Genomic DNA, 56,609 nt, shown 5'->3' on the forward strand with positions numbered 1-56,609 from the left:
CGAACTCGACCTACAAGATTTTTCTCTCCTTGTTTGGTTTGGAGGCCGGTGTGATTTCGAGAGAAGATTCCCTGTTAAAATGGGATGGAATCCACTATCCTTATGAGCAGTGGAACCGGGATCAAGATCTATTTACAGCGATGCGAAACTCCACAAATTGGTATTTTAAAGAGATGGATAAGAGCATCTCTCCGGATATGACGCAAGCTTTTCTGGAACAATTGAACTACGGGAATTCCAATACATCTGGTGGAATCGGCGAATATTGGATAGAATCTTCCTTGAAGATTTCTCCGGTGGAGCAGGTACAATTATTAAAAGCGTTCTATACCAACCAGTTTGGCTTTCAAGAAGACAATATCCTGACGGTGAAAGACTCCATCCGTTTATCGGAAAAGGCGGGTTCGATTCTTTCCGGGAAAACAGGTACGGGCACCGTCAATCAAAAAGATGTGAACGGTTGGTTTGTCGGATATGTAGAGAACGAGGAAGGCACCTACTTCTTTGCTACAAATATACAAAGCGAAGACGACGCGAATGGACCTGCAGCAGCAGAAATCACCTTGTCTATTTTGAAAGCGAAAGGTCTTTACTAGCCTTTGTTCTTTCAGTCATGATTATCGAAAGGGGGAGACTTCATGTCTACATCCATGCCAAGTATTTCAGAAGCGGAATGGCGAGTGATGAATGTGCTATGGGAAAAGTCACCGCTAACGGCCAACGAAATTATATCCTCCTTGGAAGGTCAAACGGATTGGAACCCAAAAACAGTACGTACTCTTTTGAATCGTTTGGTTCAAAAAAATGCCGTTGGAGTCAATCAAAACCAAAGAGTCTATACGTTTTATCCGTTGTACTCACAAAATGAATGCCAGCACGCCGAGGCACAGTCCTTTCTGGAGCGGATTTACAGCGGAGCTCTAAAATCGATGCTGGTTCAGTTCATCCAGAAGGAATCCTTATCGGACGAGGAAATTCAGGAGCTGCGTTCCATATTGGATGCGAAACAAGCATCGACTGATCATCCTAAAAAATAAAGCACGCCCTTTCAAGCTGAGTTGGAGAACCCATTTACGGTTATCCAGTTTTCTTGAAAGGGCGTCTTTTTTTCAAGAAAGGACGGATGTAGCTCTTTTCCTTGCATAAAAGGAGATTGACACAAGTGGATTACGCGTGTAATATTATCGTGAAATCAGTTGATTACAAATGTAATATGATATTACGGATGTGATCTATAGCTGTTATCTTCCCAGAAAGAGGTTCGTCATCTATGAAAGCTCACTATTCTAAACGAATCGGATTCACAGTGAAAACGATTTTACTCACGCTTTTCACGCTCACTGGTTGCTCTTCTCCAGAAGCACCTGTCCAAAAAACGGAAACACAAGCATCTGCCATGGATCTAAAGTTCGCTGCGCTGGAAAAGAAGTTTAATGCGAGGCTGGGCGTATATGCGATCGACACCGAAACAGATTTGGCAGTTGCTTATCGCGAAGATGAACGATTCGCTTTTGCCTCTACGTACAAGGCTTTAGCCGCAGGTGCAGTCTTGCATCAGAAACCTTTGGAAGAGCTAGACAAAGTCATCACCTACAGCAAGGACGATCTCGTTACTTATTCACCCATCACAGAAAAACACGTAGCGACCGGAATGACTTTACGTGAGGTTGCAGATGCCGCAGTTCGCTTTAGTGACAACACGGCGGGAAATCTGTTGTTCAAAGAATTGGGTGGACCTAAAGGCTTTGAATCAGCTCTGAGACAGATTGGGGATAGTGTGACGACATCCGAGCGCTATGAGACGGAATTGAATGAGGCTAAACCAGAAGATATTCGCGATACAAGCACACCGAAAGCACTTGCAACGAGCCTAAGAGCCTATACGGTAGGGGATGTGCTGTCGTCAGACAAGCAGACGATTCTTATCGAGTGGCTGCAAGGCAACACGACGGGAGACAAGCTGATTCGGGCGGACGTCCCCAAAGACTGGAAGGTCGGAGATAAGACGGGAGCCGCAAGCTACGGAACGCGAAACGATATAGGTGTCATCTGGCCACCGAATAAAAAGCCCATTGTCATTGCAGTGCTGTCTAGCAGAGATAAGCAGGACGCTACTTATGATGATGCGCTCATTGCTGAAGCGACCAAGGTTGCTGTTGACGCACTGACGGCTGCAAAATCGTAATTGATCAACAAGTGAGGTGATCACCGGATGATAGACAACGGTGCGTACTTACTCGTAAAAAAAGGGGACCCCAACCAATTTTCCACACGCAAATATCTCACCAAGGATCGCTGTACAATCGGGCGGAGGGGGACTAGTTTTCAACTGGACATCACATTTTCCAGTCCGTACATTTCGAGAATGCATGCAGCCTTTCAAAGGATCGGGAACGATTACAAGATTATCGATCTGGAAAGCAAGCATGGCACAGAGGTAAACGGGACGCCTCTTCATTATTCCTCTCACATTCTTCGTCACGGGGATCAAATAAGCTTGTCAAAAGGGGTGGCAGAGCTCGTCTTTTTACGAGAGGTCAATAGACTGGATGATACGGTGGAGCTCCCTTTCACGCAGCCAAAGAACACGTCGGTTTTGCCAGGTTTGGAGATTCATTTGGAGAGAAGAGAAGTTCGTCTCGACGGGAGTAGACTGCATATGACCGGAAAAGATATGGATTTGCTGAAGCTTCTCTACCAAAAGGCGAACAGGGCCGTTAGTTTTGAAGAAATTATGCTGACAGTCTGGCCAGAGCGAATGCTGCACGAGGACCATGTCCCAGATGTTGGACGAGTGGAAGTCAATGCGCTCGTCTACCGATTAAGAAAAAAGCTTCGGCGCTACGGGCAGCAAATCACGACGATTCCGCGATATGGATATCGCTTAGATGTTTGAAACAGGAAAAAGCATTGTGTTAACAAAAGTAAATGACAAAGTATGGTTACATACATCCTATCATGAATGGAATGGCATAACCTATGACCACAATGGCTTAATCGTTTCTACGTCTAAAGGAGTCGTCCTGATTGATACAGCATGGGGAGACACCCAAAAAACGGAAGAGCTATTGCAGATGATCAAGAAGCATTGGAAGAAAGACGGTGTTCTGGCGCTGATTACACATGCACATGATGACAGCAATTCAGGTATCCGTGCGTTACTCCATCAAAAAATAGATGTACGCAGTACACATTTGACGGCAAAATTAGCGAAAGAATATGGATATCCTTCGCCAAATCCGACACTCGATGAAAAGCCCGTAATCAAGGTAGGCGACACCATCTTAGAAGCCTATTATCCTGGGGAAGGGCATTCGACAGATAACATTACTGTTTGGCTTCCCCAATCCAAAATATTATTCGGTGGATGCTTCGTCAAAGCATTGGGTGCTCAGGACCTCGGAAATCTTGCAGATGCCAATGTAGAACAATGGGATGACTCCGTTCAGAAGGTAATCGAAAAATATCCACAGGTCGAAACCGTTGTACCTGGACATGGAAATACGGGCGGCAAAAACCTGCTTGATCACACCATGGAACTAATCAAACAACATTCCCAGGAGCAAGAAGCTGCTCTGAAATGAAACTCCTTTAAAACAAACTCCTTCTCAAGACCAAACTGAGAAGGAGTTTGTTTATGTAAGGTGTTTTCTTTTTTCTTCCAATCGTCTAAACTTTTGATATAGGCCAGAAGTCATTGCTCTATTACCACAATCATTCAGTCATAGGAGTCCTTATTATGAAAAAAATCGTAGGTATTGCCTTGATGGTCGCATTACTAGGCTTCAACGCCTATTTATGGCCAACACTGATTCACGCGGTAAAAACAGACGGACGAACGGATACGAAAACGGCATCTCTCTCGCAAAAAGCAGGTACTGCAAAGCCCGCTATGGATTTGGCCAATCAAGGTCCACGCGCCGCAAACGTTTCCGCCTATCCGGTTGAAAAGTCTGTGGCTGTGTCAGCACCCGTACCAGCACCAGCGCAGAAACAAAGCGAAGGAAAGCCAAAAACAAAAGCGGTAGCAACTGCTACAACGAACACACCGAAGAAGAAAACACAAAAGACGAAAACCGCGACAAAACCAGTCAAGAAACAGACGGCACGTCCTCCGGTAAATAACGTACCGACGTATCCGGCCTGGGATGATAACGGCCTCTATGTTGTAGACGATGGAGGACCAGGAAGTAGTTGGGTGAGGCTGTCAGATGGTTCTTTGCTGCGTAAGAGCGACGGGACACGGACATTTAACATGCCCTATGATAAGAATCCATTCACCGGAGAGATTAAGCCGACAGTGGAGCCGATGTCAGAAGCGGCGTATAAGATGTGGAAGGGCAATCAAGCCCAGCAGCCATCGCCATTCAGCCCGTCACCGTTCGGACGATAATCGATTGCGAAAAATTGCTCCGCGAAATGGAGCAGTTTTTTTCGATAAGTAGTCAAATTTGAATATAATAACGTATAGTACTTTGATTTGACCACTCAGGAGGGTGAAGCAATGATTGCAAGAGAAAGTAAAGTGAATATGGTGGTAGCGGGGCTACTGCTTGGTCTCCTGATGGCTTCCATGGACAATACCATTGTTGCAACGGCGATGGCTACGATTGTCGGTGAGATGGGCGGCATGGATAAGTTCGTTTGGGTGACATCAGCGTACATGGTCGCTACGATGGCGGGGATGCCGATCTTCGGTAAACTCTCCGATATGTATGGCCGAAAACGTTTTTACGTATTTGGTCTCATTGTATTTTTGTTAGGGTCCATTTTATGCGGGACGGCAAACAGCATCGTTGAGTTGAGCATTTATCGGGCGATTCAAGGGATTGGCGGCGGAGCACTGATGCCGATAGCCTTCACCATTATTTTTGACGTATTCCCGCCGGAGAAGCGTGGAAAGATGACGGGACTTTTCGGGGCTGTATTCGGTACGTCCAGCGTATTTGGACCTTTGCTGGGTGCGTATATTACCGAATATGTCAGCTGGCATTGGATCTTTTACATCAATGTACCGATTGGTGCTGTGTCCCTCTGGTTGATCTCGATGTATTACAAGGAGTCTCTGGAATACCGCAAGCAGAGCATTGACTGGTGGGGAGCGATTACGCTGGTCGGTGCTGTAGTGAGTCTGATGTTTGCACTGGAGCTGGGCGGCAATCAATACGCATGGGATTCGATGCAGATTATTGGATTGTTCTCTTCCTTTTTCTTGTTGTTTGTGATTTTTCTATTTGTCGAGAAGCGGGCATCTGATCCGATTATTTCGTTCTCCATGTTCAAGAAGCGGTTATTTGCCGCGACAAATGCGATTGCACTGCTGTATGGAGCTGCTTTCATTATCGCTACGGTGTACCTGCCGATTTTTATCCAAGGGGTATATGGCGGGTCAGCGACGAATGCAGGGTTGCTGTTGACACCGATGATGCTTGGCTCGGTTGCTGGTAGCCAGCTAGGCGGATTTTTGACGACGAAGACCAGCTTCCGCAATATTATGCTTCTATCCGCAGTCTTTTTCATACCAGGTATTTTCCTTTTGAGTACGCTGACGCCTGATATTCCACGTTCGATCGTTACGCTTTATATGGTGATTGCAGGGTTTGGTGTGGGTTTCTCTTTCTCCACCTTGGGAATTTCAGCGATTCATGGCTTTGATATGCGTCAAAGAGGATCGGCCAGTTCGACGAACTCTTTTTCTCGTTCATTGGGGATGACATTGGGAATTACCGTGTTTGGTATCTTGCAACGTAATTCGTTTGAAAACGGCATGTTCTCAGCCTTCGGGGGTCAAGGGATGACGAATGCCATTACAGACCCGCGAGCGATTTTGACACCAGAAGCTCGCGAATCCATTCCGGCACCTGTCTTGGATCAAATGATCGATATTCTCGCTTCTTCCATTGCGAATACGTTTATGTGGGCGCTCGTTCCTGCTGTTCTTGCTCTCGTGTGCATTTTGCTGATGGGAAATGATCGGGCGCTGGGGAAATCGCCTTCCGCACCGAAACCGGAACGCGGGTAGAGGAGAATCGTCATGAGTCTAAAATTGCTTGTTCTGGGATTGCTGATGGAAGGGGAGAAGCATCCCTACGAGGTTCAGCAGCAGGTGAAGGCTAGAGGAATGGATTGTTACATGAAATACGCCAAAGGCTCCCTCTACTATGCTTTCGACCAACTGGAAAAGAGCGGGATGATTGAGGTCAAAGAAGTCATTCGTGAGACTAGCCGCCCAGATAAGACGTTGTATGGGATCACGCAAAAAGGCGAAGAGCAATTTCAACAGCTTCTCTTGGAAGAAATGCAAAAACCGATGCAGCTCACCAATCCGATCTACGCGGCTCTTACTTTTGCTTCGTACGGTGATCCACAGAAAATGGGTGAGGCCTTGGAAGGTAACATCCAGGAGGTAAGACGATTAGCTGGAGTATTGGAATCGATCCAGGAGGAAAAAAGAGAGAGGCTTAGCTGGGGAGCACGAACGATTCTGATCGGTGCCATTGAGCATTTGCACGCAGAGATGCGCTGGATGGAACGCATTCGAGAAGAAGCCTGGGGCCGTTGATTTTGAATATATTATGAACATTGGACTATTTTCATCATTATGATAGTTTTTCGTTTATAATAGTGGTAATTTCAATGGCAAGGATGGTACCCGCACATGATGAATTCTGCCCTCGGACGCTTTCGTCTCATCGGCCTGATCGAAGGTATCTCGTATTTGGTACTTCTCGGGATTGCTATGCCGCTTAAGTATTTTTGGGATTATCCAGCTGCAGTAAAAATTGCCGGATCGCTTCATGGATTGTTTTTTGTCCTGTATATTTTGGCGTTGGCACATGTTACAATGACCAATAAGTGGTCCTTCTTGAAAGTAATCGGGGCATTTATCGCTTCATTACTGCCATTCGGCAACTTTGTTCTGGACGCACGCCTGAAAAAAGAGCAGTAAGTATACACATTACAAATTACGTAAGGCACTAGAAGGCGGGTCATTGTACCCGTCTTTCGTACATATTCAAAAGAGAAAAAAATGGAGGGGATCTGTGTGGAGACCAGAATTTTAGCAGGAATTCTTTTGTGGGACGAAGAGGAACAATACGTTCTTGAAACCGTGATGGAGGACCGTTACAAGCTGGTTCTGCCGCAGATTATCACGCTTGCGAGCACAGAAGAAAAGGTAGCGACAGATGAATTGAACGAGCAATATGTCGGTCAAAATGTGATTGCCAGATGCTTTGTCTAATGTGAACAGATAATTCGGAAAAAAGGTGTGGATAGGTGTGGAACTGCGTGACCGCTATGTGGGAAGTTTGCTAGGGTTGGCCATTGGAGATGCACTCGGCACTACTATAGAATTTCGCAAACCAGGTACCTTCGAGCCGCTTACAGAAATGGTCGGGGGAGGACCATTCGATTTAAAGCCGGGGGAATGGACGGATGATACGTCGATGGCGCTGTGTCTGGCTGAGAGCTTGATTACGAAAAATGGCTTCGATCCAGTTGATCAGATGAACCGATACGTAGCCTGGTTTCGAGAGGGTTATATGAGCTGCAAGGATCACTGCTTCGATATCGGGAATATTACCAAAGAAGCGCTGTGGCGTTTTGAGCAGACAAAAAATCCGTTCAGCGGATCTGACCATCCGATGTCGGCAGGGAATGGCTCCATTATGAGGCTAGCACCTGTCGCGCTCTATTATGCCAATCAACCGGAACTCGCTATTGATTACTGCGCGCAAAGTTCTCGTACTACACACGCGACGGCAAAGGCAGTAGACGGCTGTCGTTTTTTCGGGGCATTGCTCCTAGGGGCTCTACAGGGTATTTCCAAAGAGGAGTTGCTTGTTGATTCGTTCTCTCCTGTAGCCGATCTATGGGAAAAGCAACCGCTTGATCCTGATATCGCCCGTGTCGCGAATGGCTCCTACAAAGAGAAAACAAGAAAAGAGATCAAAGGATCAGGGTATGTCGTCGATTCGCTTGAAGCGGCGCTTTGGGCTTTTTATTCCAGTAGTTCTTTTGAAGAAGGCTTGTTCCTAGCGGTAAACCTCGGAGATGATGCGGATACGACGGGAGCTGTCTACGGTCAATTGGCAGGTGCTTATTACGGAGTAGAGGGTTTGCCCAAACGGATGCTTGCGCTGTTGGCCAAGCGAGAATTGATGGAGGAGTTCGCGCGGAAATTGTACGAGCAAGCTACCCGCTAACCGACAAAAAGGAACGTCTTATAAAAAACGACAAGCACTACCCATCAGGCAGTGCTTATCCTCAAGTTTAGGCATGGACAAGTTCTGGCGCTTGCATATGAAGGGGCGGCGGAACTAACCAGCCTTTTTCTTTTAAAATGCGCAGCAATCTGAGGCCAAATTGAGCTTTTGCAACATGGTACTGACCAAACAGCATCCCGATGTCTTCCCGGATGGATTGAGCCATAATTTGACTGCAAGTAAGCAGACCGGCTGCAATGTCCCTTGACATACCGGTAGCAATTTCAGGGTCGCTGATACGAGCACCGGCAGGAATGCTCTCCAAATTAGCTACAGGGCGATCCGGTGGTGTAGGAGGTAATCCAATGCCGTTGGCTTTGAGTAATTCCTCAAGCTGTTCCACTTCTTGTTTCATGCCTCGCGTAATGTCTTCGAGGAAGCTTTTCAGGTCATGATCACCAGTATGGTTGAGCGCTGTTTGATAACTAGCAAGCAAGCCCTTTGTCGTTGCCAGATACATCCATACTCCAAATACTTCGCCATAATGCATGGGTTCATTTTGTGGATTGCCTGATAAAATCCCCATTAGTGTCCTCCCGGTACTTAGTAAAGTTTTTAGATCCATTTGGGTTCTCCTAACTTTGTGATGTAACCCAAAGATAAGGTTAGCAAAGGGGGATGGATATATCCCTTTTCGGAAGATACACATAAAGGGTAATCAGGTGCTATTTTCCAGGTTCCTTGTTAATGCGATTGTTGTCGTAAATCCCCAAAAAGCGATGGTACACAAGTTCTGCTACACCTAAAAGGGCTACCGTAATCATTAACTCTCCAAAGCTTAGTGGCCAATCCATCCATCTGGCAACTATCCATAAATAAAAACCAGCGATTACGGCATCTGCAATTGTAGCCGTAATATTATTGGTAGCGCGCAATATCAATTGATCTCCAATCAGGTAAGCGATGACGCTCAAGCCCAGCGCCGTTAAAATAGCGGAAGTCCAAGATGTATTTGCAAACCACCATAAACAAGCGACAACAATAATGCCGTTAACAGCAGCTTTGATTAAAAATCGAGTCATTTTTTATTCTCCTTTAGAAATACTCAGTATGTAAGAGTTCCTATGTGAAACAAGCTTACTTTTTTACAAAATAAAAAGGATTATACACGCAAGGCCCAAACAAATCAGTCATCGCATGAAAGAGCATTGAACTGGTTTGTTTATTTTTTCCTGTAGACCCGAATTTTACCGCTGTTATAAAAATACCTTCAATAATATGATTATCACGATTACAAAATCATCATGGTACCCGGTCTGGGTGGGGGTAGGAGAGCAATGGGCTTGGCGTTTGTTTTGATCATCATCGGGATCAACATTTTGTACGTTTCATTTTTTACGCTGCGACTACTGATGGTGATCAAGGGCTATCGGGTGTTGGCATCCCTAGTGGCGATGGTGGAAGTATTCGTGTACTTAAAAGGGTTGGAGATTGTACTGGACAACCTGGACAATCCGATCAATCTCGCAGCCTATTGTATCGGTTGGGGAATGGGTGTATTCATCGGGAGCAAGATCGAGGAGTATTTGGCCTTGGGCTATGTCACACTGCAAGTCGTTGTGGATTCCGTTGACTTGGAGGTTCCTGCGAAGCTGCGTGAACACGGCTTTGGCGTTACTTCCTGGGTAGCAGAGGGACGCGACGGACATCGACTCATGATGCAAGTGTTGACGAAGCGCAGCAACGAGAAAAAGCTGTGGAACCTCATTCATGAGATCGCACCAAAAGCATTCGTGATCTCTTTTGAGCCGAAACATTTGAAGGGCGGCTTCTGGGTGAACCGCTTGCGGGGATAATCTCTTCTGACGACAACAAAAAAGCAGCCAGTCCTCTTTTGCGAAGACAAAGCAAGAGAGGGCTGGCTTTTCGTATTGTTATTGCTGGCTTGCTTGTGCAGCCTGGAGCAGCATTTCTTTAGAAACGGTTGGCGAATCGGTAGCTACCCGATACATAATCGGTTGCTCTCCATCTTGATCCAACCAAGACAGCTCTTGATACTGACCGGATTCGCTAAACAAGAACTGGTCGTTTTTCGTGTAATGCGCTTTTTTTCCGCTGACAGTTACTGCGTCGTATTTCGTTGTTTCTGGCGTGCTCAATTGTACATCTAGCTGTTCTTTCGGGAATTTCTCTACCGTGACAAAGATACGTTCTTTTTGCTCGTTCTCATACAGGCTCGTATACGCCTCGATAGGAGAAGTTGCTTGTGGAACGACTTTCCATACGACTTTTTTACCTGTTTCCTTGCTTTCTTCTTGAAGCTCATGCAGCCACTGCTGTCCTTCTTGGCCCATCATGACACCGTAGGGGGTACCTTGTTTACCCTCAAGGAATAAAAAGCTGTCAGGAAGCTCGTGTGGCAAGGCATGTGAGAGAGAAGCTTCTTCACTGAGGACGGTGGTCCATGCTTTCCAATCTTTCACGACATCCGGCTTTTCTATGCCGATCATGGGGTTTTGTTGAAAGAGAGGGTGTTTCTCTTTTTCCAGCGCTGCGAAATAGACGAAGGCGGTCTCGCCTGTTGCCAGTTTGTTCTCTACGTTTGCCAATTCCAGTCGTATTTCTTTAGGCGTGATTTGCGTCAATGTAAAATCCTTCCCTGCTTGAACCTCCATACGGACAGAGCCTTCATCAATTTTGTACAACAAGCTGTGTGTGGCATAGCCAAAACCAGTCGTGAGGGCGAATGCTGCTGCAACATGTACCAGCTTTGGACGAAAGCGCATGCCTTTATGCAAACGCCATTTGCCAGCCAACTCACTTTTGGCAATTCGTTCGATTTTGCTGTCCAGTGAAGGATTAATGTGTAGCCACCCTGCTGCCTGTTCATACTCTTGTCTCAACTTTTTCTCAATGAACATGAAAAGATGCCTCCTCACGATTGATTCGTTGCTCAAAATGCTCTCTCAACTTTTTCATCGCCAAGTGATGTCTCGATTTCACCGTTCCAAGCGGGATTTGAAGAATTGCGGCAATTTCCTCCAAGGAACAGTTTTGATAGTAACGCAGTACAACGATTTCCTTGAGCTTGAAGGATAATTTCTCTACGGCGGGAATGACCTCCAGCTCATCACTGATAGCCCCCAGCTTATCCTCCATCCCTGCGACAGGTGCTTCGTAGCCTTTTTCCTTTACCCGCTCCAGCAGGCGGAATCTTCGCCAGATGCTTCGATTCCAGTTGCGAACCTGCCGCACAATCAATCCGTTGAACCATGGGATAAAGGGCTGCTCCATAGCGTACCTGTCGATGCTTCGAATCAACTCTACGTACACTTCACTCATCATGTCGTCTACATCCTGTTTGTGCGGCGCCAGAAAATAGATCAGGTTGTAGGCGTACGTACGAGTTGCTCGATAAACTTCTTGAAAAGCTTCTTCCTCTCCTTGGCGCATCCGGATGAGCCAAGGCTTTACATGTTCCTCTTTCATAGGCCGGCCTCCATTCAGGTCTTACATGATATATTGGCTCTCATTTGCCTGGTAGGTTCACTTCGTTTTTTTATTGTGTTTTATTAGAAAATTGTAAACAGAAAAACTTTTCTTTGTCTTTTTCAGTAGTTTTGAGTAGTTCGACATTAGTATACAAAATAAGACATAGAGCAAGGGGGAATCTGGTTGATCAGTTTTCATCAAGTAAATAAACATTACGGAAGTTTTCATGTCCTCAAGAACGTCAACCTGCATATCAACCAGGGAGAAGTCGTCGTGGTCATTGGCCCGTCAGGATCGGGTAAAAGCACGATGGTTCGCTGCATCAACAGATTGGAAACGGTTACAAGTGGAGAACTAGTGGTAGACGGGGTGAAAGTGAACGATAAAAACACCGATATCAACAAGCTGCGTCGGGACATCGGCATGGTGTTCCAGCACTTCAATCTATACCCGCACAAGACCGTATTGCAAAACATTACGCTGGCACCAACCAAGGTACTCGGTGTATCGCAGAAGGAAGCTGAAGAAACCGCTCTCTACTATTTGGAAAAGGTAGGGATTCCGGAAAAGGCAGAAATGTTCCCAACGCAACTATCTGGCGGTCAACAGCAACGCGTAGCGATCGCACGTGGACTGGCCATGCGACCAAAAATCATGTTGTTTGACGAACCGACCTCTGCACTTGACCCCGAAACGATCGGCGAAGTGCTCGACGTCATGAAGAAGCTGGCGAAGGAAGGTATGACGATGGTGGTCGTGACGCACGAAATGGGCTTTGCCCGGGAAGTGGCAGATCGCATCGTGTTTATGGATCAGGGAACGATTCTTGAAGATTCTACACCAGAGGAGTTTTTCGCAAGTCCGCGTGAAGAACGTGCGCGTTTGTTCTTGAGTCGGATTTTGAATCACTAAAAAAGAAAACGATAGAGAAAAGGGGAATTCAGATGAAAGCAAACAAGCTTTGGAAAAAAGTAGCAGGTATGGGTCTCGTTCTTATGCTGAGCGCAACGGCGTTGGCAGGCTGTGGTGGGGGTACTACAGCAGAAGGCGGCGCAAAAGGTACACCAGCAGCAGGTACAGGTACATTGGCAAAAATTAAAGAAAGAGACAAATTCGTAGTCGGAGTTAAGTACGACCTGAACTTGTTCGGCTTGAAAGACCCGGCAACTGGAAATGTAGAAGGCTTCGATATCGATATTGCGAAGGCAATTGCGAAGAAAGTACTCGGGGACGAAAATAAAATCGAGTTGAAGGAAGTAACCTCCAAAACGCGTATCCCGATGCTGAAAAACGGAGAAATTGACGCGATCATCGCAACGATGACCATTACAGAAGACCGTAAAAAAGAAGTAGACTTCTCTGACGTGTACTTCCTGGCAGGTCAATCTCTCTTGGTGAAAAAGGATAGCTCAATCAACGGTCTGAAAGACATGCAAAAAGGCATGAAAATCGTGACCGCAAAAGGTTCTACTTCTGCGAAAAACATCAGAGCGAGTGCTCCTGATGTAGAAGTACTGGAATTCGAAAACTACGCGGAAGCCTTCACAGCACTCAAAGCTGGTCAAGGTGACGCGCTGACAACTGATAACGCTCTCCTGTACGGTATGGCGAAGCAAGATCCGAACTACCGTGTAACAGAAGAGACCTTCACCGAAGAACCATACGGTATTGCAATCAGCAAGGGTGACGCTGAATTCGTGAAAACCGTGAACGATCTGCTAAAAGAAATGAAAGAAAACGGTGAATACGACAAGATTTATGAAAAATGGATCGGAACAAAACCTAAAAAATAATGCGGTTCGACTCCATAAAGAATGAGCGGTTCACTCTGCCGCTCATTCCCTTATATTCCTAACAGAATTTTGCACACAAGGGGGATCGCATAAGAGATGATCGATTTTTCTATCTTGTTTGATCACATGGATATGTATCTCGAAGGCTTTTGGAACACCTTGCAGGCGAGCCTGCTTGCTCTCGTCGGGAGCTTTGCACTGGGGACGCTCTTTGCGATCTTTCGGATTTCTCCGATTCGACCACTCAAGTGGATCGCTACGGCTTACGTTGAGTTTGTGCGTAATATCCCGCTGATTCTCGTTGTTTTCCTCTTTTTTGTGGGCTTACCGGCAATGGGTATCGTGCTGGAGCCTTTCATTGCAGGTACGCTCGGCTTGACAGTGTATACGGCAGCATTTATCGCGGAGACAATCCGCGCAGGTATTCTGGCGATTCCAAAAGGACAGACAGAAGCTGCTCGTTCCTCAGGATTGACGTACGGACAAACGATGCGCTATATCATTTTGCCGCAAGCGATCAAGGTCGTTATCCCGCCAATGGGCAACCAGTTTATCAATCTCGTAAAAAACTCCTCGGTATTAGGTGTGATTGCAGGTCTTGACCTAATGTACTTTGGAGACCTGATCGCCGCTGATACGTTTGTTACCTTTGATGTGTACATTTTTGTAGCTGTTTTCTATCTGATTCTGACCCTTCCGTTGAGCGCGTTCGTCAGTTATTTGGAGCGACGCTTGGCTGGAAGCCGCTAAGAAGGAGGGGACATCATGGACTTTATCGGAGCTTATGCGCCCAGTCATTTGACCTTCCTGCTCGAAGGCTTTTGGGTCACTTTGCAGGTCGCTTTCTTGTCAATTGTCCTCAGCTTTTCCATTGCGATTATCGTAGGTGTTTTACGTTACGCAAAAATTCCTGGAGTTTCACAAGTCCTCGGGACAATCGTAGAACTGGTTCGCAATTTGCCGCTCTTGTTGATTATTTTCTTTACGTATTTTGCTCTCCCGGAAGTGGGAATCAAGCTGGACAAGTTTTGGGCTGCTGTTCTGGCATTGGTTATTTTTGAAGCAGCAATGTTGTCGGAAATCGTGCGAAGCGGTTTAAATTCGGTCGAAAAAGGACAGATTGAAGCTGCACGTTCTTCTGGTCTGAATTATGTCCAGACCCTGTGGCATGTTGTCCTTCCACAAGCTCTCAGAAGAATGGTTCCGCCGATTGTGAGCCAATTCATTTCGCTCTTGAAGGATACGTCGCTGGCCGTCGTAATCGCTTTGCCAGAGCTGATGAACCATGCGCAAATCATCAATGGACGCAATGTTAACTACGTCATCCCGACCTTCCTGATGGTGGCAGTGATGTACTTTGTCGTCAACTACGCGTTGTCAGTCGTCTCCAAGCGATTGGAAAACAAGCACGCTTAAGCGTTCTATCTTTGCAGATCTCCGATTCTTAGTAAAATAAGAATAGGAGATCTTTTTCCGTACGAAAGGAGCAGCTATGCGAGAACGCCTTTTGATCCTGTTTATTATCATGCTGGCAACTGCTTTTTTTGGAGAAATGAAGGTAAACCCCGTAGGAGGGTCTTTTCGTTTTTCCTTGGGCATCGCTGCTTTCTTTTTCGGGTTGTTGTGGTTTTCGTCCGTACCTGTTTTGTTGACAGGATTTTTTACAGGGACGTTTATCTTTGGATTTCGCGTCGGAATGGATGTCTTTTTTGCGTACCGTCCGTACATGGAGAGTGTGGCTGCACATCTTCCCTCCGCCTTTTATTATTTCAGCTTTACCGTCCTGTTTTATTTGCTTCGTGCGCGTAGCTTTCGGGAATTTCCTTTGTGGCTGGGGCTGATAGGTGCATCCATTGATTTCGTCTCCAATGTGGTAGAGATCCAGGTACGACAGTATTTCACTGATTTTCCGCCGATCACCTGGCAAAGCTTTTTGATGCTTCTCTTCTTTGGGGTCCTGCGCAGCTTTTTTGCTGTCGGCTTGTACAACAGCTTTTCAATCAGGCAGTTGCGGGCAGTAGGTGAGGTGCGTCAGCAGGAGTTGGAGCGTCTGCGGATGATTAATACGGAGTTGTATGAAGAAGCTTTTTACTTGCGCAAATCGATGACGCATCTGGAGGAAATCACGCGCGAGAGCTACCAGCTCTACAGGCGTCTTCTCACCTCGGATCATGCGGAATCCCCGACGGCCTTGTCGATAGCCGAGAATGTGCATGAGGTGAAAAAAGATTCGCAGAGGATGCTGGCGGGCATTTCCAAGCTGATTAATCAGGAGGGACTAGCACCTCAGCTTCCAATCAAAGAGCTGTGTGAGTTGGTTGCACGCGCGAATCAGAAATACGCAGAGATGTTGGGAAAAGATATACGAATAGAGTGGAGCTGTAACATCAACCTGTCGACCAGCCAAATCTATGCGCTGCTCTCTGTGCTAAACAACCTGGTAGCCAATGCGGTAGAGGCGATTCCTACGTCGGGACGGATTGAGCTGAATGTGAAGCTGATTCATCGTCATCTGGTGTTCAGTGTACTTGATAGCGGTCCGGGAATCCCGTTAGAAGAGCAGGAATGGGTGTTTCAACCCGGGTATACGACCAAATACGATGAACAGGGAAATGCATCTACTGGAATTGGGCTGACGCATGCACGTGGAATTGTCCAAAGTTTGCAAGGAAGCTTGCGTATTTTACCTGATCAGAAGCAAATGACGCACTTAGAAGTACAAATTCCGACCGACCAATTGCTCGGAAAGGAGGGAGTGTAAGCAATGATACGTTTCTTTTTAATTGAAGACGATGCTGTCGTGCGCCGCATGCTCGAACGGATTATTCAAGACAGCGGGTTGGGCGAAATTGTAGGGCAAGCTAGCGACGGCAGTCACGTATCGATTGATCAACTATATGGGGTCGATGTCATTTTGATCGACTTGCTAATGCCCGGCCTAGATGGCATCCAAACGATCAAAAAGTTGCAGGCAGATGGCTTCGCGGGCCGCTTCATCATGGTGTCACAGGTGGAAAACAAGGAAATGATCGGGGAGGCATATTTGCAGGGGATTGATACCTTTATTCAGAAACCGATTAACCGCTTGGAAGTCATGGCTGTACTGAAGCGAGTATCGGATTACTTGTCGCTGGAAGCATCTCTGCAAACCATCCGCAAGTCATTGCAAATCCTGGATGTCAAAGCAAAAGAACCGCATACCAGCGGCTTGAAAAGTCAGTCTCCCGATCAGGACAACCTGGCACAAAAAGCGAGAAAACTGTTGTTACAGTTAGGGATCGCGAGTGAAGCCGGGGCTCCCGATCTGCTAATGATCATAGAATGGCTCGTACAGGATGAGCGACAAGGAGACAAGCTGCACGAATGGCAGCTCAAGGAACTGTATACACAAATTCTGCTGAAGGTGCATGCCAGCCTGGATGAGCATGGAATTACCAAAGAGGTGCGTGCCATGGAACAACGGATTCGCCGGATGGTCCTGCAAGCCTTTACGCATCTTTCCTCCTTGGGATTGACCGACTATGCCAACCCTACCTTTGAACACTTTGCACCACGACTGTTTGACTTTCAAGAAATTCGCCAACGGATGCAAGAGCTGGAGGCGGGCGAAAAAACGACGAAGTGCCGGATTAGCGTGAAAAAGTTTTTATCTGTCTTTTATATGGAAGCAAAGGCGTTGTAACTGAATAGCGAACATTACATGCGAGCTGGTTCCTGTCGGAAAAGGATCAGCTCCTTTTTTTATCGTACAATCAGGTATGGAGGTGTCCGATGAAATACATATCTTTCATTCAATATCCTGACAAAAAAATTCGTCGATTCCCTGTTGGAAATGAATTGGAATATTTCTTCGATATTAGTTCAAGTGAATTGAGCAAGATCAAAGAAGTAAGAGTAGGAGTGAGAGGGTACATATCGCTTACAGATGATAAAGATAATGAGCTATTAGGACATCGTTTATTTGGGTGGATCGACAGTTTGTGGTTGGAGCTGGTAGAGAGCGTAGAGAAACTGATGCACGATGGGTTCGGAGCAACTATTGTTCAGAATTGTGGTTTAATCCTGGAAACATATTCAAAGACGTTGGTAAAGTTTTACATAACCTCCGAAGAAGGAGCTTACAAGAAGCCGTGTAGAATCCTGTCGCAGAAGGATTTTATTGATACGATTCTTGATGGAGCAAAACAATTTTTTTGCCGGCTCAAGGAACATCTCAAGACAAATCAGTACGATGAGGACTTATTGAAGATAGACGAATTGCTGAGAAAAGCCGAGAATTTTCAACCTATTGATCCGTATTTCCATTATCCAAATGAAACGACAAGAGTGAATACATTCCTTTTTCAACATAATGAAGACTGGAGAGAAATGTTTGAAAAAGAGCGCGCGTATCTAATGAAGTTAATTACCGAGACCGACTATGAGATTCAGCATGTAGGGAGCACCGCTATCAATACCCTATCAGCCCGTCCAGTCATTGATATACTGATTGGCACAAAATCAAAGTGGTCAACTGAAATGATTGTTAACGACATACACCGTGACTATTTTTACCAGGAGACTTCTTTCCCAGTCAATGCATTTAAAAAAGGCACACCACCAGACTGTCAGTACAACATTTATGTAACCGAAAAGAACAGTCCGTTTTGGAACAGTGTGATAACGTTTCGAGACAAGCTGTTAACGGATGAGGACTTGGCAAAGGAATATGACGAGTTGAAGAGGAAAGCCTCTGCATGTGGTGACCTTCAAGATTACGAAAACCAAAAAAGCGCATTTATTGAAAGAAATGATCCGTTGAAATTGGCGTAGGATAAACATGAAAAAGCCTTGTTACCGAAATAAAATGGTAACAGGGCTTTTGCCATGCCAAACAAATCTTCATTTATTACGCCTTTGCCTGGTGAACAAGCTCGGAAAAGGCACCGTACAAACCAATTGCCCCGTACTGCTGTTGGTACTCCTTTATCATCCCATCACGAACGATTTTCCCATTCATCAAGAAAATCGCCCGATCCGCTACCGCATCTGCCACCTGCAACTGGTGTGTCGTAAAGAGAACGGATTGACCCGCGAGCTTTACTTCGCGCACCAGATCGACAAAGGCATCCATCCAATACGGATCGAGTCCGTTGGTCGGTTCATCGAGGACGACGAGTGCAGGCTTGGCCAATATCGCTTGGGCAAACAAGAGGCGCTGCTGCATACCTTTGGAGAACTGAGACACCCGTTTGTTTCTCACTTCATGCAGTCCCACCATTTTCAGCAGTCGATCTGCCTCTTCTGGGGTGCGATTGCGCAGGGAAGCATAAAATTCGAGCGTTTCTTTGGCAGTAAGTCCGGCAGAAAACGTAAAGTGATCCGGCATATAACCGATTTCTTGAAGATACTCTACGCGATTATCGTTCCAGTTTAACCCGTTTAGCTGAATGGTTCCCGAAGAAGGTGGGAGAATACCGACGAGCATCCGCAGGATCGTACTTTTCCCTGCACCGTTTCCGCCGCATAGGGCGACGACCTGACCGGGTGCAATGTTCATACTGAATGGATGGACGATTGTTTTTCCATTGATTTCCTTGGTGACCTGATCGATGGTAAGTCCTAACGTCTTCATCGCATTACCTTCTTTCCCATACCCGGATGGCTATGAACAAGGTCGCACTGATCCAGAGCAGACTGAGTGCGACAAAAATAAGATCACCAAGCGGAGAATCAGCCCAGTACACCCATTTGTAGTATTCAGGTCCAAAGATCGAGCCTCCGCCTAATCTGGCAACGGAAAAGATTCGTACAAACTCCGCTGGGTTGAGAAATGTTGCGAGCTGAAGCAGAGGCTTGATCCATGTATAAGGGACGAAGCTGAGCACAGAGATGAGCAAAGTAGGCCATGCCAGAATATAGAAGAACCAGACGCTGACCCCCATTGTCAAAGCTTGCCAACGGTTTTTACTGATAGCGCCAATCAGCATGGCAATGCCTAAAAATAACAGAATGAGACAGATGGAAAAAGCAAGCAAAAACAAGAGAGTCGAAAAGGCAAAGCTTTTTCCTAACAGCATGCCAGCTACACCAGACAACCCATACCCAAAGCTAACAATCGCGACTAACACGAGTGCTTGTCCCAAGTATTTCCCCAACAAGAACGAAAAGGTCGTCATGGAGTAGGTAGAGAGGAGCTGCCAGCTTCCCTCTTCTTTTTCGGCCGTCAAGGAAAAAGAGGAGAGAAGCATCGTCATCAGTGGCAGCAAGTATAAAATCAGATTCAGCATGGTACCTGTCGTATACGTATAACCCTTCATGTAGGACTGCGATTGGATGATCAAGAGTCCCAAGCTAAACAGGGAGAACAGAGCCATAAACGAGTAGGACCATGGATTGCGAAAGCCTACCTTCACTTCTCGTTTGGCAATCAGATTGATGTGCAAAGACTCCACTCCCTCTGTTAGTTATGTGTGGTTGGGGTAGTACTGTTGCTTCCATGATCGGCTGGCTTGCTTTCGTGACCGCCATTATGTTGACCTTCGGAAGACTGTCCGTCTTTGTTCATATGCTTGCTCATGCCATTTTCCCAGCTATGATTTTTCAACTGTTCCGCACTCATGACAATGCCTTTCTTTTGTTCCTGAACGAAGCTGTCAGCAGCAGACTTTTCCTTAAAGGAATAGATGCCATATGTCATTGGTGTTTTGAAGTCTTTGTCATAAGCGTAGGTAGCTTGCTCTGCTTTTGTCCATTCTGCTGTGTAGTAATCGCGGACGAATTGGACAGCCACGTTATCGGTTCCATTCTCTTTCATCCAGTTGTTCATGCAGCCGAGATCATCGAACTTCAGTGCTTTTCCATCTTTTAAGACGATTTCAGTAGCATTGTGATCGTTAGGGACATGCATTTTGCACAGGTCGCACTTGTCTACGCCTTCCGCGATATCTACTGGTTTCGGCTCTTCGCTTCCGCAGCCGACCATAAGCAGGCTAATGCCGATAATTGCTCCAATTGATGTGCACCATTTTTTCATTTTGTTCATGATTTTCTCACTCCTATATAAATGATCGAACAGCTTCCTATTAACAAGATAAGTCCAAGAATGCCTGCACCCCAACCGCTCGTTTGCCCGGATTCAAGTAGCACGGTGTCCGAGGGTTGCATTAAAGGAGATGCGTCCTTGATTGCTGAGCCGGCCCCACTTGTAAACAAGCCTTCCAGAAACACGAATCCCGGGGCTTGGAAAAACAACTGGTAGGCTGGAACCGCATCGGTTAAACCCAGGTAAAACGGATTCATCTCGTACGGCAAATCACTGCGGGAATCCCCGTTCACATCGAGTCCTTGCAAATTGTCCCAGTAGTTTTTGTTTAAGTTGTTGTTTTGACTATCCTGGGCTTGCGCTTGGATGACGTTGGAGACAAATTGGTTATCGGACAATACGTTGTCAGAAGAGGACAAAAACTGCATGCCGATAAAGTTGAGACTGAGTAAATTGTTTTTGACCGTAATGCCGGATGATTGCTCTAAATACAGTCCAACGCGGTTCCCCTCAATCGTGTTGTTTGCAATCAGCGTATCCTGAACGGTAATGAGAAGAATTCCTTGCGAACCAGGATTTTTTTGCTGTTTCAGAAATTGATTCCCGGTAACCGTCAGATTGCGCGACTCCATAAGCTGGGAGCCCGTCACATTTTCCATTCCAATGTTGTTGATGACCGTCGTATCAGAGGTGCCCATGAAGTGATAGCCGTAGCGCGATTTCGTCACCAGATTTTGTTCCAGATGGTTTCGATCGCTATTTTCGACGTAAAAGCCATCTTCGACATTCGTCACCTGATTTTTAATGAAACGGTTATGATGCGATTCACGCAGGTCGATTCCGTTTCCTCGTTTCGCCTTTTCCGTTTGCTTTGGCTTTACTTCGGGCTGTGCCCCGTGATTATGTCCAGAACTGGTCGTTGGACTGCCATCGCCTTTGATTTTTCCGATGACTTGAACGTTGTGCAGCGTGTTGTAGTCTGCTTGCCGTAATTGAATACCGATCCCTTTCGTTTCAACGATGACATTCTCCAGAAAGTTTTGATCGCCACGGATGACAAGAGCGGCAACATCACTGTTGATTCGTTTGTCCACGATATGGATTCCTTGCACACTCACATTGTCGCTTTCAATCGTGAGTGTTGCCTCTTCCTCGGTCGGATTGATGATCTTCACTGGATCATTGGCTACCAATTGAATCGGCTTGGTAATACGGATAGGGCCTCTGTACAAGCCATATGGGATGGTAACGGTATCGTTTGGGCGTGCTTGATCAATCATCGCCTGCAAGGAGTCAGAATCCGCAGGTGTCGCCTTGGCTGTGATACGCAACTGTAGAGCAACGATACAAATGACGGAGACGAAAAGTAGCGGGAGAGATAATTTTCGATTGTTCCATCTTAATGACAGGGTGCATCCTCCCCTATTCCACTAGAGAGCTCTCTTGTTTATTGCCGGATAATCGGCTGCTAGCTACATTTAGGATAACAGCCTCTTTTCATTTTCGTATGACTCAACCGGGCTATAAAACGTGTCAAAAAACGCAACGATTTTAAAAAAATGGAAGGATGCGGAGGCTTAATGTCTGAGGTGGCATTGTGCAATCAAAGCGGTCATACTAAATGGGGGCGAAGGTCGAGACGAAAAGGAGAGACAATAAATGGATACAAACATAGAGAAGGCACTGCGCACAACGCTGGAATATTGGGATCGGATGAAAAAGAGCCACGAGGACGACGCGGAGGACGATGCGAATCAGTTTGAGGCTTCGTTTTACCACATGATGGGGCAAATACGCGAGTGGTACGATCAACTGGAGACGAAGCCTGATACGCTAGAGGATGCACTGCTTCTTCCGGACATGGCAGAGGTTGCAGAACAACTACCTGTAGAGATCATGCTGAATTTTGAAACGGAGCTGGAATTGATCGTAGATGGGCAAATACGGGAGGATGATGAGAAATACGATTAAAAACAGAGAACTTGTTGCATCCTATCCTTGACATGATTTACTAGAATATTGTGTTTGGGGAGGGTAAGCACAAGTGGTACCTACTCTGTTATGCGTCATTATCATCATCCTTCTTCTGCCACCCATTGTATTTTTTGGTTATATGTACGCCCTGTCTAAACAGCCGAAGCATTCCATTATTCGTTCCCATCCTTTTTTGGGGTGGATGCGTTATTTGCTGGAAAAGCTCGGGCCTGAGTTTCGCCAGTATTGGTTTGAATCGGATACAGAAGGGAAACCGTTCTCCCGTTCTGACTTTGTCGGTATGGTTTATGCGGCCAAATACAGGACTGACCTGATTTCGTTTGGTGGAAAACGCGATTACGAGAAGCCCGGCTTCTATTTGTCCAATGCGATGTTCCCGAGGCTGACGAGTGAGCTGCGGGTAGATAACGAGAAAGTCGTCCCTGGAAAAAAGTATGAGATTACCCATGAGGGACTGTTTACAAGAAGAGAAAAGTTAATCGAGGAACAAGAGGTTAAGCCGTGGATGCTGCATGACGAGGATGTCATTGTCGTGGGCGAAAACAGAAGGCAGCCCTGGCGGCTAAAAGGGATGTTCGGTGCTTCAGCTACCTCCTTTGGAGCAGTGGGAGAAAACTATATCATGTCCACGGGGTATGGGGCACGTATGGCAGGTGGCTCTTGGATCAATACAGGAGAGGGTGGCGTTGCAGAAGTTCACGTCTCAACAGGCGTAGATATTATTTCGCAAATTGGGCCGGGGATGTTTGGTTTCCGTGATGACAGTGGCAAGTTTTCGATCGAAGAATACAAGAAAAAGGCAAGCATCCCGAACATCAAAGCGTTCGAGCTGAAGTTTCATCAAGGGGCTAAAATACGCGGTGGGCACCTCGAGGGCTCCAAGGTTACGGAAAAAGTCGCGGCAGCAAGGCTGGTACCTGTGGGACAAACTGTCAATTCACCGAACCGCTTCGAATTCCTCACCAATCCGGATGAAGCCTTGCGTTTCATAGGTAGTTTGCAGGAGGCGGGAGGCAAGCCGGTTGGAGTAAAAATCGTCGTCGGCGATCAAAAGCGGTTGGAGCATTTTTTTGAGAAAATGCTGGAGTTGTCCATTTACCCGGATTTCATTACGGTTGACGGCTCTGAGGGCGGTTCAGGAGCAATGTTCAAGGCTATGGCAGATGGCATGGGCTTGCCGCTTTTCGCCGCGCTCATCATCCTCGATGATACGATGCGGAAATTCGGGGTACGGGACCGCATCAGGATTTTTGCTTCCGGCAAGCTCGTTACCCCTGACAAAGTAGCCATCGCCATGGCATTGGGAGCGGATTGCGTCAACTCCGCGCGGGGCTTTATGATTGCAACTGGTTGTATTATGGCGATGCAATGCCATACGGGTAAATGTCCGACAGGAGTCACTACGACGGATTCCAAATACCAGGAGGCGTTGGTTCCGGCAGAAAAGCAGTGGCGTGTCATGAACTATATTTTGCAGTTGAGGGAAGGCTTGTTCTCGCTGGCGGCAGCATGTGGCTTGGAGAGTCCGACAGAGCTTAGGAGAGAACATGTCGTGTTTACCAACGAAAGCGGGGAGACCATACGTGTGGTTGACTTGTTTCCATACCCGGTCGTGTCCAGATAAGTATTTACAAAGAAGATAAATAATGGTAAGGTGAATAAATCAGGCTATAGTACACCTTCCTTCTAACCCAACTAGCGATTAGGGGTACTGCTTTCCTGATTTTTTTTACGTATAGGAATTTATAAGCGGTACGCTTATGAATTCCGGAGCGCATGAAAACTTTCCGCTAAAACGCGATCACTCCTCCATGAATAGGCCTCGATAGAGGTTTTCTTATGCCCATGAAAAAATGAAAAAGGCCGTATGATCCTGTGCAAGCGATCATGCGGCCTTTGTTTCTGTTTATCGATTAGGTTATCGTGTTTTGCCCAGGCTTCCAGTCCATCGGGCACAAACCGCCTGATTGCAAAGCTTCGATCACACGGAGTGTCTCATCTACGCTTCTGCCCACCTTGGAGTTGGAGATGAGCGCATATTGCAGGATGCCTTCCGGATCGATGATGAAGCTGCCGCGCAGCGGAGCTTTGGTTGCTTCGTCCAGCACACCGTATGCAAGGGTCGCTTCTTTGCTGTAATCGGCAGCGAGCGGGAACGAGAGTGGACCGATGCCTTCACTCGATCTCATCCAGGCTTTGTGTGTATGTATGCTGTCGCCGCTGATGCCAAGCACCTCGACATTCAAATCCGCGAACTCCTTGATCCGGCGGTTGAGGCTGAGGATTTCCGTCGGGCACACTTTCGAAAAGTCAAACGGGTAAAAGAACAAAAGAAGCCATTTTCCACGATAGTCTACCAAGCTCTTTGGCAGGGGAAATCCGTTGTCAAACGTAACGGTGTCCATCGTAAAATCAGGTGCAGGAAGTCCAATACGTGCTGTCATAAATCGATCTCCTCGTTTCTGATACCGTATGTCAGGTACTGGTAACAAAGTATCACGAATGATAAGGAGAATCAATTAGTTCGGAATTTCAGAAGTGTTGTGGAGCTTTTTTGCATCGTTCTTTTGTAGAAGGAAGAAAACGATTGGAAAGAAGGCGACCAAGAAACAACAGGCGGCGAGAATCGGAAATACGGATATTTCCAAAACAGCACGACCGAGATAGGTTTGCCAGCCGATTGCTGCTAAACCGAGCAAGTAGGCGATACCTGTGAGATGGATGAATCCAGTCCGAGCAGTGGACACGTACTGTTTACGTTCCACTAACCAAGCGACAAAAGGTACTGCTTGCAGAGCATGAAAACCAATACCATGGAGCCAAATGATATTCCCTTCCTGGCCGACCACTCGACCGTTGTTGAATGAAATCCAGAGGCCTGCCGCAAACGATAGCATAATTGCAATCATTGCATAGCGGATGCCAACGGCCAGCTCTGGGTGTAGGGAATAAGCTTTTCTGCGGAAAAACTGAATGGCAATGAATACATAAAAGAGGACCAAGAGAAGAGCCACAAACGTAAAAATGGAACCGACAGCGACGTCGAAGGGTGTGCCATTTTTGACGAACCTCGGGTCCACGCCGCGAAAGTTTTGTACGGTTTCTGCTCCGTAAGAATAGAAAGCAAGCAAGATATAAGACCAGCGAAAGAAAGCTTTACTTCGCGTGCCCAGAGCAGATAACGGCATAATTGCGGCTGTCGACAATAAAAATATTCCGACTGCGGCATTAAAGGAAAACGCTTTCGAGACATCGCCATTAGGAGCGACGGGTCCTCCATACAGCATGACCCAGGTTGCGCATATGGCAGCGAGTAAGAAGCCAAGCAAGCCAGTATACACTAACCATTTCTCCCCTTGAAAGAAAGGGGGTGCTGGACGACTTTTCATAACAGATTGATTCATGAATCGAGTTCTCCCTCCTGTTAAGTTTTGGTAATCTGCTACTCACTTTACAGGGATGAAGAATGCGGAATAACGGGCAGCGGAATGAAATCGAATTAGGTCCGGGGACGGATTTATATCTCGTTCCTGAGGGAAAGCTTTACCACCAGGAAAAATTGAAGTAAACTGTATAAAAATTACAAAAAGGAATAAAAAATCAGGCTATCGTACACCTTTCTTCTGAGCTAAAGGTTTGGTTCACCATTAGGGGTACTGCTTTCCTGATTTTTTTCGTGATGCCAATGAAAAATCAAATCTACCTTCGCCGGAAAAATAAAATCATCGTACATCAGGGGCAGCATGAACTGCCTACCTCTTATTTAGCTGCGGCTTTGCGTAATATAGAGAGCTTGGGCTATACCTTTTCACTGGAATTGCTAGAAAGAATTCGGACGCTGTCGGAAGGAGAGTTTTTTGCGCTCTATTCGGACGTGGTAGCAGTACTCAAGGTAAAGATCGGGGCATCCCGCCAATACAAGCCGATGTATCCGAATTTTCCTAAGCAAGTCATGGATGCTAGCGAGGGTGAGCTGTTTGTAAATGCGATCATTCATTATTTGACATTGGACCTTCCTGTGCACGAAGTGAAAAAACGTTTGCCATTGCTGAGAGAATCTCGCCTGAAGCTGATTCATTTAGGCACAGACGAAGAGCTACTACAGATAGGAATGAACTTGCTGCGCTCCAATAGCTCGCTTTCTGTTACTGACAGGGAAGACTTGGAGGGCTTGATTCAGGCCTATGAAGACATCGCAGAAGCTCTGCCTGCGGAGATTCCCCAGAAGGAAAACGTCGCAATCGCTGCTAGCTTGTTGCTCAAGTATGACAAGCTCCCTGCTACTTTTTTTGCCCACTATTGCAAGACTGCGACAGATGTATTGCGACTGGCGGTGGCGATGTCTGACGGGGATGTGAGCTTGGCAGAGCCTGCGAAATTTCGCAAGTTCAAACGCGGGGAGAGGAGGCTGCTCCTACGCCTGCTGGAAGTTAGCTCGAATATTGTAGAAGACATGAATCGTTACAAAAACAGATGGATTCGTCTCGGGGAAATCTTGCATCCGTTTGAATATAAGGATCGTTATCCAAAAGCGGCAGAAGCATTCGATATTTTGCGCAACAATCACAAGGTCGAGACGTTCAATAGCCAAGTAGAGCAGGCGTTGGTCCGTGCGGATGTGAATGCGGCGATCAAGCTGCTCGAACAACGTCCAGGGGAATTTGCCCGTCGTCTGGATCATTTGTTGCGTTTGACGGAGCAGGGGAGTCCAGTCCTTTCTGCCTTCGAGAAAATTGCGGATGGTGTATCGACTCCCGTTCTTTTGCAAGTCATGAATCACTTTGACAAACGGGATAGCTATGGGGAATGGCGGACCTTTTTTCCGAAAGGGCAAGTGGCGAAAGTACAGGCAATCGAAAACCGCGTGCCAGGGCTGCAAGAGGACATCAGGCAGAAGGCAGCGGATATTTGCCGGACATCATTGTTGAACCGTTTTGCCCAATTGCCGTCGCTGGGCAACGTCTATATCGACCCGCGGCTACAGGAGCATCTCGTTCCGTTTTCGATGCGATCCGCCAGCAAAGCACTACGCACGATTGCACGCGGCTCCCGGCTATCGATCCCGGATGGAGGAACGATTCGCTTTTTCCTGTGGTGGAGGGAAGGGATCGTCAACGATGTCCCTACAGGCAGAGTCGATATCGATTTGTCTGCCGTGCTATATAATGAAGACTGGAAATACATGGAGCATATTTCCTATACCAATCTGCGTTCCGAAAAGTATCAAGCGTGCCATAGCGGGGATATTGTGGAGGCTCCCAAAGGCGCGTGCGAATTCATCGACATTGACATGGATTCTGTCATCCGCTATGGCGGTCGATATGTTGTCATGAACTTGTATTCGTTTACGAGTCAGCCTTATTGCGATTTGCCTGAATGCTTCGCAGGCTGGATGATTCGTTCGGCGCCACAGACAGGAGAAATTTTCGAGCCGCAGACGGTACAGGACAAGATTGATCTCGCCGCAAACACGCGGATTTGTATCCCGGTCATTCTGGATCTCGTGGAGAGAAAAGTGATTTGGACGGATATCGCCCTGAATTCCGATCCGCGGTTTGCCAACAATGTGGAATCCAATGCCGGAGGGGTGGAGCTGATGGGAAAAGCGCTCACCTCGTTGGTGAAGCCTACCCTGCATGAGTTGTTCATGCTTCATGCACAGGCGAGAGGGAGGTTGACTGATCAAGCAGAAGAGGCAGATACGGTATTTTCCTTGGAGAAAGGAATTACGCCGTTTGATACGGAGATCATCATGGCGGATTTTATGCAGTGATGGTTTCATAAAGGAATAAGCAAGACCGTCAGGCAGTGTATGCTGACGGTCTTTTCATTTCTTACATCGACAAAACTCCGCCATAGATTGGCTCCTGCTGCGTTTTTTGTCCCCAAGTGCGCGTACCATACTCGAAATGCCACCACTCCTGCGGATAGTTGACGAATCCGGCGGCGGTCATCAAATGATAGAGCAGTCGGCGATTGTCTCGAATCTCGATGTTTTTTTGGGTAGGCTGTACGAGTTCTTCATAATGGCGAGTCTCAGCCCTTTCACTGAAATCATCGAAGGCTGTGCCCATCTCCAGCCAGCCATCAGGTCCTGCGATAGTCAGATCGACTGCGCCACCGGATAGGTGAGGAGACGGTTTGGAGAGGTCTGTTGTTGGATAAGCGACGAATTTGCTCAATTCTTCCGTGAGGGCAGGTCCTTCCTGCCAGCCTTGTAAAAGCAAGGCTTCACGAAAACGTTCATACAATGATGCCTGTACCTCGAATGAGCGCCAGCCGTCCAACACGACGAGCTTGTAACCAACTGGCAGTTGCGTGGCTGCCGTGGCGAGCTTGCGTGCTGCCCCTTCTCGCAAAAAGGCTTCTGGCTGCGTTCCGGCATAGCCCTCGTGGTAGTAGGCTGGATAAACTGTGATTTGTTCACAAAGGGATGAGAGTCGGATCATTGGTTCGCCGCATTCCTTAATCGGCAGTGGGCTGGGCAGGACCATGTCTGGTATTTTTGGAATCGGAGGAATTAGCATGACTGCACACCACTTTCGACTGTTTTGCCAATAGGGTATCGAAAATTTTCAAGTAAGTAAACGGTGATTATCTTCAATTTTCTGCCAAAGACACCTCCACGAATCAGCAGCTTTTGCTTGAATCCTCGGTAGCTTTTGCTATTATTAAAGCAAGTGCTTGTCAACGAAACGAATGATATTTACATATGAAAGAGAAACAGGTCCTTGTTTTTGCGAAACCGATTCGCAGGAGCAAGGTTAAAAGGGAAGTTTGGTGAAAAGCCAACGCGGTCCCGCCACTGTAAGAGAGTAGCTGTTCTTCAAGGCATCATGCCATCCACTGCCCATCCGGGAGCGGGAAGGAGAAGAAGAGCGATGATCCTCGAGCCAGGAGACCTGCCTGTTTTATGTTTACACTGATTTCCTTCGGGTCAAAGGAAGAGGTGAGGATTGTTGCTTTTCAACTATCCGCGCTTTGTTTTTCCTAACGTACTGGGGGAAACAAAGCGCTTTTTTTCTGTGAAAAACGTCTCGACGTTTTTCATAAAAGTGGATGCGACCGCTTGCGGTCAACAAAACGGTCATGACCGTTTTGTTGCTTCGGAAAGTATGGACGGAACAGCGGAGTAAAATACGTTACTTCTTGAGGTGGTCACGATGGAGAAAAACGATAAGAAGCGGGGCTTGACCCTTGTTTACACAGGAGACGGCAAAGGAAAAACAACGGCAGCAGTCGGATTGGCTGTACGAGCGACAGGGCGCGGGAAAAAGGTGCTCATGGTTCAATTCATCAAGTCGCCGGAGCGTACATACGGAGAAAAGATTATTTTTGATAAATTGGGCATTGAAATTGTGCAAATGGGCGTTGGCTTCACATGGACGAAGACACCGGAGGAGCATCGGCAGGCATTGAAAGAAGCTTGGGCGTTTGCGAGCGAAAAGCTCTCTTCCGGAGCGTACGACGTCGTCATTCTGGATGAACTGAATAATGCATTGGCGATTGACCGCTTCCCGATTGACGATGTGTTGCCATTATCCGCAGTGTTGGAAGCGATTCAAAACAGGCCAAGTCATATCCACCTCGTGATTACGGGACGGGCAGCAAAGCAGGAGATTTTGGACATCGCAGATTTGGTGACAGAGATGAAGCCAATCAAGCATTACTACGATGAAGGGATTCCAGCTGTTCTGGGGGTAGAGTTTTGACAAGTGCAGGGGTAATAGAGACGTACGGTCACGGCGGAGATCTGCTGACCGCAGCCCAGCGCTTTGGTCGAGAGCCCGGGCAGTTTCTGGATTACAGTGCCAATATTAATCCGCTGGGGATGCCAGCAAGTGTTCGTGAGATGCTACTGGCTTCGCTGGCTGCTGTCGCGCATTACCCAGACCCTGGACATCGTGTGTTTCGTCGGGCACTGGCGAAGCGGCTACAGGTGCCGGAGGAATGGTTGCTGCCTGCCAACGGTGCAGCGGAGGCAATGGCATTGGCCATCCTCGGTCTTTCTCCGCAAACAGTTGGTGTGGTATATCCTTGCTTTTCGGAATACGCGCAACTTTCCGAGCAGTATGGAGCCAGTGTCATTGGATGCTTCGGGAAGGAAGCGAACGGGTACAAGCCCGATCCTGCGGAGCTGTACACGCTTTTTACACAATCTGATCTCGTATTTGTTGGGTCGCCAAACAATCCGACAGGAATCCTGTATCAACCAGATGAACTGCGCCAAATGGCGGAATGGACGAAAGAGACCCATACGTGGCTCATCGTGGATGAGGCTTTCCTCGATTTTGTGGAGGAAGAGCGGCAGTATACATTGGCGACGCAACTTGAGCACTATCCCCGTGTGATACTGATGCGTTCGATGACGAAAATGTACGCGATCCCGGGATTGCGCCTGGGTTATGCGATTGCCCATCCGGATGTCATTGTGAAAATGCGCCAGAAGCAAGTGAGCTGGAGCGTGAATGCACTGGCCCTTTTAGCTGGAGAGCTGTGCTTGCAGGAGCAGGCATACGAAGAACAGACGCGCAGGCTCATAAAAGAAGAACGTGCGTATTTGACTGATTGCATCCGTAGTGAATTGGGCTGGCAGGTATGGCCGAGTGAGGCCAACTTTTTGCTGCTGCGTTCGCCAGAAGGATTGTCAGCCGAACAATTGCAGGCACGGCTTGGCAAAAAAGGCGTTCTGATCCGCAACTGTGCGATGTATCCCGGTTTGACGGCGCATGATGTGAGAATCGCAGTGCGTGGACGAGAGGACAATGAACGACTTCTGGCAGCGCTTCGCGAGGTCCATGCGGAAGGAAGTGAACAGCGATGAGCTTGGTGCTGGTAACGGGCGGTGTCCGTTCAGGAAAAAGCCGCTACGCGGAAGAGCTTGCGATGACGTTGAGCAGTCGAGTCCTGTACGTGGCGACAGGCAAGGCCTGGGATGATGAAATGAAGCAGAGAATCGAGCTGCATCAGGCACGTCGTCCGCTGGACTGGGGCTGTGTGGAGGTAGGAGAGAGATTAACCGATTACCACGCATTTAGTGAGCAGTATGATGTGGTTTTGATCGATTGTCTGTCCACCTGGGTGAGTAATCGGTTAATGAGCGTCGATGAGTCTGAATGGAGAAGTCCTTCACACACGAAAGCCCTGCTGCAGGAGGCAGAGGCATGGCTGTCCCTCGTTCAGAATTCCCCGCAAAAAGTTATTGCTGTCACAAGCGAGGTCGGATTGGGCGGTGTAGCCTTGAGTCGTTTGGGCAGATGGTTCGCGGATGTGCTGGGCGATGTCAATCAGAGAAGTGCGCGACAAGCGGACGCCGTCTACGCGGTTTTGTCGGGGATACCGTGGAGGATCAAAGGATGAATGCATTTTTACACGCGATCTCGTTTTTTACCCGCATTCCGGTTCCGTGGCTTCGTCCTTCAGAGGAGGCGTGGAGAAAAAGCGTCAACTGGTATCCCGCAGTTGGTTTGGTCATCGGTTTCTTGCTATGGGGTGTACATCAGGCAGGCCTGCTGTTGTTTAGTCCTTGGATCACGGCTATTTTGACGTTGGTCGCATGGGTCTACGTGACTGGTGGTCTTCATATGGATGGGTGGATGGACCTCGCGGACGGTCTTGGCAGCAGCAGACCGAGGGAGCAAATACTTGCGATTATGAAGGACAGCCGCGTAGGTGCGATGGGAGTACTTGCTGCGATTATGCTGTTGCTGATCAAGGCGGGTGCAGTCGCAGAGCTCGCACATCCGGGATGGGGCAGTTTTTTGATTATGGCACCAGTAGCAGCGCGGACACATGTGCTTTTGTCGATCAAGCTCTGGCCTTATCTTTCGGCAGACAAAGGGATCGGAAAAGGCATCAGTGCTGGGCTTTCCGTTGCCTCTATCATCGTGAGCTACATCATCTTGTTTGCCGCAGGTTGGTATCTGGGGGGATTGCAGGTCATTACAGCCATTTTCCTGTCACTGTTGTTCGCTCTATTGTTTTCACGCTCGGTTGCAAAAAAACTGGGCGGTTTAAATGGAGACTGCTACGGGGCTGTTATCGAAAGCAGTGAAGCGGTCGTTCTGCTGGTGTTAGTCGGGAGTTGGTGGTTATGAAGCTAGTTTGGATACGTCACGGGGAGACAGACAGTAATCGTGAGCATCGATATTTGGGGCATAGTGACGTTCCTTTGAATGAACACGGGCATTTCCACGTGAGTGAGTTGGCAAAGGAATTACCTGTGCTCATCGGGCAACCTGCTGCAATCTACGCAAGCGATCTGCTCAGATGCATCCAGACTGCCGAACCGCTCGCAACTGCTTGGGGGTTATCGGTTATTCCGGAGCCAGCACTGCGAGAGCTGTCTTTTGGCGAGTGGGAGCTGATGACCTACGATGAGCTGATGCAAACGGACCCCGTGCGAGCCACAAGGTGGTATGACGATCCTTTTCGAAATCGACCTCCACAAGGGGAGAGTCTTGAAGAGATGGGGATGCGCGTGGATCGTTGGCTACGTTCCTTGTTGGAGAGAGCGGGCAAGGAGGAGGCATCCGATACAGTCGTCATCGTCACACATGGCGGCGTGATCCGATGGTTCCAAGCTGCGTGGCTCGAAAACAATCCTGACCGATATTGGCAGGTCGATGGCATGAAGCATGGGGAGGCTCTGGTGGCGGAATGCTTGGATGCGGAAGGGCAGAGCTGGATGCGACAACCCCTGAAGAGTAAGAGAGGGACAACATGACAGAAGTATGGATATTATGCGCGGCCTACTTGATTGATCGGGTGGTAGGAGACCCCCACAGCCTGCCCCATCCAGTGATCATCATGGGCTGGTGGATTACACGATTGGAACGGGTCATACGTTCTCTCGTTAAAAGTGAGTCGCATTTGAAGCTGGCAGGAGTCCTATTCCCGCTCGTGATCGTTGGTGGCAGCTACGCTGTCGTTTGGCTACTCCTGTGGGGAGCAATGTTCATCCATCCGGTGCTTGCCTGGATCTTGGGTGCTTGGCTGATTTCCACGACGATTGCGACAAAAGGCTTAGCCGATGCCGGTATGGAGATTGCCCGTCATCTCGTGGCTGGGGATATGGAAGCGGCGAGACGGTCCTTGTCCATGGTAGTCGGACGCGATACAGAGCGGCTAGATGAACCGGAAGTATGTCGGGGAGCGGTAGAAACCGTGGCAGAAAACATCGTCGATGCGATCGTCTCTCCGCTGATTTACGCAGCGATTGGGGGAGCACCGTTGGCAATGGCGTACCGTGCCGCCAACACCCTCGACTCCATGGTTGGCTATAAAAACGAGAAGTATAGGAATCTCGGCTGGGCATCTGCCCGCTTTGACGATGTACTGAACTACATCCCAGCCCGTTTGACAGCTTTGTTGCTCGTTGCCGCAAGCTGGCTGCAGCGATTGGATGGGAAGCAGTGCTGGGCAATGATCCGAAGAGATGCGCATTTGCATCCGAGTCCAAACAGCGGTTTGCCGGAAGCCGGAGTCGCTGGCGCATTAGGCGTGCAGCTCGGGGGGCTGAACTATTATCAAGGTGTTGCGTCGAATCGGGCAAAAATGGGAGATGCGAAGCGACCATTGCAGGCAAGTGATATTGTCGCGACGATTCGTTTGATGTATCTCGTTTCGCTCTTATGTCTGCTCGTTAGCGTGATGATATCGATTTTATTATAAACAGGAAGCGAAAAGGGGAGGGGCCTTATGAGCGGCAAGTTGTTCGTGATCGGGTTTGGTCCAGGAAGTTTTGAGCATATCACCAAGCGGGCGCGGGAAGCCCTGCAAGAGTCCGATGTCATTATCGGCTATTCCACCTATGTAGATTTGATCCGCGGACTTTTGACGAATCAGCAAATCGTCAGCACAGGGATGACGGAAGAAGTGACGCGTGCACGGGAAGCCGTACGTCAGGCGGAAGAGGAAGGTAAAAAGGTAGCGGTCATTTCCAGTGGAGACTCAGGTGTTTACGGGATGGCAGGTCTCGTATACGAGGTGTTGGTGGAAAAAGGCTGGACAGAAGCAACTGGCGTACCCATCGAAATCGTACCGGGTATCTCGGCGATCAATTCCTGTGGGGCAATCCTCGGTGCGCCTATCATGCACGACGCATGCACGATCAGTCTGAGCGATCACTTGACGCCGTGGGAACTGATTGCTAAACGGATTGACGCAGCAGGGATGGCTGACTTTGTTATCGCGTTGTACAACCCGCGCAGCGGACGACGTACACGCCAGATCGTCGAAGCGCAACGCATTCTTTTGCAGTACCGCTCACCAGATACGCCAGTCGGTATCGTAAAAAGTGCATATCGTGAACGCGAAACGGTTGTCGTGACTACTCTGGCGCAAATGCTGGAGCATGATATCGGCATGTTGACCACCGTGATTATCGGAAATACATCGACGTTTGTATACGACGGCAAAATGATTACGCCGCGCGGATATCAGCGCAAATACACGCTGTCTGCCGACGAGCAACCTCTGAAGCCGCATCAGCGTCTGCGTGTAGAAAATGAGCCTTGGTCGCTCGAGGCCTCCGAGGAGAGCAGCCTTGCGTCAGCTCCGGCAGCACCAGCAGCAGCAACAAGTACGGCAGTACTGGAAGCGCCGCCTGTAACAGAGGTAGAGGCACCGAAAGCTCCTTTCGCATGGGCTATGGAGGCGTTGACTGCTATCAATGCGGCAAAAGGCATTGAAACCAAGCCAGTCGCGGGGCAGGTCCATCGTCCGGTATCTACCTTTACGCCAGAGATGATTTTCGAATGTGCGATAAGTCCAGGGGTTGCCAACAAAAAAATCACGCCGCTGCAAATGATGGCGATTGCCGAAGTGGCCGGCGAAAAAGGCGAGATCGAATACACCCCACACCACCAAATGATTTTGCGCGTGCCGACTGCAAACCCTGAGAGCATTACTAGCCGCTTGCGAGAGCTTGGATTGATTCTCAGCCCGATCGGAGACGTTTTGCAGGTAAAAGCGTGTGATTTCTGCGATGGAGAGAAAAAAGACAGCATTCCTTATGCCGACGAGCTGCACCAAAAGCTGGGTGGAAAAGAAATGCCGAAGGAACTGAAGATCGGCTTCAACGGCTGCGGAATGGCGTGCTATGGCGCGGTTCAAGAGGATATCGGGATTGTATTCCGCAAAGGAAAGTTCGATTTATTCCTGGGAGCAAAAACGGTGGGACGCAATGCACACTCCGGTATTCCGGTAGCAGAAGGCATCGAAAAAGAAGAAATTGTTCCACTTGTAGAGCGAATCGTGAACCGATTCAAAAAAGACGCGTTTCCAAACGAGCGGTTCCACAAGTTTTTCCAACGTGTAGGTGAGCTGGAGGGCTACGCATGGTACGAGCCAGCAAAAGCTGAGATCGAGAATGCTGCATGCGGAGATTAATGCAAGAACACCAATCAAAACGAGGGGGACATAAAATGGACGCAGTATTATTTGTAGGTCATGGAAGCAAGGACCCGGAAGGCAATGAAGAGATTCGCCAGTTTGTGGCGACGCTAACACCGGACTTGGATGTACCCATTATCGAGACGTGTTTTCTGGAGTTTGCCCGTCCTGACATGCTGCAAGGCTTGAATACATGCGTGGCACGGGGGGCAACCCGCGTGGCGGTGATTCCCATCATCCTGTTCTCTGCCGGTCATGCGAAAATTCATATTCCAGCTGCCATCGACGAGGCCAAGGAGCTGCACCCGCACGTTCAGTTCATTTACGGACGGCCGATCGGCATTCACGACGAAGTCATCAATATCTTGTCAGCACGCATGGAAGAGGCAGGCTTTGCCTCCGGAGAAGAGCATGATGACCTGGCAGTACTCGTTATTGGACGCGGCAGCAGCGATGCAGATGCTAATAGCGATATTTACAAAATGTCCCGACTGTTCTGGGAGCGTTACAAAGCCAAGTGGGTAGAGACTGCCTTTATGGGCGTGACGTATCCCTTGTACGACGAGGGCGTTGAGCGTTGTCTGAAGCTGGGTGCGAAGCGCATCGTTTTCTTGCCGTACTTCTTGTTCACGGGTGTGCTGATCAAACGGATGAGCGACCAGCTGGAGAAGTTCCGCGAGCAATATCCAGAAGCCCAGTTCGAAATGGCCGAGTATTTTGGCTTCCATCCGTTGTTGAAAGAAGTGCTCAAGGATCGTGTGGTGGAAGCGTTGCACGGTGAAGTGAAGTTGAACTGTGATACCTGTCAGTACAGACTGGCAGCGATGGAGCACATCGACCATCACCATCACCACCATGATGACGAGCATGGACATCACCACCACCATGGTCACCACCATCATCATCATCACGACCACGACCATGATCACGAACATGACCATGACCACAAGCATGATCACAAGCACGACCACGTTACCAAGTAGGAGGAAGACTGCATGATTCTGGTACTGGCTGGAACGAGCGACGCGCGCGAGTTGGCTTTGCAAATCAAGGACAAGGGCTACGAGCTGTTGACGACGGTCGTCACTGACAATGCTGCGAAAAGTATGGAGGAGGAGGGCGTGCCTGTCCAGGTCGGACGCCTGACCGCCGAAGATATTCAGCAGCTGATCCAAGAGAGAGCCGTGCAATGCGTGGTCGACGCGAGTCACCCCTTCGCAGAGGAAGCCTCCAAAAATGCCATGGCAGGTGCACAGGGCGCGGGAGTCCCCTACATTCGCTACGAGCGGGAAAGCCTCTCCTCACCTGGCAGCGAGAAGCTGATTGTAGTAGAAGACTATGTCCAGGCGGCTGAGCTGGCGGCAGATAAACGCGGCGTCATCATGCTAACGACAGGAAGCAAGACGCTGAAAACCTTCACGGATCGGCTGTTGGGCCTGCCGGAGACGACCCTGGTAGCACGCATGCTACCGCGTCTTGACAATATGCAGAAATGCGAAGAGCTCGGTGTCGAGCAAAAAAACATCGTCGCAATGCAAGGTCCCTTTTCCAAGGAGCTGAACAAAGCGCTCTACGCTCATTATGGTGTCACGCTGATGATTACCAAGGAGAGCGGCAAGGTAGGTGCTTTTGACGAAAAGGTGGAAGCGGCACTGGAAATGGGCATCGAAACCATCGTCATCGGTCGTCCAAAGATCGATTATGGAACGAAGTTTTCGGATTACGCCAGCGTGCTGGGCGAACTCAAACAAGTGACTGGAGGAAACTAACCATGGATTTCAAAACAGAATTTAAACCGATGACTGTACAACCGCAAGAGATTGAGGATTTGAGCTTTCAAATCATTACAGATGAGCTGGGCGAGCATTCTTTTACAGAAGAACAATATCCGGTAGTACAACGTGTCATCCACGCATCCGCAGACTTTGATCTTGGACGAAGCCTTGTTTTCCACCCGGACGCAGTAAAGGCGGGAATCGAAGCAATCCGCAGCGGCAAAATCGTCGTAGCAGATGTACAGATGGTGCAAGTCGGCATCAGCAAAAACCGCATTGAAAAATTCGGTGGAGAAGTAAAGGTGTACATCTCTGACCGCGATGTGATGGAAGAGGCGAAGCGTCTGAATACGACCCGCGCGATCATTTCCATGCGCAAAGCAATCAAGGAAGCGGATGGCGGTATCTTTTGCATCGGAAACGCACCTACAGCACTCCTGGAGCTGATCCGCATGGTGAAGGAAGGCGAAGCAAAGCCAGGTCTGGTGATCGGGATGCCAGTTGGCTTTGTATCTGCGGCAGAATCCAAGGAAGAGCTGGCGAAGCTCGATATCCCATTCATCACGAACATGGGACGTAAAGGCGGAAGCCCAGTAACCGTAGCAGCATTGAATGCGATTTCGATCATGGCGGAACGGTTGGGTTAAGCAGATGGCAGCCAAAGCAGCAACGGACGAAAAAGAGGCAAAGCCCCTCCGCCACGGATATACGACTGGATCATGTGCAACGGCGACGACTAAGGCTGCTTTGATCGCGCTGATTACTCAGGAAGAGCAAAGCCAAGCGACGATTCGCCTGCCAATTGGCGAGGACGTCTCCTTTCAGATGGAGAGCTGTGAGTTTTCATTGGAGAAGGCGACCGCAAGCACGATCAAAGATGGGGGAGACGACCCAGACGCGACACACGGTGCCCTTATTCTCTCTACCGTGGAATGGTCGGATGAGCCCGGCATTATTTTGGATGGCGGACTCGGTGTGGGACGGGTGACCAAGCCAGGGTTGCCCGTTCCGATTGGCGAGGCTGCGATCAATCCCGTCCCGCGCAAAATGATCAGGGAAACGGCGCAGGCTGTTCTGGATGAGTACGGGACGCAGCGAGGGATCAAAATCGTCATTTCCGTGCCTGCTGGCGAGGAAATCGCCAAAAAAACATTGAATGGACGACTCGGCATACTCGGTGGTATCTCCATTTTGGGGACGCGTGGAATCGTGGTGCCGTTTTCCACTTCTGCCTACAAGGCAAGTGTGGCACAAGCGGTCAATGTCGCCAAGGAAGCCGGCTGCGATCATATTGTGCTGTCGACGGGCGGAAAGAGTGAATCCTACGGGGTCGCTACTTATCCAGAGCTGTCGGAAGAAGCGTTCGTGGAAATGGGCGATTTCGTCGGCTTTTCCCTCAAGCAGTGCAAGAACAAGGGTATGCGCAAAGTGACCTTGGTCGGGATGATGGGCAAGTTTTCCAAGGTTGCGCAGGGTGTCATGATGGTTCATTCCAAAAGTGCACCCGTCGATTTCGGCTTCCTCGCCCAAATGGCAGCAGATGCAGGAGCTTCTCAGGAGCGTATTGACGAAATTTTGGGAGCCAACACCGCTTCGCAGGTAGGCGATATGATGGTGGACACGCCCGCCTTTTTCGAGATCATGTGCGAAAACTGCTGTCGCGCTGCGCTAAAGGAAGTGGGCGGCGGCATCGAGGTCGAAACCATCATCATCACAATGAAAGGGTCCCTGTTGGGAAGGGTGACGATCAATGACACAGGCGATGAAAGTAATTGGAATCGGGGATGATGGACAGCAGAGCCTGCTGCCGTTGTACCGGACGTGGATAGAGGAAAGTGAGCTGTTGGTTGGAGGAGAGCGACACCTCAGTTTCTTCCCGGAGTATTCAGGGGAAAAGCGTGTACTGAAGGGCGGTCTGACTGCCATGGTGGAGGAGCTGCGTACGGAGACGCGCAAGACGGTCATTCTGGCGTCAGGCGATCCGCTTTTTTACGGGATCGGCAGCTTGCTTGCAAAAAAATTGAACGTGGAGATTTACCCGCACCTGAGCTCCATCCAGCTCGCTTTTGCCAAAATGGGGGAAGCATGGCAGGATGCGACACTGGCGAGTGTGCACGGACGCAGTATCAAAGGTCTGGCACAGCGGATCGACGGGAAGGATAAGGTCGCACTGCTGACAGATCGGGAAAACTCGCCAGCAGCGATCGCCCGCTATCTCCTTTCGTTCCAAATGACTGAGTACGATGCGTTCGTGGCAGAGAATCTCGGCAGTGCCGAAGAGCGGACAGGCTGGTATTCCCTCGAGGAAATGGCAGATAGTATCTTCTCTGATCTAAATGTCGTGATTTTGAAAAAACGCCGTCCAAGCCCAGTATGGCCGTTTGGAATCGCAGACGAGGAGTTTTCCCAGCGCAAGCCGGACAAGGGACTCATTACGAAAAAAGAAGTGCGCATTTTAAGCATCGCACAGTTGCAATTGCATGCCAAAAGCATCGTTTGGGACATCGGCACCTGCACAGGCTCTGTCGCCATTGAAGCGGCACGAATTGCGCGTGAGGGTGAAGTGTACGGCGTAGAGAAGAACGCGGACGATCTGGAAAACTGCCGCCAGAACATGGCGAAGTTTCGCACGGATTTGACAGTAATGAACGCACGTGCCCCACATGGCTTGGATGAGTTCCCGAACCCGGATGCCGTATTTATCGGCGGCAGTGGCGGAGAATTGCGCGAGCTGTTGAATATCTGCTGCACACGACTGCGCCCGAATGGCCGGATTGTTGTGAACGCAGCGACCATTGAGACATTGTACGAAGCGACACAAGCATTCGCGCAGGAAGGCTTTGAGACATCGGTGACACTGGCGCAGCTATCGCGCAGCAAGCCGATTTTGTCCCTGACGCGCTTTGAAGCATTGAATCCGATCTACATCATTACGGCCTGGGCCAAGCAGACAGAAGAACAAGGAGGAGACAGCAAGTGACTAAGATCGGAACATTGTACGGACTGGGCGTAGGTCCCGGCGACCCCGAATTGATTACCGTCAAGGCATTTCGTCTATTACAGCAATCGCCAGTGGTTGCCTATCCGAAAAAACGGATGGGCAGCAAAAGCTACGCGCATCAAATCGCAGAGCTGTATGTGCAGTCCCCAGACAAGGAAATGCTTGGACTCGTATTCCCGATGACGCGGGACAAAGAAATTTTGGAGCGCGAGTGGAACAATACAGTGGAGATCGTTTGGGAGCGTCTGTCTGAAGGCAAGGACGTTGCTTTTGTAACGGAAGGCGATCCGATGTTTTACAGCACGTTCATCCACATGATGCGCGTCATGCATGAGGAGCATCCGGAAGTGCCAATCGTGACCGTACCAGGCGTCTCTTCGTTTCTTGGAGCAGCTTCCCGCTTCAATCTGCCACTGGCGGATGGCGACGAGCAGATCGGTATCATCCCGGCAACAGAAGACAAGGAAGCCATGCGCAAAGCGCTTGAGAACCACGATACTGTCGTGTTCCTGAAGGTAGCAAAAGTACTGCCAATGATCATTGGCTTGCTGAAAGAAATGGGGCTGGCTGAAAAGGCAGCAGTAGCGACCAAGGTCACTTCCTCCGAGGAAATGGTTTGGACCGATATGCGTGAACTGGAGCGGGCAGAGCTCAGCTATCTTACACTGATGGTGGTGAAAAAGTAATGAAACTGTACATAGTGGGAGCGGGTCCCGGCGACCCTGATTTGATAACAGTAAAAGGCTTGAAGCTGCTGCAAAAGGCAGACGTCATTATGTATACCGACTCTCTCGTGAACGAGGATTTGGTAGCAATGGGCAATCCCGATGCAGAGGTACTGCAAAGCTCGGGTATGGCATTGGAAGAAATGGTAGAGCTGTTGGTAGACCGGATTAGTAGCGGAAAAACAGTCGTACGCCTGCATACAGGTGATCCCTCCATTTATGGCGCGATCATGGAGCAGATCGCTCTATTAAAAGCAAAAGGCATCGAGGTAGAAATCGTTCCAGGTGTGAGCTCCGTATTTGCGGCAGCGGCAGCAGTAGGAGCCGAGCTGACGATTCCTGATCTGACACAGACGATCATCCTCACCCGCGCAGAAGGTCGCACACCGGTGCCTGAGAGAGAAAAGCTGCGTGCACTTGCTGAGCATCATTGCACGTTGGCTCTGTACCTTAGCGCGACTTTGACGAAAAAAGTAGTCCGCGAGCTGGTCGATGCAGGCTGGAGCGAGGATACGCCTGTCGCAGTCGTACAACGTGCAAGCTGGCCGGATCAATTGATCATTCGCACCACGCTGAAAAATTTGGACGAAGACATGGGCAAAAACGGCATTCGCAAGCACGCGATGATTTTGGCTGGCTGGGCATTGGACCCGAACATCCACGACAAGAGCGAGCAATACCGTTCCAAGCTGTACGATAAAACCTTTACACACGGGTTCAGAAAAGGTGTGAAGGAATAATGAAGATCATCGAACTGATCGAGGGAGAAATCCCTGTTATCGAGCAGCGCGGAGACTATGCTATTGTCGCGATCACGAAGCACGGGGTAGAGATGGCGCGTGATTTGGCGCAAAAATTTCCTGGAACAGACCTGTATTACATGAGCAAATTCGAGCGCGGAGATGAGGATGCGCGCGGCATCCAACTGTTTTCGAACAGTGTACGGATGCTGTTTCCCGCTCTCTGGCCTGCTTATAAAGGTTTAATCATCATTATTTCTCTGGGTGCGGTTATTCGGATGATCGCACCTTTGCTCGAAGACAAAAAGAAAGACCCGGGTGTCGTCGTCGTCGATGACCGTGGGGAGAACGTCATCAGTGTGCTGTCTGGCCATTTGGGCGGTGCCAATGAGCTGGCTCGCGAGGTAGCGGCAGTCATGGGTGCTCGTCCGATTATCACGACAGCGTCTGACGTACAAAAGACGATTCCGGTCGATCTATTCGGTAGACGTTTTGGCTGGGAGTGGGATTCCGCTGAAAAGCTGACCCCTGTCAGTGCTTCTGTCGTAAACGAGGAGCGCGTAGCTGTCATCAATGAATCCGGCGAACGTGACTGGTGGATGCATGACACACCGATGCCACCGTCCATCAAGGAATACGCGACAATCGCTGAGGCAAAAGCCGATCAGCCGCAAGCTGCTCTAGTCGTCTCTCATCGCTTGCTCACACCGGAGGAACAATCGATTTTGGACAACGGCGTCCTTTATCGTCCGAAGGTAATCGTGCTCGGAATGGGCTGCAATCGTGGAACCTCCGCCGAGGAGATCGAGGCAGTCATCAAGGAAACGCTGGATGAACTGCAATTTTCGATCAAAAGTGTAAAAGCACTGGCGACCATCGAGTTGAAAAAGGATGAAGCGGGTCTGATCGCCGTTTGCGAAAAATACGGCTGGCCGTTCGTCTGGTACCCACCTGAAGAGTTGAATCAGGTAGAGATCAGCGATCCGTCTGATACTGTCTTCAAGTTCACCGGAGCGTACGGAGTGAGCGAGCCTGCCGCGAAGCTGTATGCTGGCGTGGGCGAACTCGTTTTGACCAAGAAGAAGTCGGGCAACACCACCATTTCGGTCGGATTGATGCCCTATCATGAGGAGGAGCGCGCATGACGGACAGCCGCCGTATTGTGATTGCCGGAACAGGCAGTGGAGCGGGTAAGACAACCGTTACCATCGGACTGATGGCTGCTCTGAAAAGAAAAGGGCATACCGTACAGGGCTTCAAGTGTGGACCCGACTACATCGATCCCACGTATCATACGGCTGTGACGGGCAGAGCTTCGCGCAATCTGGACAGCTTTATGCTGGAGCACGAGATCGTGAAGGAGATTTTTGTCCGTGGTAGCGAGGGTGCAGACATCTCGATTATCGAGGGTGTCATGGGTATGTACGATGGCAAGGAAGCGACCAGCGATAAAGGCAGCACGGCCGAAATCAGCATCCTGACTGGCTCTCCGGTTCTGTTGGTGGTCAATTGTCAGAGCATGGCACGCAGTGCGGCTGCAATTGTCAAAGGTTTTCAACTGCTCAATCCACAGGCGAGAATCGTCGGTGTCATCGCCAACAAGGTCGGCAGTGAAGGGCATCACAAAATCGTGAAGGCAGCGATCGAGCAGGAGTGCGGGATTCCGGTCGTGGGCTACCTGAAACGGGAGAACGAGCTGGAAATACCGGAACGTCATCTCGGATTGGTGCCATCCGTCGAACGAGGAGAGCTGACACCGCTGTTTGAAAAGCTGGCTGATCTGATTGCAGAGACCGTGGATTTGGAGCAAATCTGGGAGCTGGCAAAGGCAGAGCCGCTGCAAGCGGAGCCTACGCTGTTTGCTCCACGAAAAGCATCTGCCAATGTCACTATTGCTGTAGCGAAAGACCCTGCTTTTCATTTTTACTATCCGGAAAATTTGGAGCTGCTCGAAGCATATGGCGCGAAGCTCGAATTCTTTTCTCCACTGGCGGGTGAGGGAGTGCCTGAGGACGCGGACGGCTTGTACATCGGGGGAGGCTTCCCGGAGGAATTTGCAGCAGAGCTATCGCAAAATGAAACGGTGAAACAATCGATTCGAGCTGCGATCACAAAAGGCTTGCCTACTTTGGCCGAGTGCGGCGGCTACATGTTTTTGACAGAGGCAATCGTGACGACAGAGGGCGACAGCTATCCAATGGTAGGGCTCATCCCAGGCAAGGTGACCATGCAGAAAAAGCTCGCAGCGCTTGGCTATCGCGAAGTGCGCGGCAAGGAAGGCAATTTCTTGCTCGGCACCGAGGAACAGGCGAAAGGGCATGAATTCCACTACTCTACGTATGCTTCGGATCAACAATTGCCAGCAGCCTATGAGACGAAAGGGCTTCGCGGTACGAAACCGGAGGGCTATGCCCAAGATCATCTGGTCGCAGGCTATACTCATTTGCATTTTGGCTCCAATCCCGACCTGGTTGAGCGTTGGCTGAACCGTTGCGCGGAGGTGGCCGCTCGTGCCTAAAGCCCTCCCGTTGATGGTGCAAGGTACCAGCTCGGATGCAGGAAAAAGTGCGATTGCAACAGCGCTGTGTCGGATTTTTGCCCAAGATGGCTACAAGACAGCTCCGTTCAAATCGCAAAATATGGCGTTAAACTCCTATGTGACGCTGGATGGAAAAGAAATTGGCCGGGCACAGGGCGTTCAGGCGGAAGCAGCAGGAATTCTGGCGACGACCGACATGAACCCCATTTTAATCAAGCCGACACGAGACTCCGAATCGCAAATTGTCGTAAACGGTGAACCATACGGCAACATGAAAGCTTTTGCTTATCGGACGGAGTTTTATGACAAGGGCTTGCGGATCATTGAGGAAGCGTATCAACGACTCGCCAGCTCCTATGAGCGGATCGTCATTGAAGGGGCAGGCAGTCCGGCAGAGGTTAATCTGAATGACCGTGAGCTCGTCAATATGCGGGTCGCTCGTCTCACGAATGCGCCCGTCGTTTTGGTGGCAGACATTGAGCGCGGGGGAGTTTTTGCCAGCTTGGTCGGCACCCTCCAACTGCTCGAGCCCGAAGATCGGGACCGCGTGATCGGCGTCATCATCAATCGTTTTCGCGGTGATTTGACACTTTTGCAGCCGGGACTCGACTGGTTCGAGGAGTATACGGGAAAGCCGGTACTTGGTGTCGTGCCATTTATTCCAGACTTGTGGATCGATGCGGAGGATTCGCTGATTTTGCACCGTTATCAAGGGCAACGTGAGACACCGCGAGAGATTGACATTGCGGTTTTGCGCTACCCGCGAATTTCCAACTTTACAGACGTGGACCCGTTTTTTGTAGAGCCGGATTGCCGGATGCGCTTTGTGACACGTTTGGAAGAGCTGGGTGAACCTGACCTGATTGTCTTGCCGGGCAGCAAGAATACACTCGAGGATTTGAGTTTCTTACGAGAGACAGGTCTTGCCGCGGCGGTCAAAGACCTTCATCATAAAGGGAAGACGTATATCGTCGGCTTGTGCGGCGGCTATCAAATGCTGGGAGAATTCATTCACGATCCGGCTGGGGTCGAGTCTCCGTTGCAGCAGCTTGATGGGCTGGGTCTCATCCCGATGATCACGACGATGGAGCAGAAGAAAACGACCGTGTTGTCCCGCGGAGAAGCGGTATTTGCGAAGGAAAAGCTGACGGTAGAAGGCTACGAGATTCACATGGGACAATCTGCTTATTCAAGCAATGATTTTCCTTTTATCCAGATGGAGGGGCGCACGGAGGGCTATTGTCAGGAGGAGCGGCAGTTGATTGGCACGTATTTTCATGGCTTGTTCCATAATGACCACTTCCGCACGCTGTTGCTGAATACCATCCGTGAGAAAAAAGGTCTCCCACCCATCCTGGATCGCCCATCCTTTGTCGCTCTGCGAGAGCAGGGGTACGATCTGTTGGCGGATACCGTTCGTCGCCATGTGAAGCTGGATACGATCGAAGAGTACATGAAGGCTTTTCAAGAAAAAGAGGTGCAAATAAATGTCAGTCATTTATCCGGCGATTGAGCCACGAAATCAGGAAGCAAGTGAGCAAACGAGGCAGCATGTGGATCAGTTGACCAAGCCGCTTGGCAGCCTTGGTCGCTTGGAGCAATTGGCTATTGAGCTGGCTGGGATGACGGGTGAGACAATGCCTGTTGTGACACCACCGGGCGTGCTTGTTTTTGCGGCCGATCACGGTGTGGCACGAGAAGGTGTCTCTGCCTATCCACAGGAAGTGACAGCGCAAATGGTGCTGAATATGGTTCATGGTGGAGCTGGAGTCAACGTCTTCGCCAGACAAATCGGAGCCATTCAAAAAATCGTAGATGTTGGTGTAGCGGTCGAGGTCGAAGCACCAGGTGTTTATAACAAGCGAATCAGAGCAGGCTCGGGCAATATGCTGAAAGAAGCTGCGATGACCGCAGACGAAGCGCAGCGCTCCATCGCAGTTGGTTTTGAAATGGCAGAAGCGATCATTGAAGAAGGCGCCAAAGTCCTGATCGTCGGTGAAGTAGGGATTGGCAACACGACAGCCAGCAGTGCGATCCTGTCAGCCTTAACCGGAGCTGATCCCGAACAAATCGTCGGACGAGGAACAGGGCTGGATGATGCAGGCTGGCAGCGCAAAAAGGCAGTTGTTCGTGATGTGCTTGCGCTGCATCGCCCGGATGCAAACAATCCGTTGGACGTTTTGGCAAAAGTCGGCGGACTGGAAATCGGAGCAATGGCAGGGGCGATCATCGGAGCAGCCACTCGCCGTGTCCCTGTGCTGCTGGACGGCTTTATCGCTACAGTAGCGGCTCTGCTTGCTGTTCGAATGGAGCCACTCGTTGCTGATTACTTGATCGCGGGTCACCGTTCTGAGGAGCCGGGGCATGATTTTGTCCTGCAAGCATTAGGCAAGGAGCCATTGCTCAGCCTGAAATTGCGACTGGGTGAAGGAAGCGGAGCAACATTGGCGTTTCCAATCGTGGAAGCAGCGACACGGATGGTTCGTGAGATGGCGACATTTGCATCAGCAGGAGTGAGTGACCGATGAGCGGCGCGGGCAAAGTTTATCTCGTAGGAGCTGGCCCTGGAGATCCAAAGCTGATTACCGTAAAAGGAATGGAATGCCTGCAAAAGGCAGAGGTGGTTGTGTATGATCGTCTGGCAAATCCAGCCCTGCTGGAGTACGCGCCACAGACGGCAGAACGTATCTACTGCGGCAAACTGCCGGATCATCACACGATGAGACAGGAATCGATTAACGAGCTGTTAGCGGAAAAAGCGCTGGAAGGAAAAGTCGTCGTTCGGCTAAAAGGCGGCGATCCTTGCGTGTTTGGTCGTGCGGGAGAAGAAGCGCAGCATTTGGCCGAGCGAGGAATTACCTTTGAAATCGTCCCGGGAGTAACTGCTGCAATTGCAGCCTCGGCGTACGCGGGTATTCCGGTGACACACCGCGATCACGGCTCGTCATTCGCAGTCGTGACGGGACATTTGCGCGAAGACAAGCCAGAGCTGGCGATAGAAAAATGGCGTGCTCTCGCGAATGGCATCGACACGCTTGCCTTTTACATGGGAGTAGCCAACCTGCCGTTGATCCGTACCCAATTAATCAAGCACGGACGCGATCCGCATACACCTGTAGCCGTTATCTCTTGGGGAACACTCCCGCAGCAAGCGGTACTAACGGGTACCTTGGCTGATATTGAGGAGCGTATGGCGGAAAACAGTCACATCACGAATCCAGCTATCATTCTGGTTGGCGATGTCGTGAAGATGCGTGAGAAAATCAACTGGTTTGAAGCTACGCTTGCGATGGAGCAAGTGCAACAACAATAGGAAGCCGAGGGAGGGAACGCTGGTGACGCACTATGCCATGATGGTCAATCTACAAAGCAAGCGTTGCTTGGTGGTCGGTGGCGGGCAAGTAGCCGAGCGGAAAATCGGCAGTTTGCTTGCTGCTGGTGCGGATGTCACCGTTGTGAGTCCCTCCTGTACGGCAACCATCCTTGAATGGGCACACGATAAAAAGCTAATGGTAGCACTGCGCCCCTTTAACCCACAGGACGTAGAGGAGGCAGTGCTCATCATCGCGGCGACGAGTGATCCCGCCGTCAATCTGACTGTATACGAAGCGTGCCGTCCGCATCAGTGGATCAATATCGTTGATCGCCCAGACCTCTGCTCTTTTACCGTTCCATCCGTCGTTGCACGTGGTGACTTGCAGATTGCGATCTCTACGGGTGGGAACAACCCGGGTCTGGCAAAGAAAATGCGCCGCCAGCTCGAAGAGTGGGTGGGACCGGAATACGAGGACTACACGCTTTTTCTCGGTAGCATGAGAAGACAAGTGCTCTCGCTGGCGGTGAGCGAAGCGGACAAACGGGCAATCTTGGCAGAGCTTTTGGACGACCGATTTTTACAATGGACCAAAAATGGCGAAACCGACCGAAGAGATCGGGAGGCCGAAGCGCTGCTTATCAAAAGAGTAGATCAACACGGAAAATAGGATGGCTCTCACTAAGCTACTTGGTGGGAGTTTTTTTCTAGTTTTTTAGCCAGATCATTTCCAAATGCCTCGCGACCTCTTGAAAGCCGATCTTGCTGTACATTTCTTGCGGCGTATCATCTGCATAGGTCGTTAAGTACATATGGGTGGCGCCGAGTTTTTTGGCGTCCTGCATCATGACCCGAATGATTTCCGTGCCGAATCCTCTACGCTGCCAGGCATCCAGTATAAAAAATTCCTCCATACGAACGAGCTCCTTGTAATGATGCCATTCACATGCACCGACTGGCTCCTGATCGACAAAGCACACATACGGAATGATCTCACCTTGTTCATAAATTTCTCTTTTCCGGTTCGCTTTACGGACAGCAAAATCAGGATTGATCATAACGGAATCAGAAGCAGTAAGGCAGCGTATGCCTGCTTCCATGACTTCGATTGAATCCCCTCGTAATACGGAGCATTGTGGATTCGGCGTCAGTTTATCGGCAACCTCCAGCGGAGCAAGCATGTACAGCATCGTATTTACTTCAAAACCAAGCTGGGTTGCAAAAGACACTAACTCTTCTGAAAAAGGTAGCGACGGGTGCAGTTCCAGCTTCAAGTGGCCAAGCTGCTGCTCTTTGGCATGTCGAAGCTCTTGCTCGATATAAGCTTGTACCCAGTCATGAGTAGGAACTGCCAAAATTTCTGTATAATTATGGCTATACATGTCCGGGACCGATTCATCGCGATACACACGCACTTGTGGATGCTCCGTTCGCGTAGAAAAAGCAAGGGCATAGCGCTCCTGCAAAGTAAAAATATTCGTGAGCATTCCTTTATTCCCCATTTCCTGATATGGTGATAGTTGTTTGGATACTTGTCTTCCTAGAGTAAGCCATTTTCCTAAAGGAGGAAACGAAAATGTCGGATGCTTTTCAAATGGGCCCCTTTTTGTTGAAAATGAGCATGCTGGCGGTCATTGTTTCGCTTTCGCTCGGCTTTGTGGCGATATCCGCTCAGCTTACACATAACAGGGAAATGAAATCAGCCGTTATTGAGCTGTTGAGTAATGCAGTGGTGCTGGCATTTCTCGTTTGGAAGTTCAGCTATGTCCTGTTTTATTTTTCGAAAGCGGTGGAGAATCCCTCGTCCATTCTTTATTTTTCCGGGGGAGAAAACGGAGCCATGCTGGCAGTCGTGGCAGTTGTCGTCTACCTCACCAAGACGGTACGCAAAAAAGCGATTCCTGTTCATTTCGTTGCCTTGGGAATGGCGACAGGCTTTCTTGCTGCAACTGGTGTTTACCAGATGCTCACGGTCGTGTTAGAACAGAGCAGCATGTGGTATCACGTACAGCAGGTCGTCATATGCACCTTCTTTCTTTGGTGGCTGCATCGGGAAAAGGAAGGGCTTATTCATCTGGCGGCTTGGCTTGCACCCGTGATGTGGTTTGCCATTAGCCAAGTCTATGTGCACTTTTTTGTTCCGAATCGAGAAGCTGTGTTTGCAGGACTTTCCGGCGATCAGCTCATGTACTATGCATTCGCTCTCTTGCTGCTCTTTTTGTCCAGACGAGTGAAGCCGATAGGGGGAACGACCGATGAAGAAGCATCATAATGTTTGGGCGATCATCGTACTCTTGGCGCTTTTGGGATGGGGCATTTTTGATGCGGAATTCTTGAATAGGCAGGAGCCCATCGCTTCATCTGGAGAGCAAGGCAACGGGCAGATTGGAATTGAAAAAGGAAATACCGCTCCTGATTTTGAACTTCAGCAGATAGGTGGCGGTACGGTCAAGCTGTCCGATTTACGGGGGAAAAAAGTGATTCTCAATCTGTGGGCGACTTGGTGTCCACCTTGCCGCGCGGAAATGCCGGACATGCAGCGTTACTACGAAGAGAACAAGGAAAAAGGCGTAGTAATTCTCGGTGTCAATCTGACCGATACGGAGACGAGCCCGGAAGCTGTGGCAGATTTTGCGAAGTTGTATGGCATTACCTTCCCAATCTTGCTCGATCCTGATAAAGAAGTGGCGAATGTGTACAAAGCCATTTCGATTCCGACCAGCTACATCATTGATTCGAACGGCGTGGTTCAAAATAAATACATTGGCCCGATGAGTGAAGAAATCATGGAAAACATGCTGTCTGCGGTAAAATAGAAAAACCGACAGCAGGCAATATGTGCTGTCGGTAGTGATGTCTCTTCTATTATCCAGCGTCTGCTTTGTTCTCAGGTTCTTTGATTGGTGTCTTTCGATCCAGACGAAACACAGCATTGAGCAATTTGTAAATATGCTTGGATTCCTTGGTCAGCAATGGACCTAAAATGGCGAGAATCAAAACGTAAAGAGCCGCAAATGGTTGCAAAATTTCCATGAGTGCGCCCGCTTTTCCGAGATTAGCCATGATGATGGAGAACTCACCGCGAGATACGATGGTCAGTCCAATATTGGTAGAAGCCTTGGGAGACAATCCGGCACTTCGCCCAGCCAAAAGTCCGGCGACGACGTTACCGAAAAGGGTGAGGGCCACTGCACCAATGGACAACCATACGGCTCCACCTAATGACAATGGATCAATTGTCAAACCGAAGCTGAAGAAGAACATGGCTCCGAAGAAGTCACGAAACGGCAGGATGAGATGCTCGATGCGCTTCATGTGTTGTGTTTCTGCCAAGACGAGACCTACGAGCAATGCTCCGATGGCTTCGGCAACATGGATCGTTTCGGAAAAACCCGCAATCAGAAACAGAGCGGCAAACACCGTAATCATGAACACTTCGTTTGATTTGATGTTCAATGCCCGATTCAGGAAAGGTACGAGCTTGCGGCCTACGATAATCAGGAGAAGCATGTAGCCGAGTGCAATCAATGCGGATGAGAGCACGCCAGCAAGAGAAGTTGCACCGCTTAACACCAAGCCGGACACGATCGAAATATAGACGGCCAAGAATATGTCTTCGAACATGATGATCCCCAAGATCATCTCTGTTTCGCGATTTGCTGTACGTTTGAGATCCACCAGTACTTTTGCCACAATGGCGCTGGAGGAAATAGTGGTAATACCGGCGATAATCAATACCTCTTTGAGAGGGAAGCCAGCGGCCCAACCAAATATGAGGCCGAGGGTAAAGTTGATGACGATGTAAATGGTACCGCCTACGGCAATGGATCGACCAGCCTTGATCAGACGGCCTACCGAAAATTCCAGTCCGAGGTAAAACAACAGGAATAGTACGCCAAGTCTGCCCATAAATTCGATGAGCGGGGCGCTTTCAATAAAGCGGAGATCAAACAAACCGATGTCGGGAGCGTGTGGACCCACGATCATCCCGACGAGAATGTAGAAGGGGACAATGGAGAATTTTAACTTCATGGAGAGGAACCCCGCAATTGCTATGAGTGCGAGGGCAAGACCAACTTCAAAAACGATGTGCTCCAATATCACTCACCTCCGTTGCTGAGAATAGTCTTGAGAGCCTTCACCTGCTTCCGTTCACCTGCAACGACCAATGTAGATCCTGTACAAAGGACATACTCGGGGCCGGGATTAATCGTTTGTTTATGGTCTTTTTCGATAACAGCGATGATGGTAGCGCCTGTTTCTTGACGAATGTTGAGTTCCCCAATCGTCTTGCCGATGGCAGGAGCGTTCGATTCAATCTTGTACCATTCGATCATGAGTTTGTCTAACGCAACCTCGACTGTTTCCAGTGCAGATGGTTTGTACGTCAAGCCGCCTATGATGGCAGCAATTTGTCTCGCCTCATCATCGTCAAGGGTAACCATGGAGATTGTTTCGTCTATATCATCACGGTCAAAATGATACATTTCACGGCGGCCGTCATCGTGAATGACGATAACCAGCTTGTCGCCACTTCTGGTTTCGACCTGGTACTTCCTGCCGATTCCTGGTAAATCGGATTCTCTAATAGAGAACATGTAAGATCCTCCTTCGCGCAAAACACTGTATTGGCATAGATAGCTGCTCTATTCTCCCAGTGAGCAACAAGTCGTCAATAATTATTTGGAATTATATCCATTCCGGTGATATTTTAGTAATAATCCCCCCTGTTGTGCGGATTATTGTCGACATTCATACCTACATCAACTATTATACACGAAATGACGTCATTTTTCTTTAAAGTGAAACATTTTTATTAAAAAATGACACACTTATAAATGGACATGAATATCAACTTTCCTCTAAAACGTGGTCGCTCCTCATGAGCGGGCTTCGATAGAGGTTATTTTAAGGATGATGAAACATGGCGAACAAACAGTATCGATTAACAGAAGCGGAATGGATCTTTATTCAAGACATGCGGTCCATGGATATGGATGAGCTATTGGACATCGTGATCGCATTGCGTAATGAGGTAAGGGAGCTGGAGAAAAAGGCGGAGCTGATCAGAGAGCGCGAAAAAGAGGGCTGGCAGGAGGAGTATCAGGCAGCACAGAAGCGAATTAATCATCTGCGCCAATTCGAGGCTGAGCTTCGTAAAACATGGCCAAATGACTAAAGCAAAAAGAGGTTCTCTTTGAATAGAGGAACCTCTTTTTATATGGACTAGGCCGTGACCGGCTTTGCTTCCGAATCGTTGTCCGACTCATTGTCGGTTTCATCTGCTTGCTGGACTCGTCCAGGATGGAACTCATTTTCATGCTTGGCTATAACCACAGCAGCTACGCCATTTCCGATCAGATTCGTAATGGCACGAGCTTCTGACATGAATCGATCAACGCCGAGCAAGAGGGCAATGCCTTCGACCGGAATGATAGGAAAGGCTGCCAAGGTAGCGGCGAGTGTAATGAAACCAGAACCTGTGACACCAGCAGCCCCTTTTGACGTAATCATCAGGATTCCTAGAAGGGTGACCTGTTCCCAGAAGCTGAGCTCAATGCCATACGCCTGGGCGATAAAAATGGCAGCCATAGATAAATAGATCGAGGTACCGTCCAGGTTAAACGAGTAGCCCGTCGGTACGACCAGACCGACAACGGATTTGGAGCAGCCGTATTTCTCCAGTCGATCCATCATTCTCGGAAGAGCGGACTCTGAGGAGGAAGTACCGAGCACGAGCAGGATTTCCTCCCGAATGTATTTGATAAACGAGAAGATGTTGAATTTGTAGTACCGCGCGATCCCGCCCAATATGAGAATAATGAACAAAAACATCGTGATGTAGACAGCCGTCATCAAAAGACCCAGTCTGGTCAATGAACCGATGCCGAATTTGCCAATCGTGTACGCCATTGCACCAAATGCAGCTATTGGAGAAACCTTCATGATCATGTTGACGACACCAAAAAATCCGTGTGTCAGCTTGTCAAACAGCTTGATGACGGGCTGGGATGCTTGCCCCATGGCAGCGAGTGAGAGACCAAACAGGACAGCGAAGAACAGGATAGGCAACAGCTCGCCTTTTGCCATCGCCCCGACGACGTTTTCCGGGATGATCCCCGCAATAAAATCAATAAAACCGTTGTTACTCTGAGCAGCAGCCTCCGTGTACTTGGAGACGTCCCCACTGGTCAGGCCCGTTTTGTCAAAGCCTACCCCAGGCTTGATCAGGTTGACCACGAGCAGTCCGATTGCCAATGCAATTGTGGTAACGATTTCAAAATAGAGCAGCGCTTTGCCGCCGATCTTACCGACCTTTTTCATGTCTCCCATACTGGCGATTCCATTCACTACAGTGAAGAAGACAATTGGTGGAATGACCATTTTGATCAGTTTGACAAAAATATCGGCCAACACCTTCAGCTCTGCGCCAAATTTGGGTGCAAAATGACCAACTAGAATACCGAGAATGATGGCAATAACGACCTGTACGGTCAGATTTTTAAAGTTGATCCGCATGAAATTCGTTCCTCCTCCAGATTTTGAAAACGCTTTATTCTCTCCTTCGCATTGTATAAATTGTGTGAAAAATTGAAAATGATACGGTCATATTGGTTGTTTTGGTCCTTTTGGTCATGGAAATCCCCTCAAATTGGAAAGGAAAAAATCGATTGTTGACATACTCTCGACACGAACGATAGGTAAAGTAAGAGATGTACATAGTGACACGAAAGAAATAGACAACCGGGAGAATGGAGGATTTTCTATGTTCAAGAAGCAATATCTGGCGATTGCCTCAGCGTTGATTCTGACTACCACACTTATTCCGACGAGCTCTCAAGCAGCGACTGGAACGAAGAATCTGCAAGCTAAGTACAACAACATTAAAGTTATTTATAACGGCGCAGCTGTTCCAACTACAATCGAACCATTCATCGTAAACGGAACGACGTACATTCCACTTCGCATGATGGCAGACGTGTTCAGCAAGGATGTAGCATGGGATGGCACGAAGTACACCATCACGGTAAAAGACAAGCCGAACTCCCAGCACGCATCAGAGTTGGCTGCACGTGATGCTCAAATCAGAACCTTGCAAGGCACAATTGACAGCCTGAACAAACAGATTACTGATTTGAAAAACAGCAAGAGCAGCAGAGATGATGACGATGATGTCCAAGATGACCTGGACGACCTGGAAGATCAACTCGACGAGGACTACGATGACTTCAAAGATATCGAGTGGAAGTTCAAGCTGAGTGGCGATGAAGATGATATCGATGTAGAAATTGAGGTTGACCTGGATGATTACCAAGACGAGTACGATGATATGGATGATTCCGATTTCGAAGACCTCGTTGAAAGTGTAGTAAAAGACATTTGGGATGAGTTCGAAGATGCAGACATTGATGGTGAAATCGTTGACGAGGATGGCGACAACCTGCACGATTTCTCCGCTGATGCCAGCGATGAAGAAATCTTTTTCGAAGGTGACGAAATCTAAATAACTTCCCGCAAAGTGGGGACGTTTCTCACAAAAAAAGCCTTGCTCCTTTACATGGGATGCAAGGCTTTTTTCCTATTTTCCAAAAACATCAAAGGCAAATTTTAATACAAGGTTGTAAACTGATAGAATAGAAGTACGTAGAGTATAGAGGGGACCATGCGAGAATTCGCGAATAGGAATGATTATATGTCTGTAAATCAGGTAGGGAAGATATGAAAAGCATTTTATTGGTAGAAGATGAACTGGTGATATCGCGCGTGCTGAAGGCTTACTTGCAAAAGGCAGGGTATGAGGTCTGGCAAGCGAATGACGGGATCGAGGCCATGCAGCTTTTTGATGAAAAGAAGCCGGATTTGGTTCTATTGGATGTCATGCTCCCTGAACGCAATGGCTGGGAAATCCTCCAGTATATTCGCGAAAAGAGCTCCTGTCCGGTCATTATCATGACAGCGCTCGGCCAAACAGACCAAAAGCTCAAGGGACTGAATCAAGGAGCAGATGACTACATAACGAAGCCTTTTGTCGCGGACGAAGTAGTTGCGCGAGTCAATGCGGTGCTGCGCCGCTCTGTTATTTTGGTGAAAGATCAAGAGACTCGACTATTCGGAAGCTTGAAAATAAACTTTCAGTCCCATCAAGTAACGCTGCACGGTCTCGAACTGACGTTTCACCCGCGTGATCTGTCCTTGCTGCTTTTTCTGGCACAAAATCCGAATCAGACCTTTACCCGTGAGCAGTTGATTGAACAAGTATGGGGAATAGACTACGGGGGGAGTGATCGGGCCGTAGACCTGGCGATCAAGCGGGTCAGAAAGACGCTGGAGAATTGGCCGGTTCATGAGGGCGAGATCAAGACGCAAAGAGGGGTTGGGTATCAATTCTGTGTTTATAAAAAATGAGCCCGTATCGCTGCTGCGCTATTGGACCACACGCTATCTGCTCACCCTCTTGATTGGGTTGCTCATCATTGGGGCTGTCTCTGCTTATTGGATCAAGTACGCTGCGATTGAAAAGCAGATCGAGGTCACGCGACTGTTTGCAGAGGAAGTGGCTGATCGAGTCGTCGATGATGTTGGAAATATTTTGGTGGGGGAAAAACTTCA

At 49.0% G+C, this 56,609-nt stretch carries 64 protein-coding genes and 1 riboswitch (2 of these 65 running past the window's edge); of the genes, 49 read left to right on the top strand and 15 right to left on the bottom strand.

Annotated elements, in window-relative coordinates:
- The 11 genes from AB432_RS06560 to AB432_RS06610 form a co-directional block, all read left to right on the top strand.
- On the top strand, positions 1-596 hold the final stretch of the coding sequence (locus tag AB432_RS06560) for a BlaR1 family beta-lactam sensor/signal transducer (protein WP_048031556.1). 1,174 nt of this gene lie to the left of the window's left edge; only the last 596 of its 1,770 coding nucleotides appear in the window; its start codon lies beyond the left edge, outside the window; the stop codon is at positions 594-596.
- A gap of 42 nt (positions 597-638) precedes the next feature.
- Positions 639-1,037 (top strand): penicillinase repressor BlaI, encoded by a 399-nt coding sequence (gene blaI / locus AB432_RS06565; RefSeq protein ID WP_048031557.1) that lies wholly within the window; start codon positions 639-641, stop codon positions 1,035-1,037.
- A 233-nt stretch (positions 1,038-1,270) separates the two neighbouring features.
- Positions 1,271-2,185: a BBI family class A beta-lactamase gene (blaBBI, locus tag AB432_RS06570; protein WP_048031558.1), complete on the top strand. Its 915-nt coding sequence runs from the start codon at positions 1,271-1,273 to the stop codon at positions 2,183-2,185.
- A 27-nt stretch (positions 2,186-2,212) separates the two neighbouring features.
- Complete coding sequence (locus tag AB432_RS06575; protein WP_048031559.1) at positions 2,213-2,896, top strand: FHA domain-containing protein; 684 nt, start codon at positions 2,213-2,215, stop codon at positions 2,894-2,896.
- A complete protein-coding gene (bla, locus tag AB432_RS06580; RefSeq protein WP_048031560.1) occupies positions 2,889-3,584 on the top strand; it encodes a subclass B1 metallo-beta-lactamase in 696 nt (231 codons plus the stop codon). The genes AB432_RS06575 and bla overlap by 8 nt, the downstream gene beginning before the upstream one ends.
- A 155-nt stretch (positions 3,585-3,739) precedes the next feature.
- Complete coding sequence (locus tag AB432_RS06585) at positions 3,740-4,393, top strand: hypothetical protein (RefSeq protein ID WP_048031561.1); 654 nt, start codon at positions 3,740-3,742, stop codon at positions 4,391-4,393.
- Positions 4,394-4,504: 111 nt separating this feature from the next.
- Positions 4,505-6,022 (top strand): MDR family MFS transporter, encoded by a 1,518-nt coding sequence (locus AB432_RS06590; RefSeq protein WP_048031562.1) that lies wholly within the window; start codon positions 4,505-4,507, stop codon positions 6,020-6,022.
- A gap of 12 nt (positions 6,023-6,034) precedes the next feature.
- Complete coding sequence (locus AB432_RS06595; protein WP_048031563.1) at positions 6,035-6,562, top strand: PadR family transcriptional regulator; 528 nt, start codon at positions 6,035-6,037, stop codon at positions 6,560-6,562.
- 96 nt (positions 6,563-6,658) lie between these two features.
- Positions 6,659-6,949, top strand: a complete 291-nt coding sequence (locus AB432_RS06600; RefSeq protein ID WP_007715976.1) for a DUF3817 domain-containing protein — start codon at positions 6,659-6,661, stop codon at positions 6,947-6,949.
- Between the two features lie 96 nt (positions 6,950-7,045).
- Positions 7,046-7,243, top strand: coding sequence for a hypothetical protein (locus AB432_RS06605; RefSeq protein WP_229087967.1), 198 nt, complete (start codon positions 7,046-7,048; stop codon positions 7,241-7,243).
- 37 nt (positions 7,244-7,280) lie between these two features.
- Entirely contained in the window at positions 7,281-8,207 is a 927-nt protein-coding gene (locus AB432_RS06610; RefSeq protein WP_048031565.1) for an ADP-ribosylglycohydrolase family protein, read from the top strand.
- Between the two features lie 67 nt (positions 8,208-8,274).
- Here the strand turns inward: AB432_RS06610 and AB432_RS06615 are convergent, their stop codons facing one another.
- On the bottom strand, positions 8,275-8,793 hold the full coding sequence (locus tag AB432_RS06615) for a DUF3231 family protein (protein WP_048031566.1): 519 nt from the start codon (positions 8,791-8,793) through the stop codon (positions 8,275-8,277).
- A gap of 139 nt (positions 8,794-8,932) precedes the next feature.
- Entirely contained in the window at positions 8,933-9,289 is a 357-nt protein-coding gene (locus AB432_RS06620; protein WP_048031567.1) for a DUF2512 family protein, read from the bottom strand.
- Positions 9,290-9,544: 255 nt separating this feature from the next.
- Between AB432_RS06620 and AB432_RS06625 the strand changes: the two genes are divergently transcribed.
- On the top strand, positions 9,545-10,063 hold the full coding sequence (locus AB432_RS06625; RefSeq protein WP_048031568.1) for a DUF2179 domain-containing protein: 519 nt from the start codon (positions 9,545-9,547) through the stop codon (positions 10,061-10,063).
- Positions 10,064-10,141: 78 nt separating this feature from the next.
- Here AB432_RS06625 and AB432_RS06630 read toward each other — a convergent pair whose 3' ends face one another.
- Both AB432_RS06630 and AB432_RS06635 read right to left on the bottom strand, forming a co-directional pair.
- Positions 10,142-11,128: a hypothetical protein gene (locus AB432_RS06630; protein WP_048031569.1), complete on the bottom strand. Its 987-nt coding sequence runs from the start codon at positions 11,126-11,128 to the stop codon at positions 10,142-10,144.
- Positions 11,118-11,696, bottom strand: coding sequence for a sigma-70 family RNA polymerase sigma factor (locus AB432_RS06635; protein ID WP_048031570.1), 579 nt, complete (start codon positions 11,694-11,696; stop codon positions 11,118-11,120). The genes AB432_RS06630 and AB432_RS06635 overlap by 11 nt, the downstream gene beginning before the upstream one ends.
- Before the next feature lie 186 nt (positions 11,697-11,882).
- Between AB432_RS06635 and AB432_RS06640 the strand changes: the two genes are divergently transcribed.
- From AB432_RS06640 to AB432_RS06670, 7 genes are all read left to right on the top strand, one after another.
- Positions 11,883-12,611, top strand: a complete 729-nt coding sequence (locus AB432_RS06640) for an amino acid ABC transporter ATP-binding protein (protein WP_048031571.1) — start codon at positions 11,883-11,885, stop codon at positions 12,609-12,611.
- A gap of 32 nt (positions 12,612-12,643) precedes the next feature.
- Positions 12,644-13,492: a transporter substrate-binding domain-containing protein gene (locus AB432_RS06645; protein WP_048031572.1), complete on the top strand. Its 849-nt coding sequence runs from the start codon at positions 12,644-12,646 to the stop codon at positions 13,490-13,492.
- A 96-nt stretch (positions 13,493-13,588) separates the two neighbouring features.
- Positions 13,589-14,242: an amino acid ABC transporter permease gene (locus tag AB432_RS06650; protein ID WP_048031573.1), complete on the top strand. Its 654-nt coding sequence runs from the start codon at positions 13,589-13,591 to the stop codon at positions 14,240-14,242.
- A 15-nt stretch (positions 14,243-14,257) separates the two neighbouring features.
- Entirely contained in the window at positions 14,258-14,908 is a 651-nt protein-coding gene (locus AB432_RS06655; RefSeq protein ID WP_048031574.1) for an amino acid ABC transporter permease, read from the top strand.
- 76 nt (positions 14,909-14,984) lie between these two features.
- Complete coding sequence (locus AB432_RS06660) at positions 14,985-16,253, top strand: sensor histidine kinase (protein WP_048031575.1); 1,269 nt, start codon at positions 14,985-14,987, stop codon at positions 16,251-16,253.
- Between the two features lie 3 nt (positions 16,254-16,256).
- The gene (locus AB432_RS06665; RefSeq protein ID WP_048031576.1) at positions 16,257-17,174 is read left to right on the top strand and encodes a response regulator; all 918 of its coding nucleotides are present in this window, start codon (positions 16,257-16,259) and stop codon (positions 17,172-17,174) included.
- A gap of 89 nt (positions 17,175-17,263) precedes the next feature.
- On the top strand, positions 17,264-18,304 hold the full coding sequence (locus tag AB432_RS06670; protein WP_048031577.1) for a GrpB family protein: 1,041 nt from the start codon (positions 17,264-17,266) through the stop codon (positions 18,302-18,304).
- 76 nt (positions 18,305-18,380) lie between these two features.
- Here the strand turns inward: AB432_RS06670 and AB432_RS06675 are convergent, their stop codons facing one another.
- Genes AB432_RS06675 through AB432_RS06690 form a run of 4 tightly spaced genes read right to left on the bottom strand, consistent with a single transcriptional unit; the run spans position 18,381 to position 21,805 of the window.
- The gene (locus AB432_RS06675) at positions 18,381-19,106 is read right to left on the bottom strand and encodes an ABC transporter ATP-binding protein (RefSeq protein WP_048031578.1); all 726 of its coding nucleotides are present in this window, start codon (positions 19,104-19,106) and stop codon (positions 18,381-18,383) included.
- Positions 19,107-19,110: 4 nt separating this feature from the next.
- Positions 19,111-19,917: an ABC transporter permease gene (locus AB432_RS06680; RefSeq protein WP_048031579.1), complete on the bottom strand. Its 807-nt coding sequence runs from the start codon at positions 19,915-19,917 to the stop codon at positions 19,111-19,113.
- A 17-nt stretch (positions 19,918-19,934) separates the two neighbouring features.
- The gene (locus AB432_RS06685; protein ID WP_048031580.1) at positions 19,935-20,516 is read right to left on the bottom strand and encodes a nitrous oxide reductase accessory protein NosL; all 582 of its coding nucleotides are present in this window, start codon (positions 20,514-20,516) and stop codon (positions 19,935-19,937) included.
- Positions 20,513-21,805: a right-handed parallel beta-helix repeat-containing protein gene (locus AB432_RS06690; RefSeq protein WP_048035722.1), complete on the bottom strand. Its 1,293-nt coding sequence runs from the start codon at positions 21,803-21,805 to the stop codon at positions 20,513-20,515. Before AB432_RS06690 ends, AB432_RS06685 begins: the two co-directional genes overlap by 4 nt.
- A gap of 370 nt (positions 21,806-22,175) precedes the next feature.
- Between AB432_RS06690 and AB432_RS06695 the strand changes: the two genes are divergently transcribed.
- Both AB432_RS06695 and AB432_RS06700 read left to right on the top strand, forming a co-directional pair.
- The gene (locus tag AB432_RS06695) at positions 22,176-22,487 is read left to right on the top strand and encodes a hypothetical protein (RefSeq protein WP_048031581.1); all 312 of its coding nucleotides are present in this window, start codon (positions 22,176-22,178) and stop codon (positions 22,485-22,487) included.
- A 73-nt stretch (positions 22,488-22,560) separates the two neighbouring features.
- Entirely contained in the window at positions 22,561-24,135 is a 1,575-nt protein-coding gene (locus tag AB432_RS06700; protein WP_048031582.1) for an FMN-binding glutamate synthase family protein, read from the top strand.
- A 289-nt stretch (positions 24,136-24,424) separates the two neighbouring features.
- Here AB432_RS06700 and AB432_RS06705 read toward each other — a convergent pair whose 3' ends face one another.
- Both AB432_RS06705 and AB432_RS06710 read right to left on the bottom strand, forming a co-directional pair.
- Complete coding sequence (locus AB432_RS06705; RefSeq protein WP_048031583.1) at positions 24,425-24,955, bottom strand: peroxiredoxin; 531 nt, start codon at positions 24,953-24,955, stop codon at positions 24,425-24,427.
- A 75-nt stretch (positions 24,956-25,030) separates the two neighbouring features.
- Positions 25,031-25,915 (bottom strand): hypothetical protein, encoded by an 885-nt coding sequence (locus tag AB432_RS06710; RefSeq protein ID WP_048031584.1) that lies wholly within the window; start codon positions 25,913-25,915, stop codon positions 25,031-25,033.
- A 281-nt stretch (positions 25,916-26,196) separates the two neighbouring features.
- Here AB432_RS06710 and AB432_RS06715 point away from each other — a divergent pair, with 281 nt between their 5' ends.
- Positions 26,197-28,284 carry a TerD family protein gene (locus AB432_RS06715; RefSeq protein WP_082195881.1) on the top strand — a complete coding sequence of 696 codons (2,088 nt, stop codon included), beginning with the start codon at positions 26,197-26,199 and terminating at the stop codon, positions 28,282-28,284.
- A gap of 61 nt (positions 28,285-28,345) precedes the next feature.
- Here the strand turns inward: AB432_RS06715 and AB432_RS06720 are convergent, their stop codons facing one another.
- Positions 28,346-29,038, bottom strand: coding sequence for a M15 family metallopeptidase (locus AB432_RS06720; RefSeq protein ID WP_048031586.1), 693 nt, complete (start codon positions 29,036-29,038; stop codon positions 28,346-28,348).
- A 181-nt stretch (positions 29,039-29,219) separates the two neighbouring features.
- Positions 29,220-29,436, top strand: a riboswitch (cobalamin riboswitch).
- Between the two features lie 34 nt (positions 29,437-29,470).
- Between AB432_RS06720 and AB432_RS06725 the strand changes: the two genes are divergently transcribed.
- Genes AB432_RS06725 through AB432_RS06825 form a run of 21 tightly spaced genes read left to right on the top strand, consistent with a single transcriptional unit; the run spans position 29,471 to position 48,669 of the window.
- Entirely contained in the window at positions 29,471-29,647 is a 177-nt protein-coding gene (locus tag AB432_RS06725; RefSeq protein WP_235617629.1) for a hypothetical protein, read from the top strand.
- 27 nt (positions 29,648-29,674) lie between these two features.
- Complete coding sequence (gene cobO, locus AB432_RS06730) at positions 29,675-30,223, top strand: cob(I)yrinic acid a,c-diamide adenosyltransferase (protein WP_048031588.1); 549 nt, start codon at positions 29,675-29,677, stop codon at positions 30,221-30,223.
- On the top strand, positions 30,220-31,335 hold the full coding sequence (cobD, locus tag AB432_RS06735) for a threonine-phosphate decarboxylase CobD (protein ID WP_048031589.1): 1,116 nt from the start codon (positions 30,220-30,222) through the stop codon (positions 31,333-31,335). Before cobO ends, cobD begins: the two co-directional genes overlap by 4 nt.
- Entirely contained in the window at positions 31,332-31,871 is a 540-nt protein-coding gene (cobU, locus tag AB432_RS06740) for a bifunctional adenosylcobinamide kinase/adenosylcobinamide-phosphate guanylyltransferase (RefSeq protein WP_048031590.1), read from the top strand. Before cobD ends, cobU begins: the two co-directional genes overlap by 4 nt.
- On the top strand, positions 31,868-32,608 hold the full coding sequence (gene cobS, locus AB432_RS06745) for an adenosylcobinamide-GDP ribazoletransferase (RefSeq protein ID WP_048031591.1): 741 nt from the start codon (positions 31,868-31,870) through the stop codon (positions 32,606-32,608). Before cobU ends, cobS begins: the two co-directional genes overlap by 4 nt.
- Positions 32,605-33,237, top strand: a complete 633-nt coding sequence (locus AB432_RS06750; RefSeq protein WP_048031592.1) for a histidine phosphatase family protein — start codon at positions 32,605-32,607, stop codon at positions 33,235-33,237. Before cobS ends, AB432_RS06750 begins: the two co-directional genes overlap by 4 nt.
- A complete protein-coding gene (gene cbiB / locus AB432_RS06755; RefSeq protein WP_048031593.1) occupies positions 33,234-34,184 on the top strand; it encodes an adenosylcobinamide-phosphate synthase CbiB in 951 nt (316 codons plus the stop codon). Before AB432_RS06750 ends, cbiB begins: the two co-directional genes overlap by 4 nt.
- A 27-nt stretch (positions 34,185-34,211) precedes the next feature.
- Positions 34,212-35,903: a precorrin-3B C(17)-methyltransferase gene (cobJ, locus tag AB432_RS06760; protein ID WP_048031594.1), complete on the top strand. Its 1,692-nt coding sequence runs from the start codon at positions 34,212-34,214 to the stop codon at positions 35,901-35,903.
- A gap of 35 nt (positions 35,904-35,938) precedes the next feature.
- Positions 35,939-36,889 carry a sirohydrochlorin chelatase gene (locus tag AB432_RS06765; protein ID WP_048031595.1) on the top strand — a complete coding sequence of 317 codons (951 nt, stop codon included), beginning with the start codon at positions 35,939-35,941 and terminating at the stop codon, positions 36,887-36,889.
- Between the two features lie 12 nt (positions 36,890-36,901).
- Positions 36,902-37,675: a precorrin-6A reductase gene (cobK, locus tag AB432_RS06770; protein ID WP_048031596.1), complete on the top strand. Its 774-nt coding sequence runs from the start codon at positions 36,902-36,904 to the stop codon at positions 37,673-37,675.
- 2 nt (positions 37,676-37,677) lie between these two features.
- Positions 37,678-38,328 carry a precorrin-8X methylmutase gene (locus AB432_RS06775; protein ID WP_048031597.1) on the top strand — a complete coding sequence of 217 codons (651 nt, stop codon included), beginning with the start codon at positions 37,678-37,680 and terminating at the stop codon, positions 38,326-38,328.
- Between the two features lie 4 nt (positions 38,329-38,332).
- Positions 38,333-39,469, top strand: coding sequence for a cobalt-precorrin-5B (C(1))-methyltransferase (locus AB432_RS06780; protein ID WP_048031598.1), 1,137 nt, complete (start codon positions 38,333-38,335; stop codon positions 39,467-39,469).
- Entirely contained in the window at positions 39,432-40,661 is a 1,230-nt protein-coding gene (locus AB432_RS06785; RefSeq protein WP_048031599.1) for a bifunctional cobalt-precorrin-7 (C(5))-methyltransferase/cobalt-precorrin-6B (C(15))-methyltransferase, read from the top strand. Before AB432_RS06780 ends, AB432_RS06785 begins: the two co-directional genes overlap by 38 nt.
- Positions 40,658-41,368, top strand: coding sequence for a precorrin-2 C(20)-methyltransferase (gene cobI, locus AB432_RS06790; protein WP_047070510.1), 711 nt, complete (start codon positions 40,658-40,660; stop codon positions 41,366-41,368). The genes AB432_RS06785 and cobI overlap by 4 nt, the downstream gene beginning before the upstream one ends.
- A complete protein-coding gene (gene cobM / locus AB432_RS06795) occupies positions 41,368-42,147 on the top strand; it encodes a precorrin-4 C(11)-methyltransferase (protein ID WP_048031600.1) in 780 nt (259 codons plus the stop codon). Before cobI ends, cobM begins: the two co-directional genes overlap by 1 nt.
- Complete coding sequence (locus tag AB432_RS06800; protein ID WP_048031601.1) at positions 42,147-43,292, top strand: cobalt-precorrin 5A hydrolase; 1,146 nt, start codon at positions 42,147-42,149, stop codon at positions 43,290-43,292. Before cobM ends, AB432_RS06800 begins: the two co-directional genes overlap by 1 nt.
- Positions 43,289-44,665 (top strand): cobyrinic acid a,c-diamide synthase CobB, encoded by a 1,377-nt coding sequence (locus AB432_RS06805; RefSeq protein WP_048031602.1) that lies wholly within the window; start codon positions 43,289-43,291, stop codon positions 44,663-44,665. The genes AB432_RS06800 and AB432_RS06805 overlap by 4 nt, the downstream gene beginning before the upstream one ends.
- Positions 44,658-46,199, top strand: a complete 1,542-nt coding sequence (locus tag AB432_RS06810) for a cobyric acid synthase (protein ID WP_048031603.1) — start codon at positions 44,658-44,660, stop codon at positions 46,197-46,199. The genes AB432_RS06805 and AB432_RS06810 overlap by 8 nt, the downstream gene beginning before the upstream one ends.
- Entirely contained in the window at positions 46,174-47,214 is a 1,041-nt protein-coding gene (gene cobT / locus AB432_RS06815) for a nicotinate-nucleotide--dimethylbenzimidazole phosphoribosyltransferase (RefSeq protein WP_048031604.1), read from the top strand. Before AB432_RS06810 ends, cobT begins: the two co-directional genes overlap by 26 nt.
- Positions 47,211-47,999, top strand: a complete 789-nt coding sequence (gene cobA, locus AB432_RS06820) for a uroporphyrinogen-III C-methyltransferase (RefSeq protein WP_048031605.1) — start codon at positions 47,211-47,213, stop codon at positions 47,997-47,999. Before cobT ends, cobA begins: the two co-directional genes overlap by 4 nt.
- 22 nt (positions 48,000-48,021) lie before the next feature.
- A complete protein-coding gene (locus AB432_RS06825; RefSeq protein ID WP_113732262.1) occupies positions 48,022-48,669 on the top strand; it encodes a precorrin-2 dehydrogenase/sirohydrochlorin ferrochelatase family protein in 648 nt (215 codons plus the stop codon).
- Positions 48,670-48,706: 37 nt separating this feature from the next.
- On the opposite strand, the gene AB432_RS06830 is transcribed toward AB432_RS06825, so the two are convergent.
- Positions 48,707-49,486 (bottom strand): GNAT family N-acetyltransferase, encoded by a 780-nt coding sequence (locus AB432_RS06830; RefSeq protein ID WP_048031606.1) that lies wholly within the window; start codon positions 49,484-49,486, stop codon positions 48,707-48,709.
- An 89-nt stretch (positions 49,487-49,575) separates the two neighbouring features.
- Between AB432_RS06830 and AB432_RS06835 the strand changes: the two genes are divergently transcribed.
- Positions 49,576-50,271: a hypothetical protein gene (locus tag AB432_RS06835; protein WP_048031607.1), complete on the top strand. Its 696-nt coding sequence runs from the start codon at positions 49,576-49,578 to the stop codon at positions 50,269-50,271.
- The gene (locus AB432_RS06840) at positions 50,255-50,815 is read left to right on the top strand and encodes a peroxiredoxin family protein (RefSeq protein WP_048031608.1); all 561 of its coding nucleotides are present in this window, start codon (positions 50,255-50,257) and stop codon (positions 50,813-50,815) included. Before AB432_RS06835 ends, AB432_RS06840 begins: the two co-directional genes overlap by 17 nt.
- 49 nt (positions 50,816-50,864) lie before the next feature.
- Here the strand turns inward: AB432_RS06840 and AB432_RS06845 are convergent, their stop codons facing one another.
- Together AB432_RS06845 and AB432_RS06850 are read right to left on the bottom strand one after the other, a co-directional pair.
- The gene (locus AB432_RS06845; RefSeq protein ID WP_048031609.1) at positions 50,865-52,097 is read right to left on the bottom strand and encodes a cation:proton antiporter; all 1,233 of its coding nucleotides are present in this window, start codon (positions 52,095-52,097) and stop codon (positions 50,865-50,867) included.
- A 2-nt stretch (positions 52,098-52,099) separates the two neighbouring features.
- Complete coding sequence (locus AB432_RS06850) at positions 52,100-52,597, bottom strand: cation:proton antiporter regulatory subunit (protein ID WP_048031610.1); 498 nt, start codon at positions 52,595-52,597, stop codon at positions 52,100-52,102.
- A 326-nt stretch (positions 52,598-52,923) separates the two neighbouring features.
- On the opposite strand from AB432_RS06850, the gene AB432_RS06855 reads away from it, so the two are divergent.
- On the top strand, positions 52,924-53,178 hold the full coding sequence (locus AB432_RS06855; protein ID WP_048031611.1) for a hypothetical protein: 255 nt from the start codon (positions 52,924-52,926) through the stop codon (positions 53,176-53,178).
- A gap of 47 nt (positions 53,179-53,225) precedes the next feature.
- Here AB432_RS06855 and AB432_RS06860 read toward each other — a convergent pair whose 3' ends face one another.
- A complete protein-coding gene (locus AB432_RS06860) occupies positions 53,226-54,518 on the bottom strand; it encodes a dicarboxylate/amino acid:cation symporter (protein WP_048031612.1) in 1,293 nt (430 codons plus the stop codon).
- Positions 54,519-54,765: 247 nt separating this feature from the next.
- On the opposite strand from AB432_RS06860, the gene AB432_RS06865 reads away from it, so the two are divergent.
- The 3 genes from AB432_RS06865 to AB432_RS06875 form a co-directional block, all read left to right on the top strand.
- Positions 54,766-55,503, top strand: coding sequence for a stalk domain-containing protein (locus tag AB432_RS06865; protein ID WP_048031613.1), 738 nt, complete (start codon positions 54,766-54,768; stop codon positions 55,501-55,503).
- Between the two features lie 215 nt (positions 55,504-55,718).
- Positions 55,719-56,405, top strand: coding sequence for a response regulator transcription factor (locus tag AB432_RS06870; RefSeq protein ID WP_048031614.1), 687 nt, complete (start codon positions 55,719-55,721; stop codon positions 56,403-56,405).
- Positions 56,374-56,609, top strand: partial view of a HAMP domain-containing sensor histidine kinase gene (locus tag AB432_RS06875; protein WP_048031615.1) — the start only. Its footprint extends 1,216 nt past the window's final position; only the first 236 of its 1,452 coding nucleotides appear in the window; it begins with the start codon at positions 56,374-56,376; its stop codon lies off the right edge, out of view. Before AB432_RS06870 ends, AB432_RS06875 begins: the two co-directional genes overlap by 32 nt.

The organism is Brevibacillus brevis (assembly GCF_001039275.2).
Taxonomy (GTDB): Bacteria; Bacillota; Bacilli; order Brevibacillales; family Brevibacillaceae; genus Brevibacillus; species Brevibacillus brevis_C.

Coding starts and splice junctions, on each gene's coding strand:
- AB432_RS06775 (WP_048031597.1), top strand. CDS start 37,678: ATGGATTTCAAAACAGAATTTAAACCGATGACTGTACAACCGCAAGAG.
- AB432_RS06675 (WP_048031578.1), bottom strand. CDS start 19,106: ATGAAGACGTTAGGACTTACCATCGATCAGGTCACCAAGGAAATCAAT.
- AB432_RS06645 (WP_048031572.1), top strand. CDS start 12,644: ATGAAAGCAAACAAGCTTTGGAAAAAAGTAGCAGGTATGGGTCTCGTT.
- AB432_RS06855 (WP_048031611.1), top strand. CDS start 52,924: ATGGCGAACAAACAGTATCGATTAACAGAAGCGGAATGGATCTTTATT.
- AB432_RS06750 (WP_048031592.1), top strand. CDS start 32,605: ATGAAGCTAGTTTGGATACGTCACGGGGAGACAGACAGTAATCGTGAG.
- cobT (WP_048031604.1), top strand. CDS start 46,174: ATGTCAGTCATTTATCCGGCGATTGAGCCACGAAATCAGGAAGCAAGT.
- cobO (WP_048031588.1), top strand. CDS start 29,675: ATGGAGAAAAACGATAAGAAGCGGGGCTTGACCCTTGTTTACACAGGA.
- cobA (WP_048031605.1), top strand. CDS start 47,211: ATGAGCGGCGCGGGCAAAGTTTATCTCGTAGGAGCTGGCCCTGGAGAT.
- AB432_RS06595 (WP_048031563.1), top strand. CDS start 6,035: ATGAGTCTAAAATTGCTTGTTCTGGGATTGCTGATGGAAGGGGAGAAG.
- AB432_RS06650 (WP_048031573.1), top strand. CDS start 13,589: ATGATCGATTTTTCTATCTTGTTTGATCACATGGATATGTATCTCGAA.
- AB432_RS06715 (WP_082195881.1), top strand. CDS start 26,197: ATGAAAAATCAAATCTACCTTCGCCGGAAAAATAAAATCATCGTACAT.
- AB432_RS06850 (WP_048031610.1), bottom strand. CDS start 52,597: ATGTTCTCTATTAGAGAATCCGATTTACCAGGAATCGGCAGGAAGTAC.
- AB432_RS06655 (WP_048031574.1), top strand. CDS start 14,258: ATGGACTTTATCGGAGCTTATGCGCCCAGTCATTTGACCTTCCTGCTC.
- AB432_RS06600 (WP_007715976.1), top strand. CDS start 6,659: ATGATGAATTCTGCCCTCGGACGCTTTCGTCTCATCGGCCTGATCGAA.
- AB432_RS06710 (WP_048031584.1), bottom strand. CDS start 25,915: ATGAATCAATCTGTTATGAAAAGTCGTCCAGCACCCCCTTTCTTTCAA.
- AB432_RS06585 (WP_048031561.1), top strand. CDS start 3,740: ATGAAAAAAATCGTAGGTATTGCCTTGATGGTCGCATTACTAGGCTTC.
- blaI (WP_048031557.1), top strand. CDS start 639: ATGTCTACATCCATGCCAAGTATTTCAGAAGCGGAATGGCGAGTGATG.
- AB432_RS06685 (WP_048031580.1), bottom strand. CDS start 20,516: ATGAACAAAATGAAAAAATGGTGCACATCAATTGGAGCAATTATCGGC.
- AB432_RS06660 (WP_048031575.1), top strand. CDS start 14,985: ATGCGAGAACGCCTTTTGATCCTGTTTATTATCATGCTGGCAACTGCT.
- AB432_RS06630 (WP_048031569.1), bottom strand. CDS start 11,128: ATGTTCATTGAGAAAAAGTTGAGACAAGAGTATGAACAGGCAGCAGGG.
- cobJ (WP_048031594.1), top strand. CDS start 34,212: ATGAGCGGCAAGTTGTTCGTGATCGGGTTTGGTCCAGGAAGTTTTGAG.
- cobK (WP_048031596.1), top strand. CDS start 36,902: ATGATTCTGGTACTGGCTGGAACGAGCGACGCGCGCGAGTTGGCTTTG.
- AB432_RS06835 (WP_048031607.1), top strand. CDS start 49,576: ATGTCGGATGCTTTTCAAATGGGCCCCTTTTTGTTGAAAATGAGCATG.
- cbiB (WP_048031593.1), top strand. CDS start 33,234: ATGACAGAAGTATGGATATTATGCGCGGCCTACTTGATTGATCGGGTG.
- AB432_RS06785 (WP_048031599.1), top strand. CDS start 39,432: ATGACACAGGCGATGAAAGTAATTGGAATCGGGGATGATGGACAGCAG.
- AB432_RS06830 (WP_048031606.1), bottom strand. CDS start 49,486: ATGCTCACGAATATTTTTACTTTGCAGGAGCGCTATGCCCTTGCTTTT.
- AB432_RS06840 (WP_048031608.1), top strand. CDS start 50,255: ATGAAGAAGCATCATAATGTTTGGGCGATCATCGTACTCTTGGCGCTT.
- AB432_RS06625 (WP_048031568.1), top strand. CDS start 9,545: ATGGGCTTGGCGTTTGTTTTGATCATCATCGGGATCAACATTTTGTAC.
- AB432_RS06635 (WP_048031570.1), bottom strand. CDS start 11,696: ATGAAAGAGGAACATGTAAAGCCTTGGCTCATCCGGATGCGCCAAGGA.
- cobM (WP_048031600.1), top strand. CDS start 41,368: ATGAAACTGTACATAGTGGGAGCGGGTCCCGGCGACCCTGATTTGATA.
- AB432_RS06695 (WP_048031581.1), top strand. CDS start 22,176: ATGGATACAAACATAGAGAAGGCACTGCGCACAACGCTGGAATATTGG.
- AB432_RS06870 (WP_048031614.1), top strand. CDS start 55,719: ATGAAAAGCATTTTATTGGTAGAAGATGAACTGGTGATATCGCGCGTG.
- AB432_RS06620 (WP_048031567.1), bottom strand. CDS start 9,289: ATGACTCGATTTTTAATCAAAGCTGCTGTTAACGGCATTATTGTTGTC.
- AB432_RS06705 (WP_048031583.1), bottom strand. CDS start 24,955: ATGACAGCACGTATTGGACTTCCTGCACCTGATTTTACGATGGACACC.
- AB432_RS06865 (WP_048031613.1), top strand. CDS start 54,766: ATGTTCAAGAAGCAATATCTGGCGATTGCCTCAGCGTTGATTCTGACT.
- bla (WP_048031560.1), top strand. CDS start 2,889: ATGTTTGAAACAGGAAAAAGCATTGTGTTAACAAAAGTAAATGACAAA.
- AB432_RS06615 (WP_048031566.1), bottom strand. CDS start 8,793: ATGGGGATTTTATCAGGCAATCCACAAAATGAACCCATGCATTATGGC.
- AB432_RS06805 (WP_048031602.1), top strand. CDS start 43,289: ATGACGGACAGCCGCCGTATTGTGATTGCCGGAACAGGCAGTGGAGCG.
- AB432_RS06670 (WP_048031577.1), top strand. CDS start 17,264: ATGAAATACATATCTTTCATTCAATATCCTGACAAAAAAATTCGTCGA.
- AB432_RS06590 (WP_048031562.1), top strand. CDS start 4,505: ATGATTGCAAGAGAAAGTAAAGTGAATATGGTGGTAGCGGGGCTACTG.
- AB432_RS06575 (WP_048031559.1), top strand. CDS start 2,213: ATGATAGACAACGGTGCGTACTTACTCGTAAAAAAAGGGGACCCCAAC.
- AB432_RS06665 (WP_048031576.1), top strand. CDS start 16,257: ATGATACGTTTCTTTTTAATTGAAGACGATGCTGTCGTGCGCCGCATG.
- AB432_RS06765 (WP_048031595.1), top strand. CDS start 35,939: ATGGACGCAGTATTATTTGTAGGTCATGGAAGCAAGGACCCGGAAGGC.
- blaBBI (WP_048031558.1), top strand. CDS start 1,271: ATGAAAGCTCACTATTCTAAACGAATCGGATTCACAGTGAAAACGATT.
- AB432_RS06860 (WP_048031612.1), bottom strand. CDS start 54,518: ATGCGGATCAACTTTAAAAATCTGACCGTACAGGTCGTTATTGCCATC.
- cobU (WP_048031590.1), top strand. CDS start 31,332: ATGAGCTTGGTGCTGGTAACGGGCGGTGTCCGTTCAGGAAAAAGCCGC.
- AB432_RS06800 (WP_048031601.1), top strand. CDS start 42,147: ATGAAGATCATCGAACTGATCGAGGGAGAAATCCCTGTTATCGAGCAG.
- cobS (WP_048031591.1), top strand. CDS start 31,868: ATGAATGCATTTTTACACGCGATCTCGTTTTTTACCCGCATTCCGGTT.
- AB432_RS06720 (WP_048031586.1), bottom strand. CDS start 29,038: ATGCTAATTCCTCCGATTCCAAAAATACCAGACATGGTCCTGCCCAGC.
- AB432_RS06780 (WP_048031598.1), top strand. CDS start 38,333: ATGGCAGCCAAAGCAGCAACGGACGAAAAAGAGGCAAAGCCCCTCCGC.